The following is a 52,689-nucleotide window of genomic DNA, read 5'->3' on the forward strand; positions in this document are numbered from 1 at the left end:
ATGCTGACCGGCGCGTCGACCAGATACTGCCGCGCCGGATCGGTCGGAGGGTTCCACCAGCAACTGCAATCGTTCTGCAGGTGCTCGTGCATCAGCGTGTGTCCCAGCTGGGCCGCGGGGATCGGCCCGGTGACGGTCATCACCCGGCCAGAGTTCACATGGCAGGAGGACAGCTCACTCATGCCGCCACCTTCTTCTTGCCGAAACGCCATTTCCGGTCGAACAGCCGCGCGTTCATCCAGATCGCGACAAGGATGATCGTGCCGGTGACGATCTGCGTGAAGAACGGCGAGATATGCATCAGGATCAACCCGTTGCCGATCACGGCAATGGTCATGGTGCCCAGCACCGTGCCCAGCATCGAGGCCTTGCCGCCCATCAGCGAGGTGCCGCCCAGAACGACCGCCGCGATGACCTGCAGCTCGAACCCCTGCGCCGCGTTCGACGACCCCGACCCAAGCCGCGACGCGATCAGGATGCCCGCAACGGCACAGGCCAGCCCCGACACCATGTAGACCGAGGCCAGCACCCGCTTGGCCGGCATGCCCACGCGCCGCGCCGCCTCGATGTTCGATCCCACCGCGATCACCTGGCGGCCGTATTGCGTCCGCAGCATCACGACGAAGCCCAGCACCGCGACAAGGATTGCGATCAGCGCCGGCACCGGGAAGCCCGCGATCTCGCCGCGGCCCAGCCAGAAGAAGCCCTCGGCGTCGCGGATCGGGATCGAGTAGCCTTCGGTCATGTACAGCGCCGCGCCGCGCAGGATCGACAGGCCCGCCAGCGTCACGATGAAGGCGGGGATGCCCTGGTAGGCCACGAACCAGCCCTGCACGCCGCCGATCACGGCCCCCAGCACCAGCATCAGCACGATGGCCAGCGGCCAGGGCAATCCGGCAGCGATGACGATGGCGGCGGCGGCATTGATCAGCGCCACCATGGACCCCACCGACAGGTCGATGCCCGCAGTGGTGATGACCAGCGTCATGGCCACGGCGACCACAAGGATCGGCGCCGCCTGCCGCAGGACGTTCAACAGGTTGCCCGGCATCAGGAAGGTCGAGGTCATCGACCCGAAGAACACCATGCAGATCACGAAAAACAGCGCGATGGACAGCACCTGCGCGTGTTCGCCCACGAAATCGGCGAGCTTCGAGCCCGCCTGCCGTTCGGTATATGCCACCATCAGTGACCCCCTTTGCCGACGATCAGGTCGACCAGTTCCTGCAGGTCTGTCTTGTCGATGTCGCGCTCGGCGACCTTCGTGCCCTCGTACATGACGGCGACGCGGTCGCAGACGCGGAACAGGTCCTGCATCCGGTGGGTGATCAGCACCACGGCGGCGCCGGTGGCCTTCACCCGGTTGATGAGTTCGAGAACCGCCTCGACCTCTGCCACGGCAAGCGCCGAGGTCGGCTCGTCCATGATCAGCACCTTGGGCCTGAAGCTGGCGGCGCGGGCGATGGCGATGGCCTGCCGCTGTCCGCCGGACAGCTTCTCGACCTTGGCGGTCAGGCGCGGGATGCGGATTTCCAGCGCCGCCAGCATCCGTTCCGCCTCTGCCAGCATGCGCGTCTGATCGAGGAAGGGACCCCGTTTCAGCTCGCGGCCAAGGAAGAGGTTGCCGACCACATCGACATGATCGCACAGCGACAGGTCCTGATAGACCATCTCGATCTGCAGGTCGCGGGCCTCTGACGGGGTGCCGAAGCGGACCGGCTTGCCGTCCATGGTGATCTGGCCCTCGTCCGGGATGTAGGTGCCGGACATGACCTTCGACAGGGTGGATTTCCCGGCAGCGTTGTCCCCGATCAGGCCAAGGCATTCGCCGGGCCGGATATCCAGATCGACCCCCCGCAGCGCCTGATGAGAGCCGAAGGTCTTGTGGATGTTGCGCAGGGACAGAATGGCGGGGACAGAGGGGGGAAGATCCCCCCTCGCCTCTTCGCGGATGTCGGCCAGCATCATTCGAACAGCGACCGGAAGTCGTCCACGTTCTCCGGGGTGACGATGGTCACCGGCACAGAGATTTCGCTGTCCACCGTCTCGCCCGCGTGCAGCGCGATCAGCGCCTCGACGGCGGCGGCGCCCATGCCCGCCGGATCCTGCTGGATCACCGCCTTCACGTAACCGTCGTCGATGCCGTCGATGGCCTGCGCCGTCAGATCCCAGCCAAAGACCGAAAGCGCGTCCTGCTTGCCCTGCGAGGAGACGGCGGCAATCGCGCCCATCAGGGCAGGCTCGCCGGTGGCATAGATCGCCGTCAGGTCGGGATTGGCGGTGATCAGGTTCTCTGCCGCGGCCAGGGCCACGTCCTGGACGTTCTGGCCATCAACCGTGCCCGCGACGGTGACGCTGTCGCCGTCCAGCGCCTCTTCGAAGCCATCCTTGCGGACGTTCTGGATGTAAGAGTTCAGCGCGCCCACGATGCCAAGCTTGGAGGCCCCGGTCGTGTTCTCGTTGTAGAAGGCGGCAAGGTCCGCACCCGCCTTGGCATTGTCGACGCCGATCTGCGCCTTCTGCGGGCCGCCCTCGGGCAGGATCGCGTCGATGGCGACAACGGGAATGCCCGCGGCGTCGGCCTGCTCGACCGCCGGCATGATGCCGTTCACGTCGATGGCCACCACCGCCAGTCCGGCCACGCCTTCCTGGATATAGGTCTCGATGGCGCTGTTCTGGGCGGCGGAATCGTTGTTGGCGTTGAAGATCACCAGGTTCACGCCCGCGGCCTCTGCCGCTTCCTGCGCGCCGCGGTTCATCTCGTTGAAGAACAGCGCCTGCTGGTTGATCTGCACAAGGGCAAAGGTGGGGGTTTCCTGCGCCAGCGCGGTGCTGGCGAGAAGACATGCGGCAACACCCGCGCCAAAGGCGCGCCGGGTCGGTTTCATCGTCATTTTCAGTACCTCTGTGTGTTGGAACTCGGTTTCAGTCAGAGAGCAGTCCTGGCAGGCGGCCCGACAGAGGCGCGTTCCACCAGGGTGACGGGCAAGAGCTCCTCTTGCGGAAGCTTCGTGCCTTCGGAGAGTGCGGGAGGATCGAGCAGCAGGCACAGCGCCCGCCTGCCCAGATCCCGCACCGGCTGACGCACCGCCGTGACGGCAGGCGCGAACAGATGCAGGGGGCCGACATCGTCGAACCCCACGACAGAGAGGTCTTCGGGGACCGAGACGCCGGTCGCCTGAAGGACCTCGTAGAGGCCGATGACCAGCTCGTCAGAGCTGGCGAAGATCGCGGTCGGGCGGTTGTCGCGCGGACGGGCGACAAATTCGCGCGCCGCCGCGCGCCCGGCGTCGAAGGTATAGGCACCGGTGGCCCGCTCTATCATGCAGTCGGGGCCGCCGACCTCGGCCATGCCGGCGGCGAAACCGCCAAAGCGGCGCTGGCCGGAAATCATCTCGTCCACGCCGCCGATGAACAGCACATGCCGGTGACCCGCCTGCGCAAGGTGACGCCCCGCCAGCCGCCCGCCCTCGTAGTTGTCGCAGAACAGCTTGGGCACCTGCGCGCCGACCACGTCCTCGTCCACCACCACACAGGGGCCCGCGCCATTGATCCGCTCGGCCAGGGCCGGGTCGCCCTGGTGGTTGGTGATGAAGATCAGCCCGTCCGCATGGCCCTGCCGAACGAGGTCGATATAGGAAAACTCGCGGTCGCGCCGGTTCAGCGTGGCGTGCAGCGCCAGCGCCTTGCCGCGCGCATCGGCCTCTTCCTCGACCGCCGCCACAAGGGTGGCAAAGAAGGGCGTCGCGATGTCGGGCACGATCAGGCCGATGGTATCGGTGCGCCCGAGGCTGAGCCGCCGGGCGTGGGGATTGGGCTTGTAGTTCAGCGCGCGGATCGCACCGTTGATCTGCTCGGCGGTCTTCGCGGGCAGATCGAGCGACCCGTTCAGGAAGCGGGACACGGTTGTCTTCGAGACGCCTGCCGCCTTTGCAACATCCTGAAGGTTCGCCATACGCCCATCCCATCTGCGCGATCACAGGCGGCCAATCCGCCTGTAAATCGGTTTAGTAAACTGGTTTACATGAACCTTGGCCGCGAATCCGTGAGTCTGTAAAGAGGAAATTCTCGTTGCGGGCGGGTATTTTTGCGGGGCGCCGAAATTTGGTGCGAAGGATCGCGGACCCGCAACGCGCGATGCACTGCGGTCGCGCAAAGCCGTGACGCCCCGCGCAGGCGCCTTTTTCCACGGCTTATCTTATGCCGTCCGATCCCGGGTGCGGCGGCCAACAGGGCCGCGACACGCGGGCGGCCCGGATGTCAGGTATTCAGGTCGCCCCGGCGCGCAGCGGCAGGGAGGGGCTGCCCCGCCCTATTCCGCCATGTGGCAGGCCACCCGGGTCTGCCCGAGGCGGCGCATCTCGGGTCGGGTCGTCTTGCAGACCGCCTGCGCGATGGGGCAGCGCGGGTGAAAGGCGCAGCCCGGTGGCGGATTGATCGGGTCGGGGATCTCGCCCTCGGGCGGCTGCACCTCGCGACCAAAGCCATCCATGCGCGGCGCGGCCTCCAGCAGCATCTGCGTGTAGGGGTGCTTCGGATCGTCGAAAAGCGCCTCGGGCGCGGCCTCTTCCACCAGCCGGCCGAGGTAGAGCACGCCGATGCGATCCGCCATGTGGCGCACCACCGTCAGGTCGTGGCTGATGAAGACATAGGTCAGGCCGAACTGGTCCTTGAGGTCGCTCATCAGGTTCAGCACCTGCGCCTGCACCGAGACATCCAGCGCCGAGGTCGGCTCGTCGCAGACGATCAGCCGCGGGTCAGAGGCCAGCGCCCGCGCGATGCAGATGCGCTGACGCTGCCCGCCCGAGAACTCATGCGGGAACTTGCCCGCGTCCTTGACCGACAGGCCGACCTGTTCCAGCAGTTTCTCGGCCAGCCCCTCGGTCTTGCCGCCGCGCGCGGCGACCGGTTCGGCGATGATGTCGCGCACCCGCCAGCGCGGGTTGAGCGAGGCATAGGGGTCCTGAAAGATCATCTGGATGTCGGCCCGGACCTTCGCGACCTTGGCCGCGTCGGTTTCGCGCGCAAGATCCACACCCTCGATCTGAACCGTGCCGTCCGAAGGCCGCAGAAGCCCCACCAGCATCTTGCCGATCGTGGATTTGCCCGATCCGCTTTCGCCGACCAGCGCATAGGTCGTGCGTTCCGGGACTTCGAAATCGACCTCTGACACGGCGGTCAGATAGGCCTTGGGGCGCCGTTCCAGCACGCGGTTCAGCCAGGGTTTCGAGACGTCGAAGACGCGGCTGAGAGTATCGACCTTGACCAGTGCCATTACAGGGCCTCTTCTTGGGCGTCTTGTGTCAGGGGGTGCCAGCAGGCGGCCTTGCCGTCCTGCACCTTCGGCGGGGGTGGCTGACGGCAAAGGTCCGTGGCGCGGGGGCAGCGCGGGTGAAAGGCGCAGCCGTCCGGCACCGCGTCCAGCCGGGGCATGGCGCCGGGGATCTGGTGCAGCCGCACCTTGCCCGCCGAGGCCAGCGGCGTCGAGGCCATGAGCCCGTGGGTATAGGGGTGCTGTGGCCGGGTCAGCACATCGCGCACCGGCCCCAGCTCTGCCAGCCGCCCGGCATACATCACCGCGACGCGGTCGGTGGCCTCGGCGATCACACCCATGTCGTGGGTGATCAACATGACCGCCGTGCCGCGCTCGCGGCAAAGCCGCTTGAGCAGGGCGATGATCTGCGCCTGAACGCTGACGTCCAGCGCCGTGGTGGGCTCGTCGGCGATGATGAGGCTCGGCTCGGCGCATAGCGCCAAGGCGATCACCACGCGCTGGCGCATCCCGCCCGAGAACTCGTGCGGATAGCTGTCCACCCGTTCGGCGGCGCCGGGGATGCCCACCTCTTGCAGGGCGGTGACGGCGCGGGCGCGGGCCTCGCGCTCACCGATCTTCAGGTGGGTCAGCATGGTCTCGACCAGCTGGTCGCCGATCCGCAACAGCGGGTTCAGAGAGGTCAGCGGGTCCTGAAAGACCATGCCGATCTCCTTGCCGCGCAGGCGGCGCATGGCCTCGCCCTTCAGCTGGTCGATGCGGCTGCCGTTCAGCCAGATCTCGCCGCCGGCGATATGGGCCGGCGGGTTCAGCAGATCGATGACGGCATTGCCCGCCATCGACTTGCCCGCGCCGCTTTCGCCCACGACGCCAAGGATCTCGCCGCGCGCAATGTCGTAGCTGACGTCCTCCACCGGGCGCAGGATGCCGTGCCGGGTCGGGATCTCGACGGTGAGGTTGCGGATGGAAAGGACGGTGTCAGACATGCTGTTCCCTCCGGCTTGGACCCGCGCTCGGAGCGCGCAAGTGCCATGCCCGACCTCGGGACGGCAGCGCCACCGAGCGTGGTCGTTGGGGCGCAGAGACCCCGGCGCCGCGTGCGGGGCGGTCGTTGCTGAATGCCCTCCCGTCACGCCAAATGCGTGCCGCCGACAATCGGCGCCCCTCTGGGGCGACGGGGAGGTCGGGCATGGCGCATGCGCGCCGGGGCGGTACGGTTGCGGGGATCGTCATCAGCGCAGCCTCGGGTTCAGGGCGTCGCGCAGCCAGTCGCCCAGCAGGTTCACCGACAGGGCCAGCGCCAGCAGCGTGCAGGCCGGGAAGAACAGGATCCACCACTCACCCGAGAACAGGAACCCCTGCCCGATGCGGATCAGCGTGCCCAGCGAGGGCTGCGTGGGCGGCGCGCCGACGCCGAGAAACGAAAGCGTCGCCTCGGCGATGATCGCCAGCGCCAGCGAGATGGTCGCGATCACCAGCACCGGCGACAGCACGTTGGGCAGGATGTGCCGCAGCATGATGGCCCCGGGCCTGCGCCCGATCAGACGGGCGGCGGCGACGTATTCCTTGTTCTTCTCGACCAGCGTGGCGCCCCTGACGACGCGGGCGAATTGCACCCAGTCGCTGAGGCCGATGGCGAGGATCAGCACCCAGATCGCCATCTGGTCGCGGTACTCGACCGGGGTCACCCCCTTGGCCACGCCGAAGATCAGCATCGCCACCAGGATCGAGGGAAAGGTCAGCTGCACGTCGGCGATGCGCATGATGATCGTTTCCAGCCAGCCGCCGACATAGCCCGAGATCAGCCCCAGCGTGATCCCCAGCACCATGGCGAAGGCCACCGCAGAGACCCCCACGAAAAGCGAGATCCGCATGCCGTAGAGGATCGTCGAGAAGACGTCGCGCCCCTGATCGTCGGTGCCCATCAGGAAGGTATCGCCGGTGAAGGCATTGGGCGCCCCCGGCGGCGTGAAGCCGTTCATCAGGTTCAGCGAGGCCGGATCGAAGGGGTTGCTGGGCGCGATCCACGGCGCCAGCAGCGCCGAGAGCAGCAGCAGCAGAACCACCAGCGCCGAGACCACGGCCACCGGAGAGCGGCGGAAGCTGTAGAAGACATCGCTTTCCAGCGCCAGGCGCAGGCGCGACTTGTTCACGGCGACGGGCATGTCAGAGGGGGTGTCCGGGCGGGTCTCGGTCATGTCAGTGCCCTCCCGAGCGGTCGGCGCGCAGGCGCGGGTCGATGAAGAAATACAGGATGTCCACCAAGAGGTTGATGGCCACGAACATCACCGAGATCAGCATCAGGTAGGCGGCCATCACGGGGATGTCGACGAACTGGATCGCATTGATGAACAGCAGGCCCACGCCGGGCCACTGGAACACCGTTTCGGTGATGATGGCGAAGGCGATGATAGCGCCCAGTTGCAGGCCGATGACGGTGATCACCGGCACCATGGTGTTCTTCAGCGCGTGGCGGAAATTCACCGCACGCTCGCGCAACCCGCGCGCGCGGGCAAAGCGGATGTAGTCCTGCCGCAGCACTTCCAGCATCTCGGAGCGCACCAGCCGCATGATCAGCGTCATCTGATACAGCCCCAGCGTGATCGAGGGCAGGATCAGCGCCTTCAGCCCGCTGGTCGTGAGAAAGCCGGTGGTCCAGCCGCCAAGGTCCACCACCGCGCCCCGCCCGAAGCTTGGCAGCCAGCCCAGCTCGACCGAGAAGACGTAGATCAGCAGGATGCCGATCAGGAAGGTCGGCAGCGATACCCCGATCAAGGAGCCGGACATGATCACGCTGGCCAGCACGCCGTCGCGGCGGATCGCGGTGAAGACGCCAAGGGCGATGCCGAAGACGATGGCCAGAACGCTGGACACCAGCGCAAGCTCCAGCGTGGCGGGGGCGCGTTCCAGCAGAATCTCGGTCACCGGGCGGCCCTGCCGGTAGCTGACGCCAAAGTTGCCCTGCGCGGCCTCTTGCAGGAACTTGAAGTACTGCACCACGAAGGGTTGATCCAGACCGAGGCGCTCGCGCAGGCGGGCGATGTCCTCGGCGGTGCGCTCCTGCCCCAGCATGTTGTCGATCGGATCGCCGACAAAGGTGAACATGGAAAAGGCGACGAGGCCCGTGACCAGCAGCACCAGGATCGACTGCCCCAGTCGCCGGATGATGAATGCGAGCATCCTGCCCCCGTTGTTTGGGTCGGGGGCGCACCGGGGCGACCCCTGCCTGTCTTCAGTTAACCGTCACCCAGCGCAGGATGAAGAAATCGTCCGGGCGCTGCGTCAGGTCGATGTTCGCGCGCGTGCCCCAGACCAGGGGCTGCACGTAAAGCGGCACATAGGCCTGCTCGTCGGCCATGATCTGCGCGACCTCGTCCAGCATCGCCTGCCGCGCATCCGCGTCCAGTTCCGACTGGATCAACGGCAGCAATTCGTCGATGCGGGCGTTGGAGTAGCCGCCGAAATTCCAGCTGCCCAGCTTCTTCTCCTCGTTCTCGGTGGCGACGAGGAAGCGGATCGGGTGCTCGGCGTCGAAGGTGCCCGGCGACCAGCCCAGCAGGAACAGGTCGAAGTTGTCGGACCGCAGCTCCGGCCAGTAGTTATTGACCGGCATCGCGTCCAGCGTGGCGCGCATCCCGGCCTGGGCCAGCATGCCCGTCACCGCCTGACAGACCGCCTCGTCGTTGAGGTAACGGTCATTCGGGCACTTCAGACCGAAGGTGAAGCCCTCGGGATATCCCGCCTCGGCCAGAAGCGCCCTGGCCTGTTCGGGATCGTAGGCGGGCGCCTCGGGCAGCGCCTCGGAATAGCCGTGCATCGCGGACGAGACGAGCTGGTTCACCGGCTCGGCATTGCCGCGCATGGTGGTCTGCAGGATCGCCGGCACGTTGATCGCATGGGCCACGGCGCGGCGAACCCGCGGGTCGGCAAAGGGGTTTTCGCCCTGCACGTCCGAGGAATACTTCAGCGCCTCGGCGTCATGCGGAAAGCCCAGCATGATCACGCGCGCCTCGATCCCCTGCACGACCTTCACGTCGGGATTTTGCGCCAGCGGCGCGACGTCCTGGATCGGCACGGGGTTGATGAAATCCACGTCGCCGGACAAAAGCGCCGCCAGCGCCGTCGCCGGGTTCTGGATCGGTGTCAGCTCGGCGCGGGTGATGTTGTGCCCGGCCTCGTCCCACCATGCCTCGAAGGGTTCAAGCACCGTGCGCAGGCCCGGCTCTCGCGCGGTGACGCGGAAGGCGCCGGTGCCGTTTGTGTTCAGCGTGGCGAAGTTGCCGCTTTCCTTGTCCGGGCGATCGGCGTCGTTGGCCTCGGCCCAGCCGCTGTCCATGATCATCCAGTTGGCGATGGACGAGGGGAACAGAGGGTTGGGCGCCGAGGTCATGAAATCCACGGTGTAATCGTCCACCACCACCACGTCCGAGACCGGGGCGAACCAGCTTGCGGTATCCGCTTCGGGGCTGGAGGCGCGCTGGTAGGAAAACAGCACGTCTTCGGCGGTGAAGGCGGCGCCGTCGTGGAAGGTCACGCCTTCGCGCAGGGTGAACCGCCAGCCTTCGCCCGCGCCGATGGGTTCCCACGCCGTGGCCAGCGCGGGTTCGACGTCCATGTCCTTGCCGCGCCGCACGAGACCTTCGTAGACGTTGTTCAGAAAGCCCAGCACCGGGGTCGAGTTGACCGCGTGCGGGTCCATCGACTGCGGGTCTGTGGTGACGGCCCAGCGGAACTCTTCCGCATGGGCGGCAGAGGCACAGGCGGCGGCCAGCGCGGCCGAAAGCAGGATGTGTCGCATGATGGTTCCTTCCCCCGGGGGGCGCGCCGATCTGCAACGGCGCGGCCTTCACCGGTCGAGTAGAACACGAATCCCCGCGCGCCACCAAGACGCGCGGGGAAGCGCGATCAGTTCACGGTGAAGTATTTCACCTTGGGCTGATCCTCGGGGTCGACCTCGATCCCGAACTTCTCGGACATGCCCCAGTTCAGCACCTGATGGTGGATCGGTATGTACAGCGCCTCGTCCTGGACGATCCGCCAGATCGCGGCGATCTCGGCGTCGCGGGCTTCGAGATCGGTGTTCGAGGCCAGCGCCTTGATGCGGGCATCGAGATCGTCGTTGTCGTAGCCGGTGGCGTTCCACGTGCCGATGTCGCTTTCACGACCGTGCACGAGGAAGTTGAAGACATATTCGGAATCGTAGGTCGGCACACCCCAGCCCAGCATGTAGAAATCGGTTCCGCCGTCCGAAATCAGCGGGAAGTGCTGCGCCTTGGGCTTGGCGTCGAGGTTCACGGTGACGCCGATCTGGCCCAGCATCCCGACGGCGGCCTGACAGATCGCCTCGTCGTTGATGTAGCGGTCGTTCGGGCAGTCCAGCCGGATCGAGAAACCGTCCGCGTAGCCCGCCTCTTCCATCAGTGCCTTGGCGCCCGCGACGTCGGTCACGCTTTCGGCGTCCATCTCGGCGGTCCAGCCGTTGACGAAGGGCGGCGCGATCATGCCCGCCGGGATCGACTGGCCGCGCATCACGACCTGCTGGATCGCATCGCGGTTGATCGCCATGGACATGGCCTTGCGCACGCGCACATCCGCCAGCGGGTTCTTGCCCTCGACATTGTCGCCCTCGATGTCCTCGGGCCCCATGTGCAGGCCAAAGAAGATCACCCGGTTCTGCGGCGCCTGCTTGACGGTCAGCCCATCGCCGTTCTCGACCCGTTCGAGATCCTGCACCGGCATGTCCTGAAGGAAATCGATCTCACCCGACAGCATCGCGGCGACGCGGGTCGCGGGGTTCTGGATCGGGGTATAGACGATTTCGGTCACCTCCATCGGGAACTGGTCGCGGCCCCAGTATTCCTCGTTGATGGTCATGACGGTGCGCACGTCGGGCTCGCGGCTTTGCAGCTTGTAGGGGCCGGTGCCATTGGTATTCGTGGTGGCATAGGTGATCTCGCCGCCCTCGAAATCCTGCACCTCGGCGGTGTCATTGGCCTCGGCCCAGCCCTTGTCCATGATGAAGAGGTTGGTCAGGTTCGCCGGCAGGATCGGGTTCGGCCCGTTGGTGACCATCTCGACTGTGTAGTCGTCCACCGCGCGGACCTCGGTGATCGAGTTGATCAGCTCTTTCATGTCCGAGTTCGGCTGCATGGCGCGCTCGAAGCTGAAGACCACGTCCTCGGCGGTGAACTCCGCCCCGTCGTGGAATTTGACGCCCTCGCGGAGGTTGAAGACCCAGACGGTCGGATCGTCTTCCTTGGGCGCCCAGTCGGTGGCAAGCGCGGGCTCGAAGGCGCCGGTCACGTCACGGATGATCAGCGGCTCGTACATCTGGTGGCGGATGGTGTGGGTCGGGCCCTCGTTCTGGGCATGCGGGTCCAGCGTCAGCGCGTCCCCGGCGCGCGCCCAGCGAAGCGTTTCGGCACTCAGCGGCACCGTGGTCGCCATCAGCGCCCCGATCATGGAAAGGGCAAAGGTCTTTTTCATGGTGGTCTCCCTGTCGGACATTCTCCGTCTCTGCCTGCAAGTGTTCGTTTTTTTGGGTAGCCTTGACAAGAGCAAGCGGCCATGACGCCACGGCGCGCCGTGGCCCGGGCCGCCAACCGGAAGCGGCAGATTGCGCCAGAGGTCCATCCGCATCGTCGCGCTGGACGCCCCGGCACGGACCCTCGGCCTCGCCTTTCCCCCGGACAGGACCATCGACGCGCCGCTTCTTCACCGGACCGTCGCGGCATCCCGGCACTCTCGCGCCGGGCCCGGGCACCACGGGTCGCAACAGCAGCCGCGCTGAAAATGTTTCACATCCGGATGAGACTCTGCCTATACCTGTTGCATGAGCAAAGTCACCGCAAAGGACGTCGCCGAACGCGCCGGAGTTTCACCGTCGGCGGTGTCGCGCGCCTTTCGCGGAACCGGGCCGATCACCGAGGACAAGCGCCGCGCGATCTTTGCCGCAGCGTCCGATCTTGGCTACATCAGCCCCGTCGACCGGGTGCTTTCGGCGCAGGCCACGGATACCATCGCCATGGTCGTCAGCGAGATGCAGAACCCCTTCTACCCCGCCGCCGTCGATGAATTGACGCGGCTGCTGCCCGCGCGCGGGCTGAAGGCCATCGTGCATGTGGTCCCCGCTGCCGAGGATGCCGACGCGATCATCCGGCAGGTGCTCGACTACCGGACAGAGGGTGTCATCCTCACCAGTTCCACCATGACCTCTGGTCTTGCGCGGGCCTGCCGCAAGAACGGGCTTCCGGCTGTTCTGCTGAACAGGGTGCAGTCCGATAATCGCATGATGGCAGTGTGTTGCGACAACTATAGCGGCGCGCAGCGGATCGCGGAACGCTTCCTTGACGGCGGGCGGCAGCGCATCGCCTTCATGGGTGGCCGGCGCGACACCTCGACCCATCTGGAACGGATGCGCGGGTTCCGCGACCGGCTGGAGGACGCCGGGCGCGGCATGGAATTGCAGTTCGACGGCGCCTTCGACTACCGCAAGGCCTTTGCCGCCGCGCGCGAGATGCTGGCCCTGCGCCCGCTGCCCGACGCGGTCTTCTGCGCCAATGACATCATGGCCATCGCCACGCTGGACGCCGCCCGGATCGACGGCATCCGGGTGCCCGACGACCTCGCCGTGATCGGCTTTGACGATATCCCCATGGCGGCATGGGAATCCTATCGCCTGACCACCGTGCGCCAGCCGCTGCGCCGGATGCTGGGGCTGGCGGTCGATATCCTCGTGGCCTCGGACGGGACGGAGACAGAGGGCGACATCCGCATTCTGGCCGGAAAGATGATGGAGCGTGACAGCGGATAGTGAAATAATTTCACTATGGTCGGAAACTCTTACACCGCGCGCCCGACTCATGCTTCCCCTTTCGCCAGTCCCCCGATCCGTCGGGCGGTTGATATCCAAGGGAGGAAGATCATGAAATTCCGTTGCCTCGCGGCGACGGCGATCCTGTCGCTGTCCGCCATCGCCACCACCCTGCCCGCGCAGGCCGAGACCCGCCTCGCCTTCGGTGCGACCAACTCGCAAAGCGCCCATTACGCCTATTTCGCCGGGCTCGCGCAGATCGTGAACGGCGCCTTTCCCGACAGCTATCAGGCCTCGGTGGTCGAGACCGGCGCAACCGTCGACAACCTCAAGCGGATGGCGCGCGGCCAGCTGGATATCGGGCTGATCACCACCTCGACGCTCTATCAGGCCTATTCCGGCGTGAAGTCCTTTGACGGGCGCCCGGTCGAATCGAAGCTGCTCTGGGCCTATTCGCTGGCCCCGCAGAACGTCGTCGTGCGCCGCGATTCCGGCATCACGGAGCTCGCCGCCCTCGACGGGCAGAAGTTCGGCCCCGGGATGCGCGGCTCTTCGACCGAAGCGACCTCGCAGGAGGTCTTCGACCTGCTTCAGATCACGCCCGACTGGGTGCGCGGCACCAATGCCGAACAGGCCAATGCGATCAAGGACGACCGCTCGGAAGGCTTCATCAAAAGCGCCGTGGGCACCAGCTTCGACGCGCTGACCACCGACATCGCCGCCTTCACGCCGCTTCAGGTGCTGGGCTTGTCGGACGCGCAAGAGGCCAGGATCCGCGCCGAACTGCCCGAGCTGTCGATCGTCGAGATGCCCGGCGGCGAGATGGAGAACTCCGGCCCCTACACCGCTTGGGGCTTCATGATCGGCGTCTCGGCGCGCCCCGATCTCGACGAGCAGACCGCCTATGACATCACCAAGGCGGCGATGGAAAACATGGCCCAGCAAGAGGCGGCCTTCCCGGCGGTCAAGGGCCTGAACCTGCCCGAGCTGACGCTGCAATACGCCACCAGCCCGCTGCACCCGGGCGCGATCCGCTACTACGAGGAAATCGGCCTGACCGTGCCGGACAACCTCCGCTGAACGCGGCCTGCCCGGTCCGGGATCCCTCCGGGCCGGGCGCGAAGCCAAGGCAACCCGGGGCCCGCGCGGCCCCTCTTTCCCCCAAGGTGTCGCAATGCCCCCCTTCCTTGCCCCCGCCAACCTGCGGCAGACGGCGATAGCCGTGCTGGCCGTCCTGCTTGGCGCCTTCGTCTTCTACACCTCCTTCAGCGGGCCGTTCGAGTCGCTGGTGCAGCGCGCGCTCTTCGTCATGACGATCGCCGCGCTGGCCGTGCTGATGCACCCCCTCTTCGAAGGAACCCGCCTGCGCCCGCTGGGCATCGTGATCGACCTTGCCATCGTCGCGATCGTCACGACCTCGGGCTGCTACATCATCGGCCATTACGAAAGCATCATGACCGAACTGCCATGGGCCACGCCCTGGGACATGGCCATGGGCTTCGGCACCCTGCTCTGCGTGTTGGAGCTGGCGCGGCGCACGTCGAACTGGGTCTTCCCGCTGATCGTGCTGGCCGCCGTGGGCTATGCCTTCTTCGGCGACCTGATCCCCGGCCAATTCGGGCACCGCGGCTTCGACTCCGCCTACCTGACCGAGATCATCTTCCTCTCGGACCGGGGCCTGTGGGGGATGCTGGTCAACGTCGCCTCGACAACGCTGGCGGCCTTCGTGCTGTTTGGCGCAATCCTGCTGCACACCGGCGCCGGAGAGACCTTCTTCGACCTCTCGGCCCGGCTGGGCGGCGCGCGTCCCGGCGGCGCGGCCAAGATCGCCACCTTCGCCTCGGGCTTCTTCGGGGCCATCAACGGCTCGACCGTGGCCAATGTGGCGACCACCGGCAACTTCACCATCCCGCTGATGAAGCGGCTGAAGTACCCGCCCGCCTATGCCGGCGCGGTCGAGGCCATCGCCTCGACCGGCGGCCAGCTGGCGCCGCCGATCATGGGCACCGCCGCCTTCGTCATGGCCGAGCTGGTGGGGATGAACTACTGGTCCATCGCGCTGGCCGCCGTGGTCCCGGCACTGCTCTTTTACCTCGGCGTCTACAGCACCGTGCATGTGATCGCCCGCCGTCAGGGCTTCAGCCCCGTCACCGACGACAGCCTGCCCGACTGGCGCGGCGCCATGAGCCTTGCCCGGCTGGCGCCCATCGTCGCGGGCCTCGGCGGGCTGGCCTTCGGGGTGATCAACGGCAATTCGGTCGAACTGACCGCCTGCTACGGCATGATCGCCATGCTGGTCGCGGTCCTCGTCGCCCGCATCAGTCAGGGAGAGGACCCGCGCGCCGTCTTCGCCATCATCCTCCGCGCTCTCGAGGCGGGCGGCAAGGGCGTGGTGATCGTCGGCATCCTGCTGGTCGGCGCGCAGGTCTTCGTCGCCATGATCAACCTGACCGGCTTCGGCGTCGCCGTAACAGCAGCCGTTCTGGCCATCGGTCAGGGGCAGCTCTGGCTGATCGCGGGGCTGATGGCCGTGGTCTGCCTGATCGCGGGCATGGGCCTGCCGACCTCTGCGGCCTACGTCATGGTCGCGGCGGTCTTTGCCCCCGCGCTGATCCAGCAGGGCATCGACCCGCTGGTGGTGCATATGTTCGTGCTCTACTACGCCGCGCTGTCGGTCATCACGCCGCCGGTGTGCCTTGGCGTCTTCGTGGCCGCCACCATCGCAGAGGCGCCGTGGATCAAGGTCGCGGGCCAGACCCTGCGGCTGGGCGCCACCGCCTATGTGCTGCCGATGCTCTTCATCGCCTATCCCGGCATGCTGGGCGGCGGCGGGGCCGAGGGCATCGCCCGCGCGGTGCTGTCGGGTGCGGTTTTCGTGCTGGCCACGTCGCATCTGCTGGGCGGCGCGAAACTGCCCTGGAGCGGCGTTTCTCGCCTGCTCTGGGCGCTGCCCGCCGGGCTGGCGCTGATGGCGCCATGGCTGGCCACGCTGGGCGCGGCGGTGATCTTTGCGGGGCTCGTCATGGCCTCGCGCCGGGACGCCCTGCCCACCCCCTCCGCCGACACGCAACCCGCCTGAGAAGGAGCGCCCCCGATGACCAACGCAGAGTTCAAGGCCCGCATGGCCGCCCGCGCGCCGCTGATCGGCGCCTTCCTCAAGACCCCGCATCCCATCGTGATCGAGGTCATGGCCCGCGCCGGGTTCGACTTCGTCGTGGTGGATGCGGAACACGCGCCCTTCGACCGGGGCAGCGCCGACGCCATGGTGATGATGGGCCGCGCCATCGGCCTGCCGGTGGTGGTGCGCGTGCCCATGGCGACGCCCGAGTGGGTGCTCGGCATGGCCGATTCCGGCGCCGCCGGGCTGATGGTGCCGCATGTGGAAACCCCCGCGCAGGCACAGGCACTGGCGAAATCGCTCGCCTATGTCCCCGGCGGGCGCGGCTTTGCCGGCACCACCCGGGCGGCGGAATACGCGCGCCGCTCGCTGTCCGAACACCTTGGCCGCGCCCGCGACGAGATCGCGCTGATCTGCCAGATCGAGGACCCGGAGGGCGTGACGAACGCCGGGGCCATCGCCGCGGTCGAGGGCGTCGACGCGCTGTTCATCGGGCGCGCGGATCTTGCCGTCTCGCACGGGCTGGACGACTTCTTCGCCCCCGAAGTGGCCGAGATGACCCGCGCCATCCTTGGCGCAGAGGGCTGCGCCACCGGGCTATACTGCGCGCCCACCGAGACGCTGGACGCCCACCGCGCCGCCGGTGGCTCGCTCTTCGTGGTCGGCTCGGACCACACGCTGTTGCAGGGCGGCGGGGGCGCGCTGACGCAGTCCTTCCGCTCCGCCTTCCCCGCCTGACCCTTCGCCAGAGAGGACACCCCATGACCATCACCCATCTCAAGCGCGGCAAACCCGAGGACGCGCGCCAGCAGGACGACGCACAGACCCGCGCCACGGTCGAGGCCATCCTGGCCGACATCGAGACGCGCGGCGATGCCGCCGTCCGCGCGTTGTCCGAGAAATTCGACAGCTACAGCCCCGCCAGCTTTCGCCTCTCGCAGGGTGAGATCGACGCCCTGATCGCCACGCTGTCCGAGCAGGAGGTCGCGGACATCCGTTTCGCGCAGGCGCAGGTGGTGCGCTTCGCCGAGGCGCAGCGCGCCTCGATGACCGACGTCGAGGTCGAGACGCTGCCCGGCGTGATCCTCGGCCACAAGACCATCCCGGTGCAGTCGGTCGGCTGCTATGTGCCGGGCGGCAAGTTCCCCATGGTCGCTTCGGCGCATATGTCGGTGGCCACGGCCAAGGTCGCGGGCGTGCCGCGCATCGTCGCCTGCACGCCGCCGTTCAAAGGCCAGCCCAACGCGGCGGTGATCGCGGCCATGCACTTTGGCGGCGCGGACGAGATCTGGGTTCTGGGCGGCATTCAGGCGGTGGGCGCCATGGCGCTGGGGACCGAAAGCATGGAGCCGGTGCACATGCTCGTCGGCCCGGGCAACGCCTTCGTGGCAGAGGCCAAGCGCCAGCTTTACGGGCGAGTCGGCATCGACTTGTTTGCTGGCCCGACAGAGACCATGGTAATCGCCGACGACACCGTGGATGCAGAGCTTTGCGCCACCGATCTTCTGGGGCAGGCGGAACACGGCTACAACTCGCCCGCCGTGCTGGTCACCAACTCGCGCAAGCTGGCCGAGGGCACGCTGAGCGAGATCGACCGCCTGCTGACCATCCTGCCCACCGCCGACACCGCCCGCGCGTCGTGGCAGGATTACGGCGAGGTCATCCTCTGCGACACCCACGACGAGATGCTGGCGGTCGCCAATGACATCGCCTCCGAACATGTGCAGGTGATGACCGACCGCGACGACTGGTATCTGGACAACATGCACAGCTACGGCGCGCTCTTCCTCGGGCCCCGGACCAACGTGGCCAACGGCGACAAGGTGATCGGCACCAACCACACGCTGCCGACCAAGAAGGCGGGGCGCTACACCGGCGGGCTCTGGGTCGGCAAGTTCCTGAAGACGCACAGCTATCAGCGCATCACCACCGACGAGGCGGCAGCCGAGATCGGCGCCTATGGCTCGCGCCTCTGCCTGCTCGAAGGCTTCGTGGGCCATGCCGAGCAATGCAACATCCGCGTGCGCCGCTACGGGGGCGTGACCCTGCCCTACGGCTGCGCCGCCGCGCCGAAGCAGGCGGCGGAATGAGGTGAGGGACTGACGGTCCGAGCACAGATCGAGTCGACCCGAAAGGAAAAGGGCAGCGCCGTCCCGCGGGGTGGCGCAGCCCGGCCTGCCGCCGGGCGGGACATACCTGCCCAGTCCCGCACGGGGTTCCGAAATCTCGAGCCGCCATCCCGCAACCGCAACAGGGACGCGCGTGCACGCGGCCCGGTTGAAGAATGCAGCCGCCCCCGCCCACAACCAAGGACGACCCCATGAAACTGCCCGCCACCCCGGCCTTCACCCTTCACGGCAAACGCGCGCTGGTGACCGGCGCGACCTCTGGCATCGGGCTTGGCGCGGCCACCGCACTGGCCCGGGCGGGCGCCCATGTGGTGGCCGTGGCCCGCCGCCCCGCCCCGCTGGCCGATCTGGCGCAGGCCATGGCCGACGAGGGCCTGTCCTGCGAGACGCTGGCGCTGGATATCGGCGACGTCATGGCCACCCGCGCCGCGTTTGAGGCGATGGAGGCGCCGGACATCGTCGTGAACTCTGCCGGACTGGCGCGCCACGGCCCCGCGCTCGACACCACGCCAGAGGATTTCGACGCGGTCATGCATGTGAACCTGCGCGCCGCCTATTTCCTTTCGACCGCCGCCGCGCGGCAGATGATCGCCTCGACCGCCGCCGCGCGGCAGATGATCGCCGCCGGAAAGCCCGGCGCGATCCTGCATGTCAGCAGCCAGATGGGCCATGTCGGCGGCATCGACCGGGGCGTCTACTGCGCCTCGAAACACGCGATCGAAGGCATGGTAAAGGCGATGGCGCTGGAATGGGCCAAGGCGGGCGTGCGGATCAACACCCTGTGCCCCACCTTCATCCGCACCCCACTGGGAGAACAGACGCTGAAGGATCCCGCCCGCCGGGCCTGGATCGAGGACAAGATCAAACTGGGCCGGGTCGGAGAGATCGAGGACATCATGGGCGCCGTCGTCTACCTGTGCTCGGAGGCTTCGGCGCTGGTGACAGGCACCTCGCTTCTGGTCGACGGCGGCTGGACCACCGACTGAGCCCCCGTCCGGGCGCGCCGCGGTTATCTTCCTTCATGTCCGCGACGCGTTGCAGGCCGCTGGCAGGTTTGACCGCGCTCCTGCAAAGGCGGCTCTTTGTCCATCTGAAGCGTTGTACCGGCCTGCGCCCGATGCGACATCGCGCAGCCCAAGCGGCAACCGAGCCAGTCCAACGCCCCGAACCGCCGCAAACCGGACGGCTCACTGACCCCGCCAGCCCCATCCGAACAGGGCTGGCGCTCGGCCTGCTTTGAACCGGTGGCCGGATGCGCGCCGCCAGCCCGACAGTCCGCCCCCCCCGCGTGGAAGACCCCCATGGCGCGGCATCACGGGCAGCGCGGGCCCGTGGCCGCGCGGGCGGTCCTCAGGCCAGCATCTGGCCGTCGCCGCAGACCGATATGGCCTGTCCCGAGATCGTGCACCCGCGCGGGCTGGTCAGGAACAGGATCTGGTCGGCGATTTGCTCGGGCGTCACGTAGTCCTTGATCGAGGTGTAGGAAAAGGCCTCGGCCTCGACCTGCTCGAAGCTCAGGCCCCGGCGCTGCGCCTTGGCCTCCAGCACCCGGCGCTGGCGGTCGCCCGCGACGATGCCGGGGAGGATGGCGTTGCAGCGGATGCCGTCGCGGCCCAGCTCGATCGACAGCGACTTGGTGAAGCCGATGACGCCCCATTTCGCCGCCGCGTAGGGGGTGCGCATGGCAAAACCCAGCCGCCCGGCCAGCGAGGACAGGTTGACGATCGAGGCATTGGCGCTGTCCCGCAGCGCCGGGACCGCGTGACGCACGCAGTGGAACTGCGCGGTCAGGCAGATCGCCAGCGTCGAATCCCAGTCCGCCGGGTCCAGTTCCTCGACCGGGGCGGTCGGACCGGCGATGCCCGCATTGTTCACGAGGATGTCCAGCCCGCCCAGATGCGCCTGCGCCGCCGCCATGAAGCCCGCGATCTGGCCCGCGTCACCCATGTCGGCGCGCTGGCGAAAGACCTCGGCGGGCAGCGTGTCGAGCGCCTCCTCGTCGATGTCGCAGGTCGCCACGCGGGCACCCTCGGCCAGATAGGCCTCTACGATGGCGCGGCCGATGCCCTGCGCGCCTGCGGTGACGATGACCCGCGCGCCCTCCAGCTCCAGTTTCATGTGATGATCCTCCTCCGATTGTCGTCCGTCTCGACGCCGCCATGGGCGCGGATAAGCTCTGATGCGACGCGGATGTCTTCCGCGATGGCCCGGGCCGCGGTGTCGCCGTCGCGGGCGCGCAGCGCCTGGCAGAGCAGGCGGTGATGGGCGCGGGAATGGTGGCTGCGAGACCGCTCGGCGTCTTCGCTTTCGCTGGCGCCGGTGTCGACGCCGATGTCGAAGTTGATCACCGGCCCGGCCTTCAGCCAGAGCACGCCGATGACCTCCATCAGCGCGGGCGACCGCGCCGCGCGGTAGACGGCGAAATGCAGGTCCTTGTTGGCGGCCACCGCCGCCGCGCTGCCATAGGCCTGGTCCAGCACCTCTTCGAAGCGCTCGGCCAGCGCGGCGATCTGCGCGACCTCGGCCTTGCCCGCGCGTTCCGCCGCCAGCCGCGCCGCCTGCCCCTCGTTCAGCATGCGCACCATGGTCAGGTCGGCGAATTCCTCTGCCGTCATCAGAGGCACCATGACCGCGCGCTTGGGCGAAACCTGCAGCGCGCCGCTGGCGGCAAGGCGACTCACCGCCTCGCGCACGGGCATCATCGAAACCTCCAGCCGTTCCGACAGATCGCGCAGGGACAGCCGGTCGCGGGGCCTGAGGGCGCCCGACAACAGCATCTCTGACAGCGTGTCAAACACCTGTTCCGAAAGAGTTTGTCGGCGGGCGGGTTCTATGCGGTCAAGCGGCTGGGTCATGATCTTTCTTAACGTCTGTTGACACCTTCACGGCCAATCTGCAACTGTGATCTCAGATCACAGTAGATCGGTCTCTACTGCAAGTCCTGATCCACCGGCGGAGGAGGAAAGTCAGCCGGAAAGGTCAGGGGACCGGTCGGGTGTGGTTCTCGGGCACATGTTCCAGGGAGGAATACCATGAAAACGACCATGACGAACCGCAGGGGATTCCTGCGGGCGGGGGCGGCTGGCCTTGCGCTGGGTGTCGCGGCCCCGGCCTACCTGCGCGCGCAGGGCGCGCCGCTGAAGATCGGCCACCTGACGCCGACCACCGGCTTTCTCGGGCCGCTTGGCGAATACGCCCAGATGGGCATCAAGCTGGCGGTCGACCACATCAACGCCAATGGCGGCGCCGGAGGCCGTCAGGTCGAGCTGATCATGGAGGACAGCGTCAACCCGCAGACCGCCTCGACCAAGGCCGAGCGCATGTTCGAGCGCGATCAGGTCGACATGATCATCGGCGAGATTTCCTCGGCCTCGTGCCTGACGATCAGCCAGGTCGCGGCGCGCTACGGCAAGGTCTTCGTCAACACCGGCGGCAACTCTGACAGCCTGCGCGGGCAGGACTGCAACCGCTACATGTTCCACGTCGAGACGCAGAACTCGATGTATGTCAACGCCGAGGGCCAGTACTTCAAGACGCAGGACATGGTCGAGGGCAAGAACTGGTACATGATGACGGCGGATTATGCCTTCGGGCATGACCTGCTGGCGGCGGCCAAGGCCTTCCTCGATACCAACGGCGGCCAGATCGCGGGCGAAGACCTTGTGCCCACCGATGCCACCGACTTCTCGTCCTACATGCTGAAGATCCGTCAGGCCCAGCCGGACGTGGTGGCGCTGAACCTCGCGGGCACGCAGATCACCAATTTCTTCAAGCAATACGGCGAGTTCGGGCTGGACTTCACCCTTGGCGGCTTCGGCTTCGACACCGTGTCGGCCTGGGCTGCGGGCGCGCAGAACTTCCGCGGGACGTGGCCGAACGTCTGGAACCACCTGGTGCAGAACGACGCCAGCCAGGCCTTCGTGCAGGCCTTCACCGAGGCCTACGGCAAGCCGCCGGAGAACCAGGCCTGGGGCGACTACAACGCCGGTCTCATCATGGCCAGGGCCGTGGCAGAGGCGGGCGACGCGGGCGGCGATGCCCTTGTCGACTACCTCGAAAGCGAAGAGGCCCAGTTCGACCTGATGAAGAACCGCAAGGGCTATTTCCGCGCCTCGGATCACCAGCTGATCCAGGAGATCTACGCGATCACCGCCCTTCCGGCGGACGAGGCGCAGAACGAATACGACATCTTCACCACATCCGAGCCGCTGCCGGGGTCCGACGAGCCGCTTGAGACGCTGGCGCAAAGCGTCACCGGCGGGACCTGTTCCCTCTGAACCATCCGGGCGGGGCGTTCGCGCGCCCTGCCCGCCTATCCAAGAAACAAAATGGGGGGAGACGCACCGCCATGCTGGGGCTATTCATCGCGCAGGTTCTGAACGGGTTGCTGGACGGCACCTATTACCTGCTCATCGCGCTGGGACTGTCGCTGATCTTCTCGCTGGGCGGGATCATCAACCTTGCGCACGGGGCCTTCTTCGCCATCGGCGCCTATCTGGCGATCGTCATCACGCCCTACGTGGGCTTCTTCGGCGCGCTGGTGCTGGTGCCGCTGATCGTGGCGGGGCTGGGGATGCTGACCGAGCGGACGCTGTTTACCCGCTTCTACCGCATCGACCCGCTCTATTCGCTGCTGCTGACCTTCGGCCTTGCCATGGTGATCGAGCAGGGGCTGCGCTGGGTCTTCGGCGCCTCTCCGCAGAACTACAACATGCCCGACATCCTGCGCGGTCAGGTCTTCATGGGCGACTTCATCTATTCGCGCTATCGCCTCTTCCTCATCGCCGTGGCGGTGACGGCGGTCGCCGCGCTCTGGGTGCTGCTGAACAAGACCTCTTTCGGGCGGATCGTGCGCGCGGGCGTGCAGAACCCCGAGATCGTGGGTTCCTTGGGCATCTCGCTGCGCCCCTACCTTTCGGCCATCGCGGGCATCGCCATCGGCCTTGCGGGGCTGGCGGGCGTACTTCTGTCGCCCATTCACACCGTACACCCGGCGATGGGGGCCGAGATCATCGTGCTGGCCTTCGTCGTGGTGGTGATCGGCGGGCTGGGGTCCTTCTGGGGCGTCATCCTTGCCGCCGTGCTGGTCGGTCTGACCAAGGGCCTCTTCGTGGCGGTGGGCTGGTCGACATGGTCGACCGCCGCCATCTTCCTGCTGATGTTCGTGGTCCTGCTGGTGCGCCCGCGCGGGCTGCTGGGCGAACGCATCCTCCGGTTCGAGTGACGTCATGATCCGCATCCATCCGCTTTTGATCGCCGCAGCGGCGCTTGTCGCGCTGCCCTTCGTCATCATCGCCGCGGGCCTGACCTATACCTCGGCCACCGAGGTCGTGGTCTACGGCCTGGCCTGCATGGGCCTGAACATCCTTGCGGGCCGCACAGGGCTGGTCAGCTTCGGCCACGGCGCGTGGTTCGGGCTGGGCGCCTACCTGGCGGGGCTGACCTCGCTGGCCATGGGCGGCGCCTTCTTCGTGCCGCTTCTGGTCGCGGTGATCGCCACCGCCGTCATCGCCACCGGCTTCGGCGCGCTGATCCTGCGCCGCCGGGGGGTCTATTTCTCGCTGATGACGCTGGCGCTTTCGGCGCTCGGCTTTTCCATCGCCTTCCGCTGGACCGAGGTCACCGGCGGCGAGAACGGCCTTGGCGGGATCGAGCGCCCGGCCTTCGCGGGCCTCGATTTCAGCATGTCGCAGCCCTACTACTGGCTGGTGGCCCTGATCGCCTTCGCTGTCATGGTCCTGCTCTGGCGCTTCAACAACTCGCCACTGGGCACCGTCCTTCTGGCCATCCGCGAGAACGAGCAGCGCGCGCGCTTCCTTGGCTACAAGGTCGACCGTTACAAGCTTGCGGCCTTCGTCCTGTCCGCCACGATCACGGCGCTGGCGGGGGTGCTGCTGCTTTACAAGAACCGCATGACCTCGGCAGAGCCGATGTCGGTGATCTTCTCGGGCGAGCTGCTGGCCATGGTCGTCATCGGCGGGATGCGCAGCTACCTTGGCCCGGCCCTGGGCGCGCTCTTCTACATCCTCTTCCGCGAGTATCTGTCGATCTACACCGACAACTGGCTGTTGTGGTTCGGCCTTGTCTTCATGGGCTTCGTGCTGTTCGCGCGCGAGGGGTTGATCGGCATTCCCGGCCAGATCCGCCGCTATCTGAACCCACCGGCAGAGACCGGCGCCGCCATGGCGGGCCGCAAGGCCGGGGTGCATCCCCTGCCCGACTTCCTGAAACCCGCGCAGCACAGCGACGGACCCTTGCTGGAGGCCAAGGGCATCTCCAAGGCCTTCGGCGGGCTGAAGGCGGTGAACGCGGTGGACATTTCGGTCCGCGACCGCTCGCTTCATGCCCTGATCGGCCCCAACGGGGCGGGCAAGACCACCGCCTTCAACCTGATGTCCGGGCTGTATAAACCCGACGCGGGCAGCGTGACCCTGATGGGCCAGCCGCTGTCGGGCCGCACGCCAGAGGAAATCTCGGCGGCGGGCATCGGGCGCAGCTTCCAGATCACCAACCTGTTCCCCTCGCTGACCGTACAGGAGAACATCCGCCTCGCGGTGCAGGCGGGCGACGCGCAGCGCATGAACCCGCTGATCCGCGCCCGCACCCTTTCGGAGGTCAACGCCCATACCGCGCAGATCATGGAATACGCGGGCCTCTCGGGGATGGAGGACGCCGAGGCTGCCTCGCTCTCTTACGGCGGGCAGCGGCTCTTGGACCTTGGCCTTGCGCTGGGGAACCACCCGCGCATCCTGCTGGCGGACGAGCCGCTTGCAGGCCTTTCGGTGGCAGAGCGCGAGCGCATCGGCCACCTGCTCAAGGCGCTCTCGGCGGATATCCCGGTGCTGCTGGTGGAACACGACATCGACCGCGTCTTTGAACTGGCCGACCACGTCACCGTGATGAACGAGGGCGAGGTGCTGCTGGACGGCACCGTGGCCGACGCGCGCGGCGACAAGCGCGTGCAAGAGGTCTACATCGGCTCGGGCACCTCTGCGGTGGCGGGAAAGGAGCGCACCAGCGCCGTACAGGACAAGGTGCTGCTGTCGCTGGACAAGGTCAACGTCAGCTATGGCAAGAGCCATATCATCCACGACGTCAGCTTCGACCTTCGGCAGGGCGAGATCCTCGCGCTTCTGGGCCGCAACGGCGCGGGCAAGTCGACGCTGCTGAAGGCGCTGATCGGCATCGCCCCGGTCAGCAGCGGCGCGATCACGCTGGACGGCACGCCCATTCACGGCCTCAGCTCGGCGGCCATGGCGCGGGCGGGCATCTCTTACGTGCCGCAGGGGCGCGGCCTTTTCGCGGGCATGTCGGTGCGCGACAACCTCGAACTGGGCCGCATCCGCCGCCAGACAGGCGCGGGCATCCACTGGGACGAAGAGCGCATCCTGTCCTACTTCCCCCGCCTGAAGGAACGCATCGACACGCCCGCCGACTACCTCTCGGGCGGCGAGCAGCAGATGGCCGCCGTGGCCCGCGCGCTGTCCGGCGACACCCGCGTGCTGCTGCTGGACGAACCCTTCGAGGGGCTGTCCCCCGCCATCGTCGAGCAGCTGTTCGAGACCTTCGACCGCTTGCGCGAAGAGGTGTCCATCATCATCGTGGACCACAACCTCGACCTCGCGCTGACGCTCTCGGACCGCACCGTCGCGCTGGAACGCGGCAGCATCATCCATGACGGGCCCTCCGCCGCGCTGGCCCATGACATCGACCTGCGCCGCCAGGTCCTGTGGCTGTAACGAAAGGGACCTGACATGACCGAGACAGTCGCCATCATCGGCGCGGGCCTGATCGGCCGCGCATGGAGCGCACTTTTCGCCCGCGCCGGGCATTCCGTGCAGGTCTGGGACGCCGATTCCGCCGTTCTGGACCGCTTCGCCGCCGACATGGCCGTGCTCTGCGACACCCTGCTGGCCGAGGGCCTCTTGCAGGACCGCGACGGGACGCTGACCCGCATCCGCACCTGTCCCACGCTGGAAGAGGCGGTCGCGGGCGTCAGCTTCGTGCAGGAGAACGGGCCCGAGAAGATCGAGGTCAAGACCGACCTCTTCGCCCGGCTCGACGCGGCCACCCCGCCCGGCGCGATCATCGCCTCCTCGACCTCCGCCATCGTCGCCTCGCGCTTTACCGAGGGGCTTGAACACCGGCACCGCTGCCTCGTCGGGCACCCGGTGAACCCGCCGCATCTTGTCCCGGTGGTCGAGCTTTGCCCCGCGCCATGGACCGCGACAGAGACCATGGACCGCGCCGAAGCGCTCTACCGCGATATCGGGCAGGTGCCGGTGCGCATGACCCGCGAGCGCGACGGCTTTGTCTTGAACCGCCTGCAGGGCGCCCTGCTGGGCGAAGCGCTGCGGCTCTTGGGTGAGGGCGTCGTCAGCGTCGAGGGGCTGGACGCCACCATCAAGGACGGGCTGGGCCTGCGATGGGCGCTGATGGGGCCGATCGAGACCATCGACCTGAACGCCCCCGGCGGCATCATCGACTACGCCACCCGCTACGGCGGCTTCTACGCGCGTTTGGCCGAGGAACCGGCGGGACCGGAGGTCTTTTCCGTCGACAACGCCGAGAAGATCGCCGCAACATGGCCACAGGACCGCAGCCCCGAGACCATCCGCGCCCGGCAGGACAGGCGTGACGCGCGCCTTGCCGCCCTGCGCCGGCACCTTGCATCCGAACAATCCTGAAGGAGCCCCAGACCATGGCGAAACCCCGCAAGGTCATCATCACCTGCGCCGTGACCGGCGCGATCCACACGCCCTCGATGTCCGAACACCTGCCGGTGACGGCCTCGGAAATCGCCGACGCCGCCATCGGCGCGGCCAAGGCGGGCGCGGCCATCGTGCACCTGCACGCCCGCAACCCCGAGGACGGCAGCCCCGACCAGTCGCCCGAGGCCTTCGCGCCCTTCCTCGGCGTGATCAAGCAGGCCTCGGACTGCGTGGTGAACATCACCACCGGCGGCGCGCCCACCATGACCATCGAGGAACGCGTCCGCCCGGCGGAAACGCACCGCCCCGAGGTCGCCTCTCTGAACATGGGGTCGATGAACTTCGGCCTCTTCCCGATGCTCAAGCGCTTTCCGAACCCCAAACACCAGTGGGAACGCGACTACCTCGGCAACAAGAACATCATCTTCAACAACAGCTTCGGCCAGATCGAATACATCCTGACGACGCTCGGACCGCTCGGCACCCGGTTCGAGTTCGAATGCTACGACACGGCGCATCTCTATAACCTCAAGCACTTCCTCGACGCCGGACTGGTCAAGGCGCCGCTGTTCATCCAGACGGTCTTTGGCCTGATGGGCGGCATCGGCGCGCATCCCGACGACGTCATGCACATGAAGCGCACGGCGGACCGGCTGTTCGGCGACCAGTACCAGTGGTCGGTTCTGGGCGCGGGCAAGAACCAGCTGCCCATCGCGGCGATGGCGGCGGCCATGGGCGGCAATATCCGCGTCGGGCTGGAGGATTCGCTCTGGGCCGGACCGGGGCAACTGGCGCGCAGCAACGCCGAGCAGGTGACGAAGGCCCGCCAGATCATCGAGGGGCTGGGGCTGGAACTGGCAACCCCGGACGAGGCGCGCGAGATCCTGCACCTGAAGGGGGCGGATCAGGTCGGCTTCTGACCGGCCCTGACGGACGGGGGCGCGGCGCACTCGATCCGGTTCACCGGAGGCCGGGGCGCTGCTTTCGCGCGTCGACCTTACCCCCGGATACGGGCTGTTGATCGCCGGGTTGCGCGGCACCGTCGGCGTCGCGTCCGGGCAGGCACGGCAAGCGACGGTCGCGGTGCCGGATCCATCCCGTGACCGTCCTCGACCGCCGGACCCCGAAGCGCCCGGGCATCGCCAACGCGCTTCTCCGGTCCGGGGCACCCCCCGCGCCGGAAGACGAACTGCGGGCACGGGCATCGCGAACGAAGGCGGCACAGGCGCCCGCCTTCCGGTTCGCATCAGGGGGCAGGTCGCCGACCCAAGGCATGTCCGGCAGCGGAGCCTCCGGCGCATCCCCCGGGCGGGCAAGGCGCGGTCTGGCCTGGGGGCTGACAGGGGAAACACCCCGCTGGACGGCAAGCGCCGTAATGGCCGCCATTGGCAATTCCACTCGACTTTTGCCCGGAATTCTGCAATGCAGAAGGCGATGGTGACCGGCCTGAAAGGGCCGGTTTAAAAGGGAATGCGGTGAGGGCCTTGACCCAACTCCGCAACTGCCCCCGCAACTGTGAGCGGCGAGCGACCCCGAAGAACACCACTGAACCGAAGCGGTTCGGGAAGGTTCGGGAAAGCGGCGACCCGCAAGTCAGGAGACCTGCCATCTCCGGTGCGTGCTGTTGCGCACCGCAGTCACCTTAACCCGGGCGGGGCGCTCTGGGACTGGAGAGACGACATATGGACCTGACGGCCCTGTGGACATCGCCGCCTCCGTTCATGCGCCCTCCCCTGCGCGGAGGGCGCAATGACACTGGAACGCACGATCCTTCAACTCGACACCGGAGAGATGCCAGCCGACGAGGCGCGGCAAATGGGGCAGCTTGGCTATATGCAATGGATCGCGGGCTTGCCGGGCAATGCGGATTATCTGCAGGCCGCGCGGGGCGCCTTTGACAAGGCCGCTCCGTTCATGGGCCACTCGCCGGCCGTGGCGGAATTCTGCAGACTTCTGACACGCTCACTGGAAGCGCCGCTGACGCCATTGCCCCTTGCGATGCCAAAGCGGCAGAGGCGCGGCGGCGCGCAGGCCCGACGGTCCTACCGCCTGCCGCATTGAACCCTCACGCAGGGGCCGCCGCCGCAGGAAAGCCGTAGCCCTGAAGGCCTCCTCTGCCTGAGCGAACAGGGGGCGCCTTGCGGAAGCATTTGCCAAGGACGACCGACCGGCCCTCGCTTGTGAAGCGCGCGCCGTAACCCGAGACCCGTCAACCGGCGGCACCCCGCTTGGCGCCCCGGGCGGTCGGTTCACGCTGGTGGACCATGTCCGGGCCGCTGAAGGCCCATCCCGGCACGGGCGGACAAGCAGGCCGCGCCGCACGGTCCCGGCCCCGCGCAACAGCCGCGCATCTGCTCGCCGCCGACCTTGACATCGAGGTCCCGGCCAACCCTGGCGGGCCCGGTCCTGTCGGCCACCAGAGCAGCAATCCCGGCGCCCGGGCCAATCCGGGGACCAGCCGCTTTGCACCCCGGCGGGCCGAAAGGCCAAAGACCGATATCCCGCGCCGCGACCAGAGCCCGCACGACCCGGGGGGGATCCGCGCCGACATCCGCAACACCCGCCGTGCTTGGGAAAGGCCGCGAAACCGGCCCGGCGGTCGCTCTGCACCCATGCCTCAATGCCCCGACACGGGACTATCGAAATAATCGATAGCGGTAAAAAAACGTTTCGTTTCCCTCACTAGACGGCCCGTGACACTTAACCGTCAAGGCAAACGGAGTGCAGTTCCCATGACCCACGCAAAGACCAAGACACGTCTGGCAGCTGATATCGGCGGCACCTTCACCGATGTGGTGCTGGAAACGCCCAAGGGCATGTTCACGGCCAAGGTGCCGACCGATCTGGAGCAGCCCGAACGTGGCATCATGGCGGGTGTGACCATCGTTCGCGAGCAGTCGGGGCTGGCCCCCAGCGATATCGATATCTTCGTCCATGGCACCACCCTGGCCACAAATGCGCTGATCGAGCGCAAGGGCGCCAGGACCGCGCTGATCACGACCGAGGGCTTCCGCGACAGCCTCGAAATCGCATATGAATCCCGCTACGATCAGTTCGATCTGCAGCTGGAAAAGCCGGCGCCGCTGGTGCCGCGCGATCTGCGCTTCACGGTGACCGAGCGGATGGATGTGCGCGGCAATGTCCTGCTGCCGCTCGACCGCGCCCGCGTCACCGAACTGGCCGCCGAACTGAACCGCCTGGGCATCGAGGCGGTCGCCGTGGGCCTGCTGCATTCCTATGCCAATCCGGCCCACGAGCAGGCCGTGCGCGCTCTGCTGATCGACGCCGGCTGCACGGCAGAGATCACGCTGTCGTCGGACGTCTGCCCCGAAGTGCGCGAATACGAGCGCTTCATGACCACCGTCTGCAATTCCTACGTGCAGCCGATCATGGCCCGCTATCTGCGGGCGCTGGAAAAGACGCTGGCCGACAACGGCTTTGTCTGCCCGCTGTTCCTGATGACCTCGGGCGGGGGCATGACCACGCTGGAGGCTGCCATCCGCTATCCGATCCGCCTTGTCGAATCCGGCCCCAGCGGCGGCGCGGTGCTTGCCAGCCGCATTGCCGCCAGCCTGGAAGAAGACCGGGTTGTGTCCTTCGACATGGGCGGCACCACCGCGAAGATCTGCCTGATCGACGACTACCTTCCCCAGACCGCACGCAACTTCGAGATCGCGCGCGCGGCCCGGTTCCAGAAGGGCAGCGGCATGCCGGTGCGGATCCCGGTGGTCGAGATGATCGAGATTGGGGCCGGTGGCGGATCCATCGCCGATGTCGACACCATGCGCCGTCTGGCGATCGGGCCGGAAAGCGCCGGCTCGGTGCCCGGGGCTGCCTGCTATGGCAAGGGCGGCGTCAAGCCGACCGTGACGGATGCCAATGTGGTGCTGGGGCGGATCGACCCTGAAACCTTCGCCGAAGGGCGGATGCATCTGGATGTCGACGCCGCCAGGACCGCCATCAAGGGCGATGTCGGCGACCCGCTGGATGTCAGCACCTCCGAAGCGGCGCTCGGCATAACCGAGATGGTCGAAGAGAACATGGCGAATGCCGCGCGCATCCATTCGGTCGAACATGGTGCGGACCTGTCGCGCTACACCATGATCGCCTTTGGCGGCGGCGGCCCCCTGCATGCGGTCCGCATGGCCGAAAAGCTGGGCGTGGGGCGCGTCATCGTGCCGGCCAACTGCAGCGTCGGCTCTGCCGTCGGCTTCCTGCGCGCCCCCATCGCCTACGAGGTGGTGCGCAGCCGCTACATGACGCTGGACCAGTTCGACCTGAACGGCGCGAACGCGGTTCTGGACGAGATTTCCTCCGAGGCACGCGGCATCGTCCGCAGCGGCGAGCCCGAAGCCGACCTGGTCGAGACCCGCACCGCCTACATGCGCTACGTCGGTCAGGGCCACGAAATCCAGGTGCCGGTGCCGGCGGGCACGCTGACCGAAAAGGACGTTGCGCAGATCAGGGCCGATTACGAGGCCGGCTATACGCGACTGTTCAGCCGTACCATCCCGGAACGCGACATCGAGATCCTGTCCTGGTCCATCGTCGTCTCGACCGCGCAGGAGCCGGCCGAACCGCGACAGGCCGACGGGACCGCCTTCGACGCCGCCGCGATCGGCGACCGCTCGGTCTTCCTTCCTGCGGACCACGACTACCGGGACGTGCCGATCTACTGGCGCCCCGACCTGGCTGCGGGCGCAAGCTTCCAGGGCCCGGCCCTGGTCGCCGAACCGCAGACCACGACCTTCGTCACCGCCGCCTTCACAGGCCGGATCGACAGCAAATCCAACCTCGTGCTTGAAAAGGTTTGAACATGGCCCGCGAACTGAACGAAATCGAACGCCAGATCCTGTGGAACCGGCTGATCGCCATCGTCGAAGAGCAGGCACAGACGCTCATGCGGACCGCCTTCAACCCCATCGTGCGGGAATCGGGCGACCTTTCCGCCGGGATATTCGACATCCGGGGCCGGATGATCGCGCAGGCGGTTACCGGCACCCCCGGCCATGTCAACACGATGGCGGAATCGGTCAGTTTCTTCCTCGAGGAATTCCCGCTGGAAGACATGCACCCCGACGACATCTATCTGACCAACGACCCTTGGAAGGCAGCCGGCCACCTCAACGACTTCATGCTGGTGCGTCCCTGCTTCCACGAGGGCAAACTGATCGGGTTCACCTCCTGCACCAGCCACCTTGCCGATCTCGGCGGCCTGGGCTTCGGCCCTGACGGCACCGACGTGCTGGACGAAGGCCTGTTCGTGCCGATCTTCAAGCTGGTCGATGCCGGGCGGCTGGACACCAATTTCATCCGCATCCTGAAAGCCAACAGCCGGGTGCCGATCGAGGTCGAGGGCGACCTTTACGCGCTGATGGCCTGCGTTGAATGCGGCAGCCGTCGCCTGTCGGAATGCATGGGCGATGTCGGCATCACCACGCTGGAAGATATCTCGGACTACATCGTCGAAACCTCGCGCCAGCGCACCAACGACCTGATCCGCGCCCTGCCGGAGGGTGTCTATCACAACACCATGCGCGTCGACGGCTACGACAAGCCGCTGGATCTCGAAGCCACGATGACCATCCGCGGCGGCGAGATCACCGTCGATTTCACCGGCACGTCGGGTCTTTCGAGCAAGGGCATCAACTGCCCGCTGAACTATGCCAGCGCCTATTCCTGCTTCGCGCTGAAATGCGCCATCGCGCCGGACATCCCCAACAACGCCGGCTCGCTGGAGCCGCTGAGGATCACCGCGCCGGAAAACACCATCGTCAATGCGCAGTACCCGGTGCCGGTCGCCATGCGCCACGTCGTCGGCCAGTTGCTGCCCGATGTGGTGTTCGGCTGTCTGCACAAGGCTCGCCCGGGTCTGGCCCCCGCCGAAGGCGCCTGCTGCCTGTGGGACCTGCCGCTGCGCGGCGGCTATGCGGTCAGTGCAACGCCCGGCAAGACCCGCTTCGCGACCGAACTGGTCCACAACGGCGGCACCGGCGCGCGTCCGACCAAGGACGGCCTGTCGGCCACGGCCTTCCCAAGCGGCGTGATGGGGTCGCTGGTCGAGATCACCGAAAGCGTGTCGCCGCTGATCATCTGGAAACGCGAATACCGCCAGGACTCGAGCGGGCCGGGGCGCTATCGCGGCGGCCTGGGCCAGGTGCTGGAACTGTCCAGCAGCGAGGAGGCGCCGATTTCCCTGTTCGCCGCGCTTGACCGCATCAACCATCCGGCGCGCGGCCGGGAGGGCGGAATGAACGGCGCGCCCGGCGTGCTGACCCTGTCGGACGGAACACGGCTCAACCCGAAGGGCGAACAGGTCATTCCGGGCGATCAGCGCCTGGTCATGCTGACCCCCGGCGGCGCAGGGTATGGCAACCCCGTCGACCGCGACCCTGAACACGTGGTGCGCGACGTGCTGACCGGACTGGTCAGCCAGGAAAGCGCCGAAGCCGATTACGGCCTGCGTGTCGCGGCCGATGGCAGCTATGCGCTCTGCGGTCCTCGCGCCGAAGACGGGGTGATGGCATGACGCGGCTTCCCCACCCCGACACCCTGGCCGCGACCGCCCTGGGCTGGATCGACCCCGAGACAGATGCGATGGCCGCGCCCCTGCGGCCCTCGACATCCTTCCTGCGCGACCCCGCGCACCTGGATCGCGCCGGTCGCATGTTCACGCGCGACGACAACCCCAGCTATCAGCAGACCGAAGCCGTGATCAACGCGCTGGAAGGCGGCGCGGGCTGCTTGCTGTTTTCCTCCGGCATGGCGGCGATCACCGCGGTGTTCCAGAGACTCGCCCCGGGCGATCACGTCATTCTGCCGGTCCGGGTCTATTCTGGCCTGCGCGACTGGCTGAACCTGCACGGCAGGCGCTGGGGCCTCGAGGTCAGCTATCTGCAGGACTACACCCCCGCCGCGATCGAGGCGGCGATCATCCCCGGCAAGACCCGGATCGTCTGGATGGAAACGCCCAGCAATCCGACCTGGGTGGTCACCGACATCGCCGCGATTTCGAAGGTCGCTCACAAGGCCGGTGCCCTCGTCGGCATCGACAATACCGTCTCGACCCCGATCCTGACCCAGCCAATCCGCCATGGCGCCGATATCGTCGTCCATTCCGGCAGCAAGTACCTGAACGGCCATGGCGACCTGATCGCCGGTGCCGCGGTTGTGGCGCCGGGGCGCGAGGATCTGCTGTCGGACCTGCAGGTGCAGCGCAACCACTATGGCGCCATCCTGGGCAGCTTCGAGGCCTGGCTCTTGCTGCGCGGCATGCGGACGTTGGCCCTGCGCGTGCGGGCCCAGTCTGCCGCGGCAATGAAGCTGGCCGCGTTCCTCGAAGGCCATGCCGCGGTGGCCGAGGTGCTCTATCCCGGCCTGCCCTCGCATCCCGGGCACGACATCGCCCGGCGGCAGATGGTTGGCGGGTTCGGGGGCATGTTGTCGTTCCGCGTCGCCGGTGGCGAGGCGGCGGCCAAGGCCGTGGCTTCCCGGGTCGGTGTCATCCGGCAAGCGATCTCTTTCGGCAGCACCGAAACCGTGATCGAACACCGCGCCGGCATGGAAGGCCTCGACAGCCCCACACCGCGCGATCTGTTGCGCATTTCGGTCGGGCTGGAAAACATCGACGAGCTGATCGGCGATCTTGGCCAGGCGCTCGAAGCGGCGACCATCCAGAAGGAGACTGGCGCATGACCCGGCAACCCGCCGCCATCGACTTTGCCCCGCGCTCTCTCCGTGTCGGCCTGATCGTTCCGTCCTCGAACACCAATTTCGAACCGGACTGCGCCATGCTGGCGCCCGAGGGCCTGACCCTGCACGCCGTGCGCAGCGGAGGCTACGACGTGAACGCGATCCCGGATTCGGCGCTCATGCGTCGGTTCGCACGCGAAGCGCTGGACCAATGCGTCACGCTATTGACCGACGCGCGCGTGGATATGGTCATCTACGGGTGCACCTCGGCCACCCTGTCGGAAGGACCGGCTTTCGACCGCAAGTTCTGTGAGGAGTTGCAGGAAAAGTCGGGAGTCCCGGCGATCACAGCCGCCGGGGCGCTTGTCGAGGCCATTCGCAGCGTCGGGGCGCGGCGGGTGGCCTTCACCTCGCCCTACGTGGCGGCGCTCAGCGCGGAATCCGTGGCCTTCATCCGCGAAAGCGGGATCGAGGTGGTCCGCGAAGTGGCCTTCGAAGAGGAACTCACCAGCCTGGGCCAGAATGCGCTGACCCCCCAGGACGCCTATGACATGGCGCTGCGTGCCGATCACCCCGATGCCGAGGCCATCGTGATTTCCTGCACCGATTATCGGGCGCTGGAAGCCGCGCCGGCGATCGAGGCGGCACTGAACAAGCCGGTCGTCACCAGCAACCAGGCACAGATGTTTGCCTGCCTGACCCGCCTGGGCCTGCCGACCACGGACATCACCCGAGGAGGGCGTCTCTTCACGCGCCGGGGACTGGTGACATGAGCCGCGCGGAACGGGTTCTGAGCGAACTGGGCCTGACCCTGCCGCCGCCGCCCCAGCCGGCGGCGGATTACCTGCCCTGGACGGTGACCGGGGATCTGGTGCACATCGCGGGCCAGACGCCCCGGATCGGCCGGGCCCTGCAATTCACCGGCCAGATCGGCGGCACCCTGACCTTGGATCAGGGCCGGCAGGCAGCGCAGATCTGTGCGCTGCGGCTGCTCAGCGCGCTACAGGCAGCGGTCGGCGATCTGGATGGCGTCCTGCGCATCGCCAAGCTGACGGTCTACGTCAACGGCGCACCCGGTTTCACCGATCATTCCGCCGTCGCGGACGGGGCATCGCAGCTGCTGTCCCGAGCGCTCGGCGACTGTGGTCGGCACGCGCGCTCGGCCGTCGGAGTGGCCGGTCTTCCGGGCAATGCCCCCGTCGAAATTGACATGGTGGCTCAGATCGTGACGTGAACCGGGCGACCCGGCCGCTGGCGGCTGGAAGGACATAAACACAAGGGAGGGGACAAGTTGACAGGAACGACCACCAACACAGGCCCGAAAGGTCATGCGCCGATCGGGCGCCGCGATTTGTTGAGATCCGGACTGGCATTCGCCGGTGCCGGATCTTTGCTGCATACCATGGCCGCGACCCCCGGTCTTGCCCAGACCTCCGGTCCTGCGCAGAGGCCGGTCAAGGGGGGCAGGCTCATGCTGGGCATAACCGGCAGCGTCACCGACCGCCTGGATCCTGCCACCTGGACGGGCCACGCCATGCCGACCTTCGGCAAGTCATGGGGCGAGACGCTGGTCGAACCGCATCCGGTCGACAAATCCCCCGTGCCGGTTCTGGCTGTATCGTGGGAAACGGATGAAACCGCGAAGATCTGGACCTTCAGCCTGCGCCAGGGCGTGACCTTCCACAACGGCCAGCCGATGACCTCCGACGACGTGGTCAAGACCCTGCGCCGGCATTCCGACGAGAAAAGCCAGTCGGCTGCCCTGGGCGCTCTGGGCGATATCGCAAGCGTCGACGCCGACGGCCCGGGCAAGGTGGTCGTCACGCTCAAGTCCGGCAACCTCGACCTGCCGTTGCTGCTGTCGGACTACCACCTGATCATCCAGCCCGGCGGCGGCATCGACGCTCCCGATGCCGGGATCGGAACCGGACCCTACCGCGTCGTCTCGGTCGAGGCCGGCATCAAGTACGACTGCGAGAAGGTTGACGGCCACTGGCGCGAGGACGTGGGCCATGTCGACCGGATCGAGATGCTGATCATCAACGATGACACGGCGCGCTTGTCGGCCCTGCGATCCGGTCGCGTGCACATGATCAACCAGGTCGACCCCAAGACCGCCAAGCTGCTCGAACGCGTCGGCAAGGTGTCGGTCGAGAACACCCAGGGCGGCGGCCATTACACCTTTTCGATGCGGACCGATATTGCTCCCTTCGACAACCCGGACCTGCGGCTGGCGATGAAATACGCCATCGACCGCGGCGCGCTGGTAGACAGGATCCTGCAGGGCTACGGCACGGTCGGAAACGACTATCCGGTCAATGCGACCTATCCGATGGCGCCCGAAGGGATCGCACAGCGCCAGTACGATCCGGACCTTGCCCGCAGCCATTTCGAGAAATCCGGGCACAAGGGTCCGGTGACCCTGCATGTTTCGGATTCGGCCTTCGCCGGCGCCGTCGATGCTGCGGTGCTGTACAAGGCCTCGGCCGCGCGCGCGGGCATAGACCTAGAGGTCAAGCGCGTGCCCTCGGATGGCTATTGGAGCGATGTCTGGGCCAAGGTGCCCTTCTTCGCGTCCTACTGGACCTCGCGCCCCTTGCAGGACCACATCTATTCCACCGCCTACATGAGCGGCCTGCCCTGGAACGAGACCCACTGGGCGCGCCCCGCGTTCGACCGGTTGGTGCTGGCTGCCCGTGTCGAGCTGGACGCGCAGAAGCGGCTTCGGCTGTTCGAGGAAATGGCGCTGATGGTCCGCGACGATGGCGGCGAGATCATCCCGATGTTCAACGACTTCATCGACGCCGTTTCCACCGGGGTCGGAGGCTTCACCAAGGACACCTCCGGGCCGCTGTCGAACTATTTCGCACCGATCCGCTGCTGGTTGAGGGCATGACGATGAGCACCGTTTCCATAGGCCGGAACCCTGGCAACCCGATGATCCGCCTGATCCTGCAACGCGTGGCGATCAGCCTTGGCCTGCTGGTGGCCATGTCGCTGCTGATCTTCATCGGCGTCGAGATGCTGCCCGGCGATGTGGCGCAGAGCATTCTGGGGCAATCCGCGACGCCCGAGGCGCTGGCCAACATGCGCGCGGAGCTCGGTCTCGACCGGCCCGCGCCCCAGCGATACCTTGAGTGGCTGGGGGGCATCCTGCAAGGCGATCTGGGCACGTCGCTGTCCGGCGGACAGGATATCGCCAGCATGATTTCGGGCCGGTTTGCGAACACGATGCTGCTGGCCGGGCTGGCGGCGCTTGTCTCGATTCCGACCGCCATCGGCCTTGGTCTTCTGGCGGTTCTTTATCGCGACAGCTGGATCGACCGGACGATCTCGCTCAGCACCCTGACCACGATTTCCCTGCCGGAGTACTTCATCGGCTATATTCTGATCATGGTCTTCTCGGTCTGGCTGGGTCTCCTTCCGTCCGACGCCATCGTCTACCGGGGCATGGGGCTTGGCGAGCGGCTGATCTCGCTGGTCCTGCCCTGCGTCACGCTGGCGCTGGTGGTGATCGCGCACATGATGCGGATGACCCGCGCCGCGCTCATCAGCGTGATCTCCAGCCCCTATGTCGAGACCGCAGAGCTCAAGGGGCTCCGGCGCGGCCGTATCCTGACGCGCCACGTCCTGCCCAACGCCATCTCGCCGATCATCACCGTGGTGATCCTGAACCTGGCCTATCTGGTCGTCGGCGTCGTCGTGGTCGAGGTCGTCTTCGTCTATCCCGGCATGGGACAGCTGCTGGTCGATCACGTGGCCAAGCGCGACGTGCCGGTCGTGCAGGCGGTCGGGCTGATCTTCGCCGCGACCTACATCCTTCTGAACCTGGTCGCCGATATCCTGGCGGTCGCCGCAAACCCGCGCCTGCGTCACCCCCGGTGACCGGGTCCGGCCAAATCTGAAAGGAGTTCTCATGAACAGTTTGAGAAAATCCGGTCGCGGCGCCCGGATCGGTGCGACCATCCTGACGCTGATGCTGCTGGGCGCCGTCTTCGCTCCATGGATCGCGCCCTATGGCGAGAACGAGATCGTCGGCGAGACATGGGCGCCGATCTCGTCCGAGTTCTGGCTTGGCACCGATCAGCTGGGACGCGACTTCCTGTCCCGCATGCTTTACGGCGCACGGGCAACCTTTTTCGTGGCGGGCCTGGCGACGCTGCTGTCGTTCTCTTTCGGATCGCTGCTCGGTTTTGCCGCCGCGACCCTGAAGGGGTGGACGGATCAGGCGCTCAGCCGCTTCAACGACCTGATGATGTCGATCCCGACGCTGATCTTTGCGCTGGTGGTCCTGTCCACGCTCGATGTGACGGTCATGAACCTCATCCTCGTGATGGCTTTGCTGGACAGCACGCGGGTGTTCCGCCTGTCGCGCGCCGTTGCCGTCGATATCGCCGTGAACGACTATGTCGAGGCCGCCCGGCTGCGCGGCGAGGGCACGCCCTGGATTATCTTCGCCGAGGTGCTTCCGAATGCGCTGTCGCCGCTGATGGCGGAGCTGGGTCTGCGCTTTGCCTTCGCGGTCCTGTTCCTCAGCAGCCTCAGCTTTCTCGGCCTGGGGATCCAGCCGCCGCATGCGGACTGGGGCAGCATGGTGCGCGAAAACAGCCTTGGCATCGGTTTCGGCATTCCCGCCGCCCTGCTGCCCGCCGGCGCCATCGCGCTGCTGACGATCAGCGTCAACCTTGTTGTGGACAGCTTGCTGAACCGAACATCCAGCCTCAAGGGGGGGCGTGACTGATGATCCAGAACCCGATCGACATCACCGAAATTCATCCGGTGCTGGACGTCCGCAACCTGCAGATCGCGGTCCGGTCCGCGGGCCCGAATGGCGAGCCGGTCGACACGCCCATCGTGCACGGTGTCGACTTCACGCTGCACCGGGGCAAGGTTCTCGGCCTGATCGGCGAGTCCGGCGCCGGCAAATCGACCATCGGCCTTGCCAGCATGGGCTATGGGCGCGGCGCCTGCCGGATCACCGGCGGCGAGGTGCGGCTGAATGGCCGCAATATCCTGACCTATGGCGCCGAGGACATGCGCAAGCTGCGCGGACACCGCGTCACCTATGTCGCGCAATCCGCCGCGGCGGCGTTCAACCCCGGCATCCGCCTGGAGGATCAGGTGATCGAGGCCGCGCTGAACCACGGCCTGATGCGCCGCGCCGAGGCGCTGCGATACGCGGTGCAGCTGTTCGCGGACCTGCAGCTGCCCGACCCCGAGACCTTTGGCAGGCGCTTTCCGCATCAGGTGTCAGGCGGGCAATTGCAGCGCGCCATGACGGCGATGGCGCTGTGTCCGAAGCCCGACCTGATCGTCTTTGACGAACCGACAACCGCTCTGGACGTGACCACGCAGCTTGAGGTTCTGGCCTCGATGAAGCGCGCGATCAGCCATGCGGGTGCGGCGGCTTTGTACATCACCCACGACCTGGCGGTGGTCGCGCAGATGGCCGATGACATCCTGGTCCTGCGCCATGGCCGGGCCGTGGAGCATGGCAGCGCGGACCAGATCATCAATGCCCCGCGCGAGGATTACACCAAGGCCCTGGTGTCGGTCCGGGCCAGGGTCAGCCCTGACCGGCCCATGCCCGACGATGCGCCGGTCCTGCAGATCGATCACGTCGACGCAGGCTATGGCGGCGGGGCGATGAAGGTTCTGCGCGACGTGTCGATGACGCTGAAAAAGGGCCGCACGCTGGCCATTGTCGGCGAATCCGGCTCTGGCAAGTCGACGCTGGCGCGGGTGGTGACGGGGCTGCTGCCGCCGAACCGGGGCAAGGTGCTGTTCCAGGGGCAGACTCTGCCGCTCGATCTGGCCAGCCGCAACAAGGACATTCATCGACGCCTGCAGATGATCTACCAGATGGCCGACACGGCCATCAATCCGCGCCACACGGTCCGGCGCATCATCGGTCGGCCGCTGACCTTCTACTACGGACTGCGCGGCACGGCACTGGAGGACCGCGTCCGGGAATTGCTGCGCCTAATCGAATTGGACGACAGCTATCTCGACCGCTATCCCGCCGAGTTGTCGGGTGGGCAAAAGCAGCGGATCTGCATCGCGCGGGCGCTGGCCGCCCAGCCCGATCTGATGATCTGCGACGAGGTCACCTCGGCGCTCGATCCGCTGGTGGCCGAGGATATCCTTCGCCTGCTGAGGCGCCTGCAGGACGAGACCGGCGTTGCGCTCTTCTTCATCACCCATGACATCGAGACGGTGCGCGCCATCGCCGACGACGTTGCGGTGATGCATCGCGGGCGCGTGGTTCGCTTCGGCCCCAAGGAACAGGTGCTGGCACCGCCGATGGATGACTACACGCGCAGGCTGCTGGCCTCGGTTCCGAAGATGGAAATCGGCTGGCTGGAGGCCGCGATGCAGCGTAAACTGGAGGTCGATACCACTTTGAGCGAGCCTGCTGCAGTTTCATGAACATCGACGCCGTCCGGACCTTTCTGGAATTGTCCCGCATCGGCAATTTCAGCCGGGTCGCGGAACAGATGCACGTCACCCAATCGACGGTCAGCGCGCGCATAAAGGTTCTGGAGGACAGCCTGGACTGCCGGCTGTTCGAACGCGGGCCTACCGGCGTGACGCTGACCGCAGCGGGGCTGCAATTCCACCGCTATGCCGCCTCGATGCTGCAGCTGTGGCAACAGGGCCGCTCTGAAGTCAGGCAAAGCAGCGTGCATGACGGGTCCATCGGGATCGGCGTCCACATCACGATCTGGCGGAACTTCATGCCGGGCTGGCTGGTCTCGATGCGGCAGGCCAATCCCGGCTTCACGCTGCGGGTCGAGGCCGATTACTCCGAGCGGCTGACCGAATATGTCCGCCAGGGGGCGCTAGACCTGGCGATCACCCATATGCCCCGGGCGCTGCCCGGACTGAGGATCGACGAACTCTCGGTAGACCCGCTGGTCCTTGTCTCCTCCATCCCACGCAACCTGTCGGACTGCGACAACCAGAATTACCTGCATGTCGACTGGAGCTATGGCTATCGTGAGGAGCATCTGGACAAGCTGCCGCAATTGCAGATGTCTCGGTTCAACATCGGCTATGGAGAGATTGCCCTGCAGTATCTGCTGGAAGGCGATGGCTGCGCTTATCTGCCCTCGCTGATGGTGGCAGAGCATCTGACCGAGGGCCGGCTGCACAGGGTCGCAGATGCCCCCGAGCTTTCCCGGCCCTGCTACCTGGTCCGCCAAATCGAGGCGGTCCACCCCGAGCGGGTGGATATGGCGGTGCAGGCGCTGAAACGGATGAACCCGAAGCTGGGGATCTAGGCCGGGCGAAAGCCGAGGCGGCCAGGGCGGGCCCGTGACCCAGCCCAAGCCCGTCATTGGCCGGGTGTCGTCGGTTTCGCCGCCATGTCCCGGGGCACCGGCGCCGCGCGTCGGTCGCCGCTGACCGGCTGGTCCCGATGGGCGCGCAGATGCGGCGGATCTTCGGCGGAAGCGGCGGCGCGGTCGTGGCCTGACCGCCTCCGGGTCGGTCGGTCTTGCCGTGTGACGGCCGGCATTCCGAAATGGAACATGATTCCGCCCGGCTGGCAGTCCCCCGCGCCGGTCGTGTCAGGGGCAGCCATTGCTTTACCCGCGACACCCGCAAGGCGGTTTCTAAGGCAAGCACCCGGCCAGCGGCCAAGGGTCTTCGCGGCGACACAGCCTGCTGCCGCATTGCCCAAGGCGAAAACCCAATCAACACGATCAATATCCTGGCTCCGACCTGCCTCGCCCGGGTTGACGGCGGTACTGACCCGGGCAATCTGCAAGACATCTGCAAGACAGATGGAAACCCTGCCCAGGCATGACCGATCGCCGTGGCAAGATCGGACTGTCGCGCCCGGTGACCGGCGGCGGGGGCGAACCTGCCAAGCCGCCGGTTTGTTTCGCGGTTCGCAAGCGGGCGTCAGGCCACCTCGATCCAGTTCGTCATCCCCGAGGCCGCATGACCGAGCATGTGGCAATGCAGAAGCCATTTTCCGGGGTTGTCGGCGACAAAGGCGATCTCCGCGCTGTCCTGCGGCATGATCAGCAGCGTGTCGCGCATCGGCCCCTGGCGACCATTGGCCAGGACCTTGCGGAAATGCATGCCGTGCAGATGCATGGCATGCGGGAAGGCCGTGTCGTTGGCCAGCCGGATCCGCGCCGTCTCGCCACGCGCATAGCGGGCAAAGGGCGCGTCGCCGCGCCCCACCTGCCCCGCCAGCGCCCAGAACTGTCCGCGCTGCACCAGCTGCTGGAAGTTCATGTCCTGCCCCTCGAACCGGCCCGAGGCCATGCCGCGCATCGCGCCCCCTTCCATCCGCATCGCGCGCACCTGCGCCCCGGTCACGCCGGGCACCTCCATGCGCGGGTTCGGCGGCAGCGGCGCGGGGGCCCCGCGCGCCGCGCGGCTGTTCTGGCCCGTCACCGTCACCTCGGCCAGCGCCTGCCAGCTGTCATCCTCGGCCTGGCTCAGCAGGGCCGCAGGAGCGCCCTGCTCGGCGGTGACATCTACGATCAGGTCGACCCGCTGCGCCGGGGCGAGGACGATCTCGGCAGTCACCGGTTCGGGCCGGGCCAGCGGCATGCCGTCGAGCGCCACGGTCCAGCCCGTCATCCCCTCGAGCCGCAGCACGAAGATCCGGGCATTGGCGGAATTGATCAGCCGAAGCCGCAGCCGCTCGTTCTGCTGCGCCGTGAGAGAGAAATCATACCGGCCGTTGATCCCCGTCAGATTGCCCATGCGCCCCGCGTGGCTGCGCATCATCGGAGACTCGAAATCCCCGGCAAAGCGGCCCGTCTCGGGGTCCAGCAGCCAGTCGTCGAGCATCAGAACCTCGTCCCGGTCAACGTCGGGCGGCATGCTTTCCTCGACGATCAGCGCACCGGAGAGGCCGCGCGCGACCTGCTCCATCGAGTTGGTATGTGCGTGATACCAGAAGGTTCCGGCATCCGGCAGGTCGAAGGCATAGTCAAAGCGCCCGCCCGACGGCACGGCATCCTGCGTCAGCCCGGCCACGCCATCCATGGCATTGTCGATGCGGATGCCGTGCCAATGCACCGTCGTCGGCACCTCCAGGGCGTTGACCAGACGCCGCGAGAGGCGGCTGCCCTGCGGTGCGCGGATCTGCGGCCCCGGAATCTGGCCGTCGTAGCTCCAGACCTCGGTTGCCGGATAGCCCTCCGGTGCAAGCTGGACGGTGGCCGCCCGTGCCGTCAGGCGGGGCGCTTCCTCCTGTGCCCATGCGGCCCGTGCAAGCGGCACCCCGGCAAGTCCGGCGCAGAAGGCGCGTCGTGTAAAGCTCATGTCAGTTGATCCCGTTGGCACGCTGCAACTCTCGGATATAGGCAATGATCGTCTTCATTTCGCCCTGCGTTACCCCGGGTTGCGGCGGCATGTTCCCGAATGTCCAGTGGTGTGCCCGTACCCCCTGCTGCGCGGCGACCAGAAAGGCCATGTCGCCATGATGCGACGGCTCGTAGATTTCATGCACCAGCGGCGGGCCGAAACCCATCTTGCCGGCGGCGTTCTCACCGTGGCAGGCGGCGCAGACCGCGTCAAAGCCGCGCTTGCCGAGTTCGGCCTGCGCGGACAGCCTGTCCGGCGGCGTCACCGTCACCATTGCGGCTCCGCGCTGCGGCGCGGCGGCTTCAGGCGGTTCGGACGGTTCCGGCCAGATGGCGTATCCGATGGCCCCGATGCAGAGGGCACCGAGGGCGGGAATGAGGTATGTTTTCATGATGGAATCCTGACGTGGGGCCGTTCTGACCGGCCATTGCAGCTGGAATACCGGAGGTGCCCGGCAGTTTCAGGCGTGTCAGGCGCGCGGGGGCGGAGGCTCTGTCGATGTGCAGATCGAGCGACCGCAGGTCGCCCCTGGGAGCCCCATGGCCAGGGCTATGGCCGGTAGACGGCAGCGGTCACGCAGCAACGGGGCGTCGGCCTGGGTACAGCAGGCAGCGGCATGCGCGCAGACCCCTTCGGAATGCGACAGCTCCCCGGGCTGGGTCTCGCAGCAGGCGCTGTCATGTGTCAGGGGCGAAGGGCTTCCCGCCAGGGCCAGAAGCGGCCCGGCAAAAATCGCCGCAAGCAGAATGATGAGCCAGGCGAAACGCAAGCGACCTCCTTCATTGCGCCCATATCGCCGGGGTTCGCCAGGACAGTCAAGCCTGCACCCCCGATGCCCCGCCGGTTGCCCTGAAGGCCTGCAGGGCGACGCAATACGCGCCGATGACCCCGCCCGCCGAAGGATTTGCAGGCGCGCCAGTCCGGTCGTGCCGCCACGACAAGCGGCAGCAAGGCGCGCAGATGACGGCGCTTTCCAGCCGCCCCGTGGCCCAGCGGTGCGCAGATATCCCGAGGGATGCCCCGCATCCCCGATGGCGCCCCCCTGTGCGGCGGTCTCCGGCCATGACGGGCAGAACAACATCGCGTGCGGCCCGACCGCCGATTTCCCTCGCGGACCCGGCCCCGTTCATCAGGCCGGGTCTCTACAGTCGTCGAGGAAACCCGCGAACCGGGCCGCGCCGTCGTCAGACCGGCAGGACCAGCGCGTTCGGCACCAGAAGCGTGTCGTAGACGGCAATCCGTGATGCCAAGAGCAGGCTGCCGTCCTCCTGCGGACGGAAGCGGTCGATCATGCGCCCGGCCTGATGCAACCGGCCCTCGGGAAGCTCCGACAGGGTCTCGATAAGCTGGTAATTGCATCCGGCCAAAACCGTACCGTCCTCTTCGATCCCGGTGACGCGCTCGTTGGTGATGTAGTGGCGCAGGTAGCGCGGCCCGAACATCGAGGTCTCGCTGATTGCCAGCGCGCGATCCGAGATCATGCCGCGCCCTTCGCAATAGACCAGGCCCACCGGTCGGTCGTCATCGAAGTTCTCGCGGCTGGTGATGTTGTAGAACGCGTCCTCGGTGAAGAAGCGCGGCCAGTCCTTCAGGTCGCCGTCGTCCAGCACCGCGCAATAGGCGGCGTTGAATTCGGACACCGCCAGGCGCGCCGCGCGGCGCGCGGCGAGCGTGTCGCGCTCTGACACGGCTTCGAATACATTGGCCATCACAGTCACAGACCCATCTCCTTGCGCCAGTATTGATACATCGAGCGGATCGCGGATTCCGAGATCAGCGTATCCGAGGTGCCGGTCGGCACCGCCGGATTCAGCGCCACGAGGTGTGCGCCCTCTTCCGTGTCCAGCATCCCGTCCTGGACGAATTTGATCGCCTCGTTGTCTTCCAGCCCAAGAAAACCCGCCGGGCCCATCAGGTTGCCCTGGCGCAGGCGGTGCCGGGTCATTTCCTCGTCATCGTCCGCATAGCCGAACATCGTCCAGATCATGGTGAACTCGTTCGGGCCGGTCGGCACGATCTGCCGCACGCCCAGCGTGTTCATCTCGCGCTGCACGATCAGGCCGGGCCAGATCACCTGCATGGTCACCGACCAGGGGCTGTCGAACTCGGGGTGGAAGTCCATCAGCCGGGTGTCTTCCAGCGTCATGCCGTCGCGATAGGCGCGCATCTGCGATTTGTTGTCCTCGGATACCGCGCCGTCGCTCTTGGCCGAGGCCATGGTCGAGTGGCAGCCCTTGGGGTCGACGATCATCGCAGACTTGTTGCCCGCAACCAGCAGGCCGAAGGTGACAAGGAACGTGTGCAGCAGCGTGGCGTGATAGGGGTCCTTCAGGTTTTCGGGGTAGAGCTTCCAGTTGCCGTTCAGCGTGTGGCGATAGTGGCCCAGCACCTTCAGCTCGCGCCCGGAAAAGACCACGTCGAAATCGGTCAGCATCTCTTCGCCGAGGTAGTCCTCGAAGCTTTCCACATCCTGGCGGAACGAAGCGAAGATCGCACCGTTGCGGGTGGTCACGTTCAGCTTGCGCAGCCCGTGGTTCTCGGGGCGGAAGTCCGGGCCCATCCCCCCCTTGCCGTCGGCACCGCGGCGGAAGGGCACGCCGGCCAGGTTGCCTTTCAGATCGTAGCTCCATTCGTGGTAGGGGCAGACGAATTCCTCGGCATTGCCGCGCAGCTTGCGGCAGAATTCGGCGGCGCGATGGGCGCAGCGGTTCTCGAAAACGTTGACGCCGCCCTCGGCGTCGCGCGCCACCACCACCGAGGTCGGTCCGACATAGGAGCGGATGAAATCGCCGGTTTCGGGGATCTCGGCTTCGAGCCCCACATAGTTCCACGTCTTGCCGCGGAAAATCCGCTCGACTTCGCGGTCATAGATTTCCTGGCTGGTGTAGACCCAGTCGGGAATACGGTCCAGGCCGGAAGCGGGCCAGACGAACCGCTTCTCGATCGGCAACATTTTCATTTCATCCTCCTCGAGCGTGGCAAGGTCAATATTGGTATCGGAAAGCTGCGCGGGATCGACCGGCATCGCGCCGGCGATCAGCCCGCGCGCAGCGCGCAGCAGGGCCGCGTCACCGAAGTCGATACAGGCGACGACGCGGTTTTCGTCGTCGAGACAGAAGAAGGCCGGGGCCTCGCCGTCGCGGCGCACCGTACGAAGATCGGGCGCGGGCGCACCGACGATCTGCAGGGTGCCGCCGAACAGATCCGACCAGAACCAGGGCAGGTCGTCAGCGCCCGGCACCTGGCCAGAGATGGCGCGCGCCGCGCGGTCGGCGGAGAGCTGTGCATTCTGCCAGCTTTCGACCCGGGATTCGCGGCCCGAGATCTCGTGGCGCGCCACCGCCACGTCTCCGACCGCATAGATCGAGAAGTCCGAGGTCTGGTTGCGCGCGTTGACGACAATGCCCCCGGCCTCTGCCGTGGCGAGGCCGGCCTTGGCGGCCAGGCCGTCATTGGGCACGGCGCCGACGCCGACGATGATGCAATCGGCCTCGACCAGCGTGCCGTCGCTCAGCGTCACACCCCGGTCCGAGACTGAGCCGACCCCGGTGCCGAGATGCAGCGCCACGTCGTTCTGTTCGGCCACCCAGGACAGGAAGCGTCCGGCCTCTTCCGGCAGAAGCCGCTTGAGCAGCCGGTCCTGCGCCTCGATCACCGTGGCCTGCTTGCCCAGAGACCGCGCCGCCGAGGCCAGTTCAAGCCCGATGAAGCCGCCGCCGATCACAGCCACCCTTTCCGCCCTTTGCAACGCCGCGCCCAGCCGTTCGCTGTCGCCGGCATCGCGCAGGTAGTGCAAGGCGACCCTGTCGGACCCCTCGAAGGGAATGCGCCGGGCCGACGCGCCGGTGGCCAGCACCAGCATGTCGTAGGCCAGCGTCTCGCCATCCCCGAGCACCACCTGTTTGGCCTCGCGGTCGATGCCGCCGACCCGCGTGCTCAGCCGCAGATCGATATCGAGGCGCTCGGTCTCATCCGCTTCAAAGACATGGGCGTCGCTCAGCCGGGTCCGCCCCAGCAGCAGGTCCTTGGACAGGGGCGGGCGTTCATAAGGCGGGTGCGCCTCTTCGCCCAGCATCACGATGGGGCCGCCAAAGCCATGCCGCCGCGCGGCGCGGGCCGTTTCGGCCCCGGCCTGCCCGGCACCGACAATCACCATGCGGCGGAAGTCCTTCGGTGCGGCCGACACCCCGGCCCTTTGGGGCGTGGCATCGGTGACCGGCGCGCGGGCCTCGGTGTCGATCCAGACGATGCCGTCCTCGACCTTGACCGCATAGGTGGGAATGTCGCGGGCCACCGGCGGCCCCATGGCCTTGCCGGAGCGGATGTCGAACAGCCCCTGATGCAGCGGGCACTCGATGCAGCCGTCGACCACATGCCCGTCGGTCAGGATCGCAAAGGCATGCGTGCAGATATTGCCGTTGCAGAAGATCTCTCCGTCGAGCGCGTAGAGCCCGAGCCGGAGACCGTCCACCTCGACGCCGACAGCGCCCTTGGCATGTACCTCTTCGGCCGGAATGGAGGCGTGCCAGCTCATGCCGTTGCCTCCGCGCTCTCGGCCAGTTGCGGCAGGCCAAGCAGCGCCGCGGCGTTGTCGTGGCACAGCTTGCGGCGCGTGGCCGCATCGACCGGCGCTGTCTCGATGAACGCGACCGCCGTGTCGGAATCCTCGTAGGGGTAATCGACCGAGAACATCACCCCGTCCTCACCCATCTCGCCCAGGGCCCCGGCAAGCGCGGCATGCGAGCAGACCCCCGAGGTGGTCATCACGATGTTGCGGGTGAAATAGGCCGACGGGGCCAGCTCCAGCTGCGTTCCCATCGGATAGGCGCCGAAGCGCGAATCGTAGCGCCAGCGCAGGAAGGGCAGCGCCTCGCCCATGTGGCCCAGCACGATCTTCACCTTGGGGAACCGGTCGAACACGCCCGAGAACAGCAGGCGCAGCGCGTGGCTGCCGGTCTCGACGCCCCAGCCCCAGACCGCGCCGTGCAGGACCGGTTGGCCCTCCAGCACATAGGGTGTGGCATAGGCGTTGGTCGGATGCAGGTAGAACGGCACGTTCAGGCGCTGAAGCTCGGCCCAGAAGGTATCGTATTTCGGGTCGTCGTAATAGACGCCCTGAGTATGGCCGTTCACCAGGCAGCCCAGAAAGCCCAGATCCGCAACCGCGCGGTGCAGCTCTTCTGCCGCAACCTCCGGGTCGTGCATCGGCAGCGCCGCCAGGCCCGACAGGCGGTCGGGACGTTGCGCGACCTTTTCGGCCAGAAAGTCGTTGGCCCGCTGTGCGGCCTCGGTCGCGGTGGCGGGTTCTTCGCCCTGCGCGCCCGGCCCGGTCAGCGACAGCACGCTGCGCACGATATTGCCGCGATCCATGGTCTCGATCCGTTCGCCGTCGAAGTCGCCCAACCTGCGGGTCAGGATCTCGGCCTGGTCGCGCGGGATCAGCTTCAGGAAGGCTTCCGAATGCCGCTCGAACCCGGGCGCCATGAAATGCTCTTCGAAAGTGATCTTGGGGGTCATGTTTCTCCTCCTGTCGCGGGTGCGATCCGTTATTTATGCAGTATGCTGTACATTTGTTTAAGGCAAGCCCGATCTGCGCTTTTTCCTAGAGCAGAAGGTCGGGAATGAGCGTCGAGAGCCCCGGCACATAGGTGATCAGCAGAAGCACCACGAGGTTGACGACCAGGAAGGGCCAGACGCCCGCGATGATCTCGGTCACCGGTTTCTGCAAGGTCGACGAGGCCACGAAGAGATCCAGCCCGAAGGGCGGCGTGACCATGCCAAGCGCGATGTTGACCGCCACGATCATCCCGAAATGCACCGGGTCGAGACCCAGATGCATGGCCACCGGATAAAGCGCCGGGACCAGCATCAGCTGGATCGAGTTCGGGTCGATGAACATCCCGGCGATGATGAAGGCGACGTTCACGATCATCAGGAAGACCACCGGCCCGACCTGCATCTCTTCGAGAAAGCCGATGAGGGTAGAGGGGATCTGGGCCAGCGTGATGAAGTAGGACAGGGCCGTGCCGATGGCCAGCAACAGGAAGATCACCGCATTCTGGACAATCGCCTGCTCGGCCACCCTCGCCAGCGTCTTCAGGTCAAGGCTGCGATAGATGAGCATCTCGACGAAGATCGCGTAGACCACGCTCATGACCGCGGCCTCGGTGGGCGTGAACAGGCCGCTGTAGATCCCGCCGAGGATCAGCACCGGCATCCCCAGCGCCCAGCCCGCACGCCGAATGGTCGAGGCGATCTCGGTCAGCCTGGCGCGGGGATCGCCGCGAACGCCCGAGCGCCGCGCCTCGATCATGGTCAGCACGGCGCAGGCCAGCCCAAGGATGACGCCTACGCCCACCCCTGCGGCAAACAGCGCGGCAATCGAGGTGCCGGTGATCCAGCCATAGACGATCAGGGTAATCGACGGCGGTATCAGCAAGGCGGTTTCCGCCGAGGACACGATCAGCCCCAGCGCGAAGCGGTCGCGGAATCCGACCCGCCTGAGCTCGGGGTAGAGGATCTTGCCCATGGCGGCGACGGTGGCCGGGGCCGAGCCCGAGACAGAGCCGAACCCCATGGCCCCGCCGATGGTGGTATAGCCGATCCCGCCCCGCAGATGCCCGACAAGCGCCCGGACCACGTCGGTCAGGCGGGTCGCGATCTGCCCCTGCCCCATCAGCTGGGCCGCGAACAGGAAGAAGGGGATCGCCAGCAGCAGTGTCTGGTTGATGCCCGCGGTCATGCGCTGCGGCAGGATCAGGTCGGGCAGGTTGGCGAAGAAGCCCGCCTTGACGGCCAGCGCGGGAATGCCCAGCACCATGAACATCTCGAACCCGGCGATCAGCAGGACGGCGGCCAGAACGCCGATGGCGGCGACAAGGATCATTCGCCCGCCTCCCCGGTTCCGTCGAAGCGCTGGATCGCCCCCACGAGGCTCGCGCCATAGCGCAGCGCAAGCAGCCCGAAGCCCGCACAGGGCGCGACATAAAGCCAGCCCGTCGAGATCCCCAGCGTTGCGCTGACCTGTCCCGAGCCGAAGACAAAGGCTGCCATCCCGCCGCTGATCCAGGCCATGTAGAGACAGAAGACGATGCCAACCGCGTCCAGGATGCGCCGCAGGGGAAGCCCGCTGCGGCGCGCGATCCGGTCGCGCCATGTGTCGACGGCGACCTGCTTGCCACGCTCCAGCGCCAGCCCTGCCGCAAGGAACACCAGGAAGATGTTCAGGCTGCGCACCACCTCGTCGATCCAGCCGAACGAGGCCGCCAGCGGGCCGCCGACCTGGCGGATCAGGACGCTGAAGGCAAACAGCACCGTCATTGTCAGAAGGAGCGTCACGACGCTGATCCTTTCGATCAGCCGGACCCCTGAAAGCAATCGTTGCATCGCGGCTTTCCCCTTTGGATACGGGTCCCGGCCCGGCGTCAGTTCATGACCTTGTCATAGGCCGCCCGGTAGACTTCGAAGATCGCCCGGCCCTTGTCGCCGGCGCGCTCGAGGTAGGCATCGCGACCGGCCGGGAACATCACCGCCCGGAACTGCGCCAGCTCGTCCTCGGACAGCTCGTGCACCGTCAGCCCGGCCTCGCGGATCTTCCGCAGCGAGGCCTCTCCCGCGGCAGCCTTGTGGGCGATCATTTCGGGGATGGTCTCGTCCAGGGCGGCGGAGATGGCGGCCCGGTGGCTGTCCTCGAGCCCCGACCAGACCGCGGGGCTGAACAGGATCACGTTCTCGATGGCCCCGTGCCAGGACAGGGTCAGATGCTCCTGCACCTCGAAGAACTTCATGTTGTAGATCGTGTCGAGGGGGTTTTCCTCGCCGTCGACGATGCCGGTCTGAAGCGCGGTGTAGAGCTCGCCGAAGGGGATCGGCACGGCGGTGACGCCGAGCGACCGGAAGGCCTCGACCAGCACCATGGATTCCATCACCCGGAAAGTCTGTCCCGAAAACTCTTCCGGTCGGGCGATCGGCGCGGTCGAGGTGAACTGCTTGGTACCGTTGGGATAAAGGCCGATGCAGGTCACGCCCAGCTCGTTGAAGCTCTCGCAGAAGGCATCGGCGAAACCGGCGTCGCGGATCGCCTGCGCCTTCTCCGCATCCGCCGGATAGAGGAAGGGAATATCCATGATCGAGGCCACCGGGTTGAACCCGCCCATGAAGGCGACCGGCCCGGCGGTGGCATCCAGCGCACCGAACTGCACCGCTTCGGTCATCTCGCGCTGGCCGCCAAGCTGGCTCTGCGGAAAGATCTGCAGCGCCAGCGCGCCATCGGTCCTGGCCGCCACCGCCTCTGCCATGGCCTCCAGCATGACATGGGTGGTGGACTGCGGGGTCTCTACATGGCCGATGCGCAGGGTCACTTCCTGCGCCTGGGCGATGCCGGTGCCGAGCAGGCACAGCGCCGCTCCGGTCACGATCCTGTCAAGAAATGCCATCGGTCTCCTCCGTTCCATCTGGCGGGCGGCCCCCCTCCCGGGGGCCAGGGGATCACGCCAGGCTTTCGAGCCAGGCGAGGATGTCGTCTGCGTCCGTGACGTCGCCGTATTTCTGGTCGATGTCATAGAGGGCGGCGTCGTGTGGGGGGCGGGCTCGGTCGGCGCAGCAGTCCGCCGGGACCAGCA

At 66.9% G+C, this 52,689-nt stretch carries 43 protein-coding genes, 1 pseudogene and 1 riboswitch (1 of these 45 only partly in view); of the genes and pseudogenes, 22 read left to right on the plus strand and 22 right to left on the minus strand.

Features of this window, described 5'->3' with window-relative positions:
- From ACN5KJ_RS17835 to ACN5KJ_RS17885, 11 genes are all read right to left on the minus strand, one after another.
- Positions 1–182 carry the start of a phosphotriesterase family protein gene (locus tag ACN5KJ_RS17835; protein ID WP_418595270.1) on the minus strand. It extends 883 nt beyond the left edge of the window, so 182 of the gene's 1,065 nt are visible here — the first part of the coding sequence; its start codon is at positions 180–182; its stop codon lies beyond the left edge, outside the window.
- A complete protein-coding gene (locus ACN5KJ_RS17840; RefSeq protein ID WP_206563652.1) occupies positions 179–1,186 on the minus strand; it encodes an ABC transporter permease in 1,008 nt (335 codons plus the stop codon). Before ACN5KJ_RS17840 ends, ACN5KJ_RS17835 begins: the two co-directional genes overlap by 4 nt.
- Positions 1,186–1,968, minus strand: coding sequence for an ATP-binding cassette domain-containing protein (locus ACN5KJ_RS17845; protein ID WP_418595271.1), 783 nt, complete (start codon positions 1,966–1,968; stop codon positions 1,186–1,188). Before ACN5KJ_RS17845 ends, ACN5KJ_RS17840 begins: the two co-directional genes overlap by 1 nt.
- Positions 1,965–2,894 (minus strand): substrate-binding domain-containing protein, encoded by a 930-nt coding sequence (locus tag ACN5KJ_RS17850; protein WP_418595272.1) that lies wholly within the window; start codon positions 2,892–2,894, stop codon positions 1,965–1,967. The genes ACN5KJ_RS17845 and ACN5KJ_RS17850 overlap by 4 nt, the downstream gene beginning before the upstream one ends.
- Positions 2,895–2,929: 35 nt before the next feature.
- A complete protein-coding gene (locus ACN5KJ_RS17855; protein WP_347168417.1) occupies positions 2,930–3,955 on the minus strand; it encodes a LacI family DNA-binding transcriptional regulator in 1,026 nt (341 codons plus the stop codon).
- Positions 3,956–4,312: 357 nt separating this feature from the next.
- Positions 4,313–5,275 carry an ABC transporter ATP-binding protein gene (locus ACN5KJ_RS17860; protein WP_418595273.1) on the minus strand — a complete coding sequence of 321 codons (963 nt, stop codon included), beginning with the start codon at positions 5,273–5,275 and terminating at the stop codon, positions 4,313–4,315.
- A complete protein-coding gene (locus ACN5KJ_RS17865; RefSeq protein ID WP_418595274.1) occupies positions 5,275–6,258 on the minus strand; it encodes an ABC transporter ATP-binding protein in 984 nt (327 codons plus the stop codon). Before ACN5KJ_RS17865 ends, ACN5KJ_RS17860 begins: the two co-directional genes overlap by 1 nt.
- A gap of 246 nt (positions 6,259–6,504) precedes the next feature.
- The gene (locus tag ACN5KJ_RS17870; protein WP_418595275.1) at positions 6,505–7,470 is read right to left on the minus strand and encodes an ABC transporter permease; all 966 of its coding nucleotides are present in this window, start codon (positions 7,468–7,470) and stop codon (positions 6,505–6,507) included.
- Position 7,471: 1 nt separating this feature from the next.
- Complete coding sequence (locus ACN5KJ_RS17875; protein WP_347168421.1) at positions 7,472–8,452, minus strand: ABC transporter permease; 981 nt, start codon at positions 8,450–8,452, stop codon at positions 7,472–7,474.
- A 52-nt stretch (positions 8,453–8,504) separates the two neighbouring features.
- Positions 8,505–10,070, minus strand: a complete 1,566-nt coding sequence (locus ACN5KJ_RS17880; RefSeq protein ID WP_418595276.1) for an ABC transporter substrate-binding protein — start codon at positions 10,068–10,070, stop codon at positions 8,505–8,507.
- A 107-nt stretch (positions 10,071–10,177) separates the two neighbouring features.
- Positions 10,178–11,758 carry an ABC transporter substrate-binding protein gene (locus tag ACN5KJ_RS17885; RefSeq protein WP_418595277.1) on the minus strand — a complete coding sequence of 527 codons (1,581 nt, stop codon included), beginning with the start codon at positions 11,756–11,758 and terminating at the stop codon, positions 10,178–10,180.
- A gap of 346 nt (positions 11,759–12,104) precedes the next feature.
- On the opposite strand from ACN5KJ_RS17885, the gene ACN5KJ_RS17890 reads away from it, so the two are divergent.
- From ACN5KJ_RS17890 to ACN5KJ_RS17915, 6 genes are all read left to right on the plus strand, one after another.
- Entirely contained in the window at positions 12,105–13,085 is a 981-nt protein-coding gene (locus tag ACN5KJ_RS17890) for a LacI family DNA-binding transcriptional regulator (RefSeq protein ID WP_418595278.1), read from the plus strand.
- A gap of 111 nt (positions 13,086–13,196) precedes the next feature.
- A complete protein-coding gene (locus ACN5KJ_RS17895) occupies positions 13,197–14,165 on the plus strand; it encodes a TAXI family TRAP transporter solute-binding subunit (protein WP_418595279.1) in 969 nt (322 codons plus the stop codon).
- 94 nt (positions 14,166–14,259) lie between these two features.
- Positions 14,260–16,164 (plus strand): TRAP transporter permease, encoded by a 1,905-nt coding sequence (locus ACN5KJ_RS17900; RefSeq protein WP_418595280.1) that lies wholly within the window; start codon positions 14,260–14,262, stop codon positions 16,162–16,164.
- A gap of 15 nt (positions 16,165–16,179) precedes the next feature.
- Positions 16,180–16,941, plus strand: a complete 762-nt coding sequence (locus ACN5KJ_RS17905) for an HpcH/HpaI aldolase family protein (protein ID WP_418595281.1) — start codon at positions 16,180–16,182, stop codon at positions 16,939–16,941.
- A gap of 23 nt (positions 16,942–16,964) precedes the next feature.
- Complete coding sequence (gene hisD, locus ACN5KJ_RS17910; protein WP_418595282.1) at positions 16,965–18,293, plus strand: histidinol dehydrogenase; 1,329 nt, start codon at positions 16,965–16,967, stop codon at positions 18,291–18,293.
- Between the two features lie 230 nt (positions 18,294–18,523).
- Positions 18,524–19,318: an SDR family NAD(P)-dependent oxidoreductase gene (locus ACN5KJ_RS17915; protein ID WP_418595283.1), complete on the plus strand. Its 795-nt coding sequence runs from the start codon at positions 18,524–18,526 to the stop codon at positions 19,316–19,318.
- 364 nt (positions 19,319–19,682) lie between these two features.
- On the opposite strand, the gene ACN5KJ_RS17920 is transcribed toward ACN5KJ_RS17915, so the two are convergent.
- Positions 19,683–20,450 carry an SDR family oxidoreductase gene (locus ACN5KJ_RS17920; RefSeq protein ID WP_418595284.1) on the minus strand — a complete coding sequence of 256 codons (768 nt, stop codon included), beginning with the start codon at positions 20,448–20,450 and terminating at the stop codon, positions 19,683–19,685.
- A complete protein-coding gene (locus tag ACN5KJ_RS17925; protein WP_418595285.1) occupies positions 20,447–21,187 on the minus strand; it encodes a GntR family transcriptional regulator in 741 nt (246 codons plus the stop codon). The genes ACN5KJ_RS17920 and ACN5KJ_RS17925 overlap by 4 nt, the downstream gene beginning before the upstream one ends.
- Before the next feature lie 177 nt (positions 21,188–21,364).
- Here ACN5KJ_RS17925 and ACN5KJ_RS17930 point away from each other — a divergent pair, with 177 nt between their 5' ends.
- The 16 genes from ACN5KJ_RS17930 to ACN5KJ_RS18005 all read left to right on the plus strand — a co-directional run bounded on the left by ACN5KJ_RS17930 (position 21,365) and on the right by ACN5KJ_RS18005 (position 42,018).
- Positions 21,365–22,609: an ABC transporter substrate-binding protein gene (locus tag ACN5KJ_RS17930; protein ID WP_418595286.1), complete on the plus strand. Its 1,245-nt coding sequence runs from the start codon at positions 21,365–21,367 to the stop codon at positions 22,607–22,609.
- Between the two features lie 71 nt (positions 22,610–22,680).
- Positions 22,681–23,556, plus strand: coding sequence for a branched-chain amino acid ABC transporter permease (locus ACN5KJ_RS17935; RefSeq protein WP_418595287.1), 876 nt, complete (start codon positions 22,681–22,683; stop codon positions 23,554–23,556).
- Between the two features lie 4 nt (positions 23,557–23,560).
- Entirely contained in the window at positions 23,561–26,071 is a 2,511-nt protein-coding gene (locus ACN5KJ_RS17940; protein WP_418595288.1) for an ATP-binding cassette domain-containing protein, read from the plus strand.
- Positions 26,072–26,086: 15 nt separating this feature from the next.
- A complete protein-coding gene (locus ACN5KJ_RS17945) occupies positions 26,087–27,019 on the plus strand; it encodes a 3-hydroxyacyl-CoA dehydrogenase (RefSeq protein ID WP_418595289.1) in 933 nt (310 codons plus the stop codon).
- A 14-nt stretch (positions 27,020–27,033) separates the two neighbouring features.
- Entirely contained in the window at positions 27,034–27,963 is a 930-nt protein-coding gene (locus ACN5KJ_RS17950) for a 3-keto-5-aminohexanoate cleavage protein (protein WP_418595290.1), read from the plus strand.
- Positions 27,964–28,461: 498 nt separating this feature from the next.
- Positions 28,462–28,668, plus strand: a riboswitch (cobalamin riboswitch).
- Positions 28,669–28,792: 124 nt separating this feature from the next.
- The gene (locus ACN5KJ_RS17955) at positions 28,793–29,104 is read left to right on the plus strand and encodes a hypothetical protein (RefSeq protein ID WP_418595291.1); all 312 of its coding nucleotides are present in this window, start codon (positions 28,793–28,795) and stop codon (positions 29,102–29,104) included.
- A gap of 671 nt (positions 29,105–29,775) precedes the next feature.
- On the plus strand, positions 29,776–31,857 hold the full coding sequence (locus tag ACN5KJ_RS17960; RefSeq protein ID WP_418595292.1) for a hydantoinase/oxoprolinase family protein: 2,082 nt from the start codon (positions 29,776–29,778) through the stop codon (positions 31,855–31,857).
- Between the two features lie 2 nt (positions 31,858–31,859).
- A complete protein-coding gene (locus tag ACN5KJ_RS17965) occupies positions 31,860–33,572 on the plus strand; it encodes a hydantoinase B/oxoprolinase family protein (protein ID WP_418595293.1) in 1,713 nt (570 codons plus the stop codon).
- Positions 33,569–34,738, plus strand: a complete 1,170-nt coding sequence (locus ACN5KJ_RS17970) for a trans-sulfuration enzyme family protein (RefSeq protein WP_418595294.1) — start codon at positions 33,569–33,571, stop codon at positions 34,736–34,738. Before ACN5KJ_RS17965 ends, ACN5KJ_RS17970 begins: the two co-directional genes overlap by 4 nt.
- On the plus strand, positions 34,735–35,508 hold the full coding sequence (locus tag ACN5KJ_RS17975) for an aspartate/glutamate racemase family protein (protein ID WP_418595295.1): 774 nt from the start codon (positions 34,735–34,737) through the stop codon (positions 35,506–35,508). The genes ACN5KJ_RS17970 and ACN5KJ_RS17975 overlap by 4 nt, the downstream gene beginning before the upstream one ends.
- On the plus strand, positions 35,505–35,969 hold the full coding sequence (locus tag ACN5KJ_RS17980) for a RidA family protein (RefSeq protein WP_418595296.1): 465 nt from the start codon (positions 35,505–35,507) through the stop codon (positions 35,967–35,969). Before ACN5KJ_RS17975 ends, ACN5KJ_RS17980 begins: the two co-directional genes overlap by 4 nt.
- Positions 35,970–36,206: 237 nt before the next feature.
- Entirely contained in the window at positions 36,207–37,631 is a 1,425-nt protein-coding gene (locus ACN5KJ_RS17985) for an ABC transporter substrate-binding protein (protein ID WP_418595297.1), read from the plus strand.
- Between the two features lie 2 nt (positions 37,632–37,633).
- A complete protein-coding gene (locus ACN5KJ_RS17990) occupies positions 37,634–38,620 on the plus strand; it encodes an ABC transporter permease (RefSeq protein ID WP_418595298.1) in 987 nt (328 codons plus the stop codon).
- Positions 38,621–38,651: 31 nt separating this feature from the next.
- Positions 38,652–39,476: an ABC transporter permease gene (locus tag ACN5KJ_RS17995; RefSeq protein ID WP_418595299.1), complete on the plus strand. Its 825-nt coding sequence runs from the start codon at positions 38,652–38,654 to the stop codon at positions 39,474–39,476.
- Positions 39,476–41,164 carry an ABC transporter ATP-binding protein gene (locus ACN5KJ_RS18000; RefSeq protein ID WP_418595300.1) on the plus strand — a complete coding sequence of 563 codons (1,689 nt, stop codon included), beginning with the start codon at positions 39,476–39,478 and terminating at the stop codon, positions 41,162–41,164. Before ACN5KJ_RS17995 ends, ACN5KJ_RS18000 begins: the two co-directional genes overlap by 1 nt.
- Entirely contained in the window at positions 41,161–42,018 is an 858-nt protein-coding gene (locus ACN5KJ_RS18005) for a LysR family transcriptional regulator (RefSeq protein WP_347168444.1), read from the plus strand. The genes ACN5KJ_RS18000 and ACN5KJ_RS18005 overlap by 4 nt, the downstream gene beginning before the upstream one ends.
- A 625-nt stretch (positions 42,019–42,643) precedes the next feature.
- Here the strand turns inward: ACN5KJ_RS18005 and ACN5KJ_RS18010 are convergent.
- The 9 genes and pseudogenes from ACN5KJ_RS18010 to ACN5KJ_RS18050 form a co-directional block, all read right to left on the minus strand.
- Positions 42,644–44,026 carry a multicopper oxidase family protein gene (locus ACN5KJ_RS18010; RefSeq protein WP_418595301.1) on the minus strand — a complete coding sequence of 461 codons (1,383 nt, stop codon included), beginning with the start codon at positions 44,024–44,026 and terminating at the stop codon, positions 42,644–42,646.
- Position 44,027: 1 nt separating this feature from the next.
- A complete protein-coding gene (locus ACN5KJ_RS18015) occupies positions 44,028–44,459 on the minus strand; it encodes a c-type cytochrome (RefSeq protein WP_418595302.1) in 432 nt (143 codons plus the stop codon).
- A gap of 793 nt (positions 44,460–45,252) precedes the next feature.
- Positions 45,253–45,777, minus strand: a complete 525-nt coding sequence (locus tag ACN5KJ_RS18020; protein ID WP_418595309.1) for an aromatic-ring-hydroxylating dioxygenase subunit beta — start codon at positions 45,775–45,777, stop codon at positions 45,253–45,255.
- Between the two features lie 5 nt (positions 45,778–45,782).
- The gene (locus ACN5KJ_RS18025; RefSeq protein WP_418595303.1) at positions 45,783–48,602 is read right to left on the minus strand and encodes an FAD-dependent oxidoreductase; all 2,820 of its coding nucleotides are present in this window, start codon (positions 48,600–48,602) and stop codon (positions 45,783–45,785) included.
- Complete coding sequence (locus ACN5KJ_RS18030) at positions 48,599–49,585, minus strand: amidohydrolase family protein (protein WP_418595304.1); 987 nt, start codon at positions 49,583–49,585, stop codon at positions 48,599–48,601. Before ACN5KJ_RS18030 ends, ACN5KJ_RS18025 begins: the two co-directional genes overlap by 4 nt.
- Positions 49,586–49,670: 85 nt before the next feature.
- Positions 49,671–50,954 carry a TRAP transporter large permease gene (locus tag ACN5KJ_RS18035; RefSeq protein ID WP_418595305.1) on the minus strand — a complete coding sequence of 428 codons (1,284 nt, stop codon included), beginning with the start codon at positions 50,952–50,954 and terminating at the stop codon, positions 49,671–49,673.
- The gene (locus tag ACN5KJ_RS18040; RefSeq protein ID WP_418595306.1) at positions 50,951–51,454 is read right to left on the minus strand and encodes a TRAP transporter small permease; all 504 of its coding nucleotides are present in this window, start codon (positions 51,452–51,454) and stop codon (positions 50,951–50,953) included. The genes ACN5KJ_RS18035 and ACN5KJ_RS18040 overlap by 4 nt, the downstream gene beginning before the upstream one ends.
- A 38-nt stretch (positions 51,455–51,492) precedes the next feature.
- Positions 51,493–52,503 carry a TRAP transporter substrate-binding protein gene (locus ACN5KJ_RS18045; RefSeq protein ID WP_418595307.1) on the minus strand — a complete coding sequence of 337 codons (1,011 nt, stop codon included), beginning with the start codon at positions 52,501–52,503 and terminating at the stop codon, positions 51,493–51,495.
- A 52-nt stretch (positions 52,504–52,555) separates the two neighbouring features.
- Positions 52,556–52,689 (minus strand): annotated as a pseudogene (locus ACN5KJ_RS18050) (carbamoylsarcosine amidase); the annotation flags it as partial.

The organism is Ponticoccus sp. (in: a-proteobacteria) (genome assembly GCF_048381735.1).

Bases quoted from the DNA above. Each gene is read 5' to 3' on its own strand.
- ACN5KJ_RS18015 (WP_418595302.1), bottom strand. From the start codon at position 44,459: ATGAAAACATACCTCATTCCCGCCCTCGGTGCCCTCTGCATCGGGGCC.
- ACN5KJ_RS17885 (WP_418595277.1), bottom strand. From the start codon at position 11,758: ATGAAAAAGACCTTTGCCCTTTCCATGATCGGGGCGCTGATGGCGACC.
- ACN5KJ_RS18000 (WP_418595300.1), top strand. From the start codon at position 39,476: ATGATCCAGAACCCGATCGACATCACCGAAATTCATCCGGTGCTGGAC.
- ACN5KJ_RS17880 (WP_418595276.1), bottom strand. From the start codon at position 10,070: ATGCGACACATCCTGCTTTCGGCCGCGCTGGCCGCCGCCTGTGCCTCT.
- ACN5KJ_RS17875 (WP_347168421.1), bottom strand. From the start codon at position 8,452: ATGCTCGCATTCATCATCCGGCGACTGGGGCAGTCGATCCTGGTGCTG.
- ACN5KJ_RS17900 (WP_418595280.1), top strand. From the start codon at position 14,260: ATGCCCCCCTTCCTTGCCCCCGCCAACCTGCGGCAGACGGCGATAGCC.
- ACN5KJ_RS17925 (WP_418595285.1), bottom strand. From the start codon at position 21,187: ATGACCCAGCCGCTTGACCGCATAGAACCCGCCCGCCGACAAACTCTT.
- ACN5KJ_RS17870 (WP_418595275.1), bottom strand. From the start codon at position 7,470: ATGACCGAGACCCGCCCGGACACCCCCTCTGACATGCCCGTCGCCGTG.
- ACN5KJ_RS18005 (WP_347168444.1), top strand. From the start codon at position 41,161: ATGAACATCGACGCCGTCCGGACCTTTCTGGAATTGTCCCGCATCGGC.
- ACN5KJ_RS18045 (WP_418595307.1), bottom strand. From the start codon at position 52,503: ATGGCATTTCTTGACAGGATCGTGACCGGAGCGGCGCTGTGCCTGCTC.
- ACN5KJ_RS17935 (WP_418595287.1), top strand. From the start codon at position 22,681: ATGCTGGGGCTATTCATCGCGCAGGTTCTGAACGGGTTGCTGGACGGC.
- ACN5KJ_RS18025 (WP_418595303.1), bottom strand. From the start codon at position 48,602: ATGAGCTGGCACGCCTCCATTCCGGCCGAAGAGGTACATGCCAAGGGC.
- ACN5KJ_RS17890 (WP_418595278.1), top strand. From the start codon at position 12,105: ATGAGCAAAGTCACCGCAAAGGACGTCGCCGAACGCGCCGGAGTTTCA.
- ACN5KJ_RS17950 (WP_418595290.1), top strand. From the start codon at position 27,034: ATGGCGAAACCCCGCAAGGTCATCATCACCTGCGCCGTGACCGGCGCG.
- ACN5KJ_RS17965 (WP_418595293.1), top strand. From the start codon at position 31,860: ATGGCCCGCGAACTGAACGAAATCGAACGCCAGATCCTGTGGAACCGG.
- ACN5KJ_RS17970 (WP_418595294.1), top strand. From the start codon at position 33,569: ATGACGCGGCTTCCCCACCCCGACACCCTGGCCGCGACCGCCCTGGGC.
- ACN5KJ_RS18040 (WP_418595306.1), bottom strand. From the start codon at position 51,454: ATGCAACGATTGCTTTCAGGGGTCCGGCTGATCGAAAGGATCAGCGTC.
- ACN5KJ_RS17845 (WP_418595271.1), bottom strand. From the start codon at position 1,968: ATGATGCTGGCCGACATCCGCGAAGAGGCGAGGGGGGATCTTCCCCCC.
- ACN5KJ_RS17940 (WP_418595288.1), top strand. From the start codon at position 23,561: ATGATCCGCATCCATCCGCTTTTGATCGCCGCAGCGGCGCTTGTCGCG.
- ACN5KJ_RS17865 (WP_418595274.1), bottom strand. From the start codon at position 6,258: ATGTCTGACACCGTCCTTTCCATCCGCAACCTCACCGTCGAGATCCCG.
- ACN5KJ_RS17920 (WP_418595284.1), bottom strand. From the start codon at position 20,450: ATGAAACTGGAGCTGGAGGGCGCGCGGGTCATCGTCACCGCAGGCGCG.
- ACN5KJ_RS17905 (WP_418595281.1), top strand. From the start codon at position 16,180: ATGACCAACGCAGAGTTCAAGGCCCGCATGGCCGCCCGCGCGCCGCTG.
- ACN5KJ_RS18030 (WP_418595304.1), bottom strand. From the start codon at position 49,585: ATGACCCCCAAGATCACTTTCGAAGAGCATTTCATGGCGCCCGGGTTC.
- ACN5KJ_RS18035 (WP_418595305.1), bottom strand. From the start codon at position 50,954: ATGATCCTTGTCGCCGCCATCGGCGTTCTGGCCGCCGTCCTGCTGATC.
- ACN5KJ_RS17990 (WP_418595298.1), top strand. From the start codon at position 37,634: ATGAGCACCGTTTCCATAGGCCGGAACCCTGGCAACCCGATGATCCGC.
- ACN5KJ_RS17930 (WP_418595286.1), top strand. From the start codon at position 21,365: ATGAAAACGACCATGACGAACCGCAGGGGATTCCTGCGGGCGGGGGCG.
- ACN5KJ_RS17855 (WP_347168417.1), bottom strand. From the start codon at position 3,955: ATGGCGAACCTTCAGGATGTTGCAAAGGCGGCAGGCGTCTCGAAGACA.
- ACN5KJ_RS17945 (WP_418595289.1), top strand. From the start codon at position 26,087: ATGACCGAGACAGTCGCCATCATCGGCGCGGGCCTGATCGGCCGCGCA.
- ACN5KJ_RS18010 (WP_418595301.1), bottom strand. From the start codon at position 44,026: ATGAGCTTTACACGACGCGCCTTCTGCGCCGGACTTGCCGGGGTGCCG.
- ACN5KJ_RS17975 (WP_418595295.1), top strand. From the start codon at position 34,735: ATGACCCGGCAACCCGCCGCCATCGACTTTGCCCCGCGCTCTCTCCGT.
- ACN5KJ_RS17895 (WP_418595279.1), top strand. From the start codon at position 13,197: ATGAAATTCCGTTGCCTCGCGGCGACGGCGATCCTGTCGCTGTCCGCC.
- ACN5KJ_RS18020 (WP_418595309.1), bottom strand. From the start codon at position 45,777: ATGGCCAATGTATTCGAAGCCGTGTCAGAGCGCGACACGCTCGCCGCG.
- ACN5KJ_RS17980 (WP_418595296.1), top strand. From the start codon at position 35,505: ATGAGCCGCGCGGAACGGGTTCTGAGCGAACTGGGCCTGACCCTGCCG.
- ACN5KJ_RS17915 (WP_418595283.1), top strand. From the start codon at position 18,524: ATGAAACTGCCCGCCACCCCGGCCTTCACCCTTCACGGCAAACGCGCG.
- ACN5KJ_RS17840 (WP_206563652.1), bottom strand. From the start codon at position 1,186: ATGGTGGCATATACCGAACGGCAGGCGGGCTCGAAGCTCGCCGATTTC.
- ACN5KJ_RS17955 (WP_418595291.1), top strand. From the start codon at position 28,793: ATGACACTGGAACGCACGATCCTTCAACTCGACACCGGAGAGATGCCA.
- ACN5KJ_RS17995 (WP_418595299.1), top strand. From the start codon at position 38,652: ATGAACAGTTTGAGAAAATCCGGTCGCGGCGCCCGGATCGGTGCGACC.
- ACN5KJ_RS17960 (WP_418595292.1), top strand. From the start codon at position 29,776: ATGACCCACGCAAAGACCAAGACACGTCTGGCAGCTGATATCGGCGGC.
- ACN5KJ_RS17985 (WP_418595297.1), top strand. From the start codon at position 36,207: ATGCTGGGCATAACCGGCAGCGTCACCGACCGCCTGGATCCTGCCACC.
- ACN5KJ_RS17850 (WP_418595272.1), bottom strand. From the start codon at position 2,894: ATGACGATGAAACCGACCCGGCGCGCCTTTGGCGCGGGTGTTGCCGCA.
- ACN5KJ_RS17860 (WP_418595273.1), bottom strand. From the start codon at position 5,275: ATGGCACTGGTCAAGGTCGATACTCTCAGCCGCGTCTTCGACGTCTCG.
- hisD (WP_418595282.1), top strand. From the start codon at position 16,965: ATGACCATCACCCATCTCAAGCGCGGCAAACCCGAGGACGCGCGCCAG.